The organism is Nonomuraea montanisoli (assembly GCF_013363975.1).
Classification (GTDB): Bacteria; Actinomycetota; Actinomycetes; order Streptosporangiales; family Streptosporangiaceae; genus Nonomuraea; species Nonomuraea montanisoli.
Genome location: NZ_JABWGN010000006.1, coordinates 443,534 through 497,729, shown reverse-complemented (window position 1 = coordinate 497,729; position 54,196 = coordinate 443,534). Strand labels below are relative to the sequence as shown.

At 71.5% G+C, this 54,196-nt stretch carries 58 protein-coding genes and 3 pseudogenes (2 of these 61 cut by a window edge); 33 read left to right on the top strand and 28 right to left on the bottom strand.

Going from position 1 to position 54,196, the window contains the following annotated elements:
* The 4 genes from HTZ77_RS18005 to HTZ77_RS17990 all read left to right on the top strand — a co-directional run.
* Positions 1–128, top strand: partial view of a DUF2867 domain-containing protein gene (locus HTZ77_RS18005; protein ID WP_175590736.1) — the 3' portion only. 475 nt of this gene lie to the left of the window's left edge; the window shows 128 of its 603 coding nt (coding positions 476–603); its start codon lies beyond the left edge, outside the window; it ends in the stop codon at positions 126–128.
* Complete coding sequence (locus tag HTZ77_RS18000; protein WP_175590735.1) at positions 128–559, top strand: DUF6463 family protein; 432 nt, start codon at positions 128–130, stop codon at positions 557–559. The genes HTZ77_RS18005 and HTZ77_RS18000 overlap by 1 nt, the downstream gene beginning before the upstream one ends.
* An 86-nt stretch (positions 560–645) precedes the next feature.
* Positions 646–2,859 carry an SF1B family DNA helicase RecD2 gene (gene recD2 / locus HTZ77_RS17995; RefSeq protein ID WP_175590734.1) on the top strand — a complete coding sequence of 738 codons (2,214 nt, stop codon included), beginning with the start codon at positions 646–648 and terminating at the stop codon, positions 2,857–2,859.
* A 162-nt stretch (positions 2,860–3,021) separates the two neighbouring features.
* Positions 3,022–4,209, top strand: coding sequence for a L,D-transpeptidase (locus HTZ77_RS17990; RefSeq protein WP_175590733.1), 1,188 nt, complete (start codon positions 3,022–3,024; stop codon positions 4,207–4,209).
* 15 nt (positions 4,210–4,224) lie between these two features.
* On the opposite strand, the gene HTZ77_RS17985 is transcribed toward HTZ77_RS17990, so the two are convergent.
* Complete coding sequence (locus HTZ77_RS17985) at positions 4,225–5,217, bottom strand: DMT family transporter (protein WP_175590732.1); 993 nt, start codon at positions 5,215–5,217, stop codon at positions 4,225–4,227.
* Positions 5,218–5,347: 130 nt separating this feature from the next.
* Here HTZ77_RS17985 and HTZ77_RS17980 point away from each other — a divergent pair, with 130 nt between their 5' ends.
* Both HTZ77_RS17980 and HTZ77_RS17975 read left to right on the top strand, forming a co-directional pair.
* Positions 5,348–5,830: an Lrp/AsnC family transcriptional regulator gene (locus HTZ77_RS17980; protein ID WP_175590731.1), complete on the top strand. Its 483-nt coding sequence runs from the start codon at positions 5,348–5,350 to the stop codon at positions 5,828–5,830.
* 63 nt (positions 5,831–5,893) lie between these two features.
* A complete protein-coding gene (locus tag HTZ77_RS17975; RefSeq protein WP_175590730.1) occupies positions 5,894–9,433 on the top strand; it encodes a WD40 repeat domain-containing serine/threonine protein kinase in 3,540 nt (1,179 codons plus the stop codon).
* A 320-nt stretch (positions 9,434–9,753) separates the two neighbouring features.
* On the opposite strand, the gene HTZ77_RS17970 is transcribed toward HTZ77_RS17975, so the two are convergent.
* The gene (locus tag HTZ77_RS17970) at positions 9,754–10,278 is read right to left on the bottom strand and encodes a helix-turn-helix transcriptional regulator (RefSeq protein ID WP_175590729.1); all 525 of its coding nucleotides are present in this window, start codon (positions 10,276–10,278) and stop codon (positions 9,754–9,756) included.
* An 85-nt stretch (positions 10,279–10,363) separates the two neighbouring features.
* Between HTZ77_RS17970 and HTZ77_RS17965 the strand changes: the two genes are divergently transcribed.
* The 3 genes from HTZ77_RS17965 to HTZ77_RS17955 all read left to right on the top strand — a co-directional run bounded on the left by HTZ77_RS17965 (position 10,364) and on the right by HTZ77_RS17955 (position 13,276).
* On the top strand, positions 10,364–11,644 hold the full coding sequence (locus HTZ77_RS17965; protein ID WP_205302760.1) for a serine hydrolase: 1,281 nt from the start codon (positions 10,364–10,366) through the stop codon (positions 11,642–11,644).
* Between the two features lie 565 nt (positions 11,645–12,209).
* Positions 12,210–12,623, top strand: coding sequence for an AAA family ATPase (locus tag HTZ77_RS48730; protein ID WP_175590727.1), 414 nt, complete (start codon positions 12,210–12,212; stop codon positions 12,621–12,623).
* Entirely contained in the window at positions 12,620–13,276 is a 657-nt protein-coding gene (locus HTZ77_RS17955; protein ID WP_175590726.1) for a hypothetical protein, read from the top strand. The genes HTZ77_RS48730 and HTZ77_RS17955 overlap by 4 nt, the downstream gene beginning before the upstream one ends.
* A gap of 5 nt (positions 13,277–13,281) precedes the next feature.
* Here HTZ77_RS17955 and HTZ77_RS17950 read toward each other — a convergent pair whose 3' ends face one another.
* Positions 13,282–13,479: a hypothetical protein gene (locus HTZ77_RS17950; protein WP_205302758.1), complete on the bottom strand. Its 198-nt coding sequence runs from the start codon at positions 13,477–13,479 to the stop codon at positions 13,282–13,284.
* Positions 13,480–13,562: 83 nt separating this feature from the next.
* Between HTZ77_RS17950 and HTZ77_RS17945 the strand changes: the two are divergent.
* Positions 13,563–13,863, top strand: a pseudogene (locus HTZ77_RS17945) (transposase); the annotation flags it as partial.
* Here HTZ77_RS17945 and HTZ77_RS17940 read toward each other — a convergent pair.
* From HTZ77_RS17940 to HTZ77_RS17930, 3 genes are all read right to left on the bottom strand, one after another.
* Positions 13,842–14,264 (bottom strand): hypothetical protein, encoded by a 423-nt coding sequence (locus tag HTZ77_RS17940; RefSeq protein ID WP_175590725.1) that lies wholly within the window; start codon positions 14,262–14,264, stop codon positions 13,842–13,844. The pseudogene HTZ77_RS17945 and the gene HTZ77_RS17940 overlap by 22 nt on opposite strands.
* 374 nt (positions 14,265–14,638) lie before the next feature.
* Positions 14,639–15,436, bottom strand: a complete 798-nt coding sequence (locus HTZ77_RS45305) for a hypothetical protein (protein WP_205302757.1) — start codon at positions 15,434–15,436, stop codon at positions 14,639–14,641.
* Complete coding sequence (locus HTZ77_RS17930) at positions 15,433–15,864, bottom strand: hypothetical protein (protein WP_175590724.1); 432 nt, start codon at positions 15,862–15,864, stop codon at positions 15,433–15,435. The genes HTZ77_RS45305 and HTZ77_RS17930 overlap by 4 nt, the downstream gene beginning before the upstream one ends.
* Before the next feature lie 62 nt (positions 15,865–15,926).
* Between HTZ77_RS17930 and HTZ77_RS47505 the strand changes: the two genes are divergently transcribed.
* Positions 15,927–16,049 (top strand): hypothetical protein, encoded by a 123-nt coding sequence (locus HTZ77_RS47505; protein WP_268960015.1) that lies wholly within the window; start codon positions 15,927–15,929, stop codon positions 16,047–16,049.
* 260 nt (positions 16,050–16,309) lie between these two features.
* Here the strand turns inward: HTZ77_RS47505 and HTZ77_RS17925 are convergent, their stop codons facing one another.
* Positions 16,310–17,470 carry a hypothetical protein gene (locus HTZ77_RS17925; RefSeq protein ID WP_205302756.1) on the bottom strand — a complete coding sequence of 387 codons (1,161 nt, stop codon included), beginning with the start codon at positions 17,468–17,470 and terminating at the stop codon, positions 16,310–16,312.
* Positions 17,471–17,610: 140 nt separating this feature from the next.
* The gene (locus HTZ77_RS17920) at positions 17,611–18,606 is read right to left on the bottom strand and encodes a LacI family DNA-binding transcriptional regulator (protein ID WP_175590723.1); all 996 of its coding nucleotides are present in this window, start codon (positions 18,604–18,606) and stop codon (positions 17,611–17,613) included.
* 434 nt (positions 18,607–19,040) lie between these two features.
* Between HTZ77_RS17920 and HTZ77_RS17915 the strand changes: the two genes are divergently transcribed.
* From HTZ77_RS17915 to HTZ77_RS17905, 3 genes and pseudogenes are all read left to right on the top strand, one after another.
* The gene (locus tag HTZ77_RS17915; RefSeq protein ID WP_175590722.1) at positions 19,041–19,340 is read left to right on the top strand and encodes a hypothetical protein; all 300 of its coding nucleotides are present in this window, start codon (positions 19,041–19,043) and stop codon (positions 19,338–19,340) included.
* 56 nt (positions 19,341–19,396) lie between these two features.
* Positions 19,397–19,876: pseudogene (locus tag HTZ77_RS17910) on the top strand (Tn3 family transposase); the annotation flags it as partial.
* 81 nt (positions 19,877–19,957) lie between these two features.
* Positions 19,958–20,713: a class I SAM-dependent methyltransferase gene (locus HTZ77_RS17905; RefSeq protein WP_235994780.1), complete on the top strand. Its 756-nt coding sequence runs from the start codon at positions 19,958–19,960 to the stop codon at positions 20,711–20,713.
* 37 nt (positions 20,714–20,750) lie between these two features.
* Here the strand turns inward: HTZ77_RS17905 and HTZ77_RS46280 are convergent, their stop codons facing one another.
* Positions 20,751–21,020: a hypothetical protein gene (locus tag HTZ77_RS46280; protein ID WP_235994779.1), complete on the bottom strand. Its 270-nt coding sequence runs from the start codon at positions 21,018–21,020 to the stop codon at positions 20,751–20,753.
* On the opposite strand from HTZ77_RS46280, the gene HTZ77_RS48725 reads away from it, so the two are divergent.
* Positions 20,919–21,167, top strand: coding sequence for a recombinase family protein (locus tag HTZ77_RS48725; protein WP_407940517.1), 249 nt, complete (start codon positions 20,919–20,921; stop codon positions 21,165–21,167). The genes HTZ77_RS46280 and HTZ77_RS48725 overlap by 102 nt on opposite strands.
* A 609-nt stretch (positions 21,168–21,776) precedes the next feature.
* Here HTZ77_RS48725 and HTZ77_RS17895 read toward each other — a convergent pair.
* A complete protein-coding gene (locus tag HTZ77_RS17895; protein ID WP_175590720.1) occupies positions 21,777–22,901 on the bottom strand; it encodes an FAD-dependent oxidoreductase in 1,125 nt (374 codons plus the stop codon).
* An 84-nt stretch (positions 22,902–22,985) separates the two neighbouring features.
* Here HTZ77_RS17895 and HTZ77_RS17890 point away from each other — a divergent pair, with 84 nt between their 5' ends.
* Positions 22,986–23,723, top strand: a complete 738-nt coding sequence (locus tag HTZ77_RS17890) for a TetR/AcrR family transcriptional regulator (protein ID WP_235994777.1) — start codon at positions 22,986–22,988, stop codon at positions 23,721–23,723.
* 216 nt (positions 23,724–23,939) lie between these two features.
* Here the strand turns inward: HTZ77_RS17890 and HTZ77_RS17885 are convergent, their stop codons facing one another.
* A complete protein-coding gene (locus tag HTZ77_RS17885; RefSeq protein ID WP_175590719.1) occupies positions 23,940–25,124 on the bottom strand; it encodes a serine hydrolase domain-containing protein in 1,185 nt (394 codons plus the stop codon).
* A gap of 203 nt (positions 25,125–25,327) precedes the next feature.
* Between HTZ77_RS17885 and HTZ77_RS17880 the strand changes: the two genes are divergently transcribed.
* The 3 genes from HTZ77_RS17880 to HTZ77_RS17870 all read left to right on the top strand — a co-directional run bounded on the left by HTZ77_RS17880 (position 25,328) and on the right by HTZ77_RS17870 (position 27,860).
* The gene (locus tag HTZ77_RS17880; protein WP_328808638.1) at positions 25,328–26,443 is read left to right on the top strand and encodes a sensor histidine kinase; all 1,116 of its coding nucleotides are present in this window, start codon (positions 25,328–25,330) and stop codon (positions 26,441–26,443) included.
* Positions 26,440–27,090 carry a response regulator gene (locus HTZ77_RS17875; RefSeq protein ID WP_175590718.1) on the top strand — a complete coding sequence of 217 codons (651 nt, stop codon included), beginning with the start codon at positions 26,440–26,442 and terminating at the stop codon, positions 27,088–27,090. Before HTZ77_RS17880 ends, HTZ77_RS17875 begins: the two co-directional genes overlap by 4 nt.
* Positions 27,091–27,245: 155 nt before the next feature.
* Complete coding sequence (locus HTZ77_RS17870; RefSeq protein ID WP_175590717.1) at positions 27,246–27,860, top strand: acyl-homoserine-lactone synthase; 615 nt, start codon at positions 27,246–27,248, stop codon at positions 27,858–27,860.
* 2 nt (positions 27,861–27,862) lie between these two features.
* On the opposite strand, the gene HTZ77_RS17865 is transcribed toward HTZ77_RS17870, so the two are convergent.
* Positions 27,863–28,453, bottom strand: a complete 591-nt coding sequence (locus HTZ77_RS17865) for a TetR/AcrR family transcriptional regulator (protein ID WP_175590716.1) — start codon at positions 28,451–28,453, stop codon at positions 27,863–27,865.
* A gap of 124 nt (positions 28,454–28,577) precedes the next feature.
* Here HTZ77_RS17865 and HTZ77_RS17860 point away from each other — a divergent pair, with 124 nt between their 5' ends.
* Both HTZ77_RS17860 and HTZ77_RS48720 read left to right on the top strand, forming a co-directional pair.
* Positions 28,578–29,018 carry a DoxX family protein gene (locus tag HTZ77_RS17860; RefSeq protein WP_175590715.1) on the top strand — a complete coding sequence of 147 codons (441 nt, stop codon included), beginning with the start codon at positions 28,578–28,580 and terminating at the stop codon, positions 29,016–29,018.
* A gap of 49 nt (positions 29,019–29,067) precedes the next feature.
* Positions 29,068–29,706, top strand: a pseudogene (locus HTZ77_RS48720) (GDSL-type esterase/lipase family protein); the annotation flags it as partial.
* Positions 29,707–29,928: 222 nt separating this feature from the next.
* On the opposite strand, the gene HTZ77_RS17850 reads toward HTZ77_RS48720, so the two are convergent.
* Positions 29,929–30,855, bottom strand: coding sequence for an RNA polymerase sigma-70 factor (locus tag HTZ77_RS17850; RefSeq protein ID WP_175590714.1), 927 nt, complete (start codon positions 30,853–30,855; stop codon positions 29,929–29,931).
* 182 nt (positions 30,856–31,037) lie between these two features.
* On the opposite strand from HTZ77_RS17850, the gene HTZ77_RS17845 reads away from it, so the two are divergent.
* On the top strand, positions 31,038–31,523 hold the full coding sequence (locus HTZ77_RS17845; protein ID WP_175590713.1) for a carboxymuconolactone decarboxylase family protein: 486 nt from the start codon (positions 31,038–31,040) through the stop codon (positions 31,521–31,523).
* Positions 31,524–31,543: 20 nt separating this feature from the next.
* Here the strand turns inward: HTZ77_RS17845 and sigJ are convergent, their stop codons facing one another.
* A complete protein-coding gene (sigJ, locus tag HTZ77_RS17840) occupies positions 31,544–32,479 on the bottom strand; it encodes an RNA polymerase sigma factor SigJ (protein ID WP_175590712.1) in 936 nt (311 codons plus the stop codon).
* Between the two features lie 161 nt (positions 32,480–32,640).
* Between sigJ and HTZ77_RS17835 the strand changes: the two genes are divergently transcribed.
* The gene (locus tag HTZ77_RS17835; RefSeq protein ID WP_175590711.1) at positions 32,641–33,183 is read left to right on the top strand and encodes a YceI family protein; all 543 of its coding nucleotides are present in this window, start codon (positions 32,641–32,643) and stop codon (positions 33,181–33,183) included.
* 27 nt (positions 33,184–33,210) lie between these two features.
* Here HTZ77_RS17835 and HTZ77_RS17830 read toward each other — a convergent pair whose 3' ends face one another.
* The 4 genes from HTZ77_RS17830 to HTZ77_RS17815 all read right to left on the bottom strand — a co-directional run bounded on the left by HTZ77_RS17830 (position 33,211) and on the right by HTZ77_RS17815 (position 36,986).
* Positions 33,211–33,867 (bottom strand): maleylpyruvate isomerase N-terminal domain-containing protein, encoded by a 657-nt coding sequence (locus HTZ77_RS17830; protein ID WP_175590710.1) that lies wholly within the window; start codon positions 33,865–33,867, stop codon positions 33,211–33,213.
* Between the two features lie 188 nt (positions 33,868–34,055).
* Entirely contained in the window at positions 34,056–35,201 is a 1,146-nt protein-coding gene (locus HTZ77_RS17825; protein WP_175590709.1) for an RNA polymerase sigma factor, read from the bottom strand.
* Positions 35,198–35,845: a response regulator transcription factor gene (locus tag HTZ77_RS17820; protein WP_175590708.1), complete on the bottom strand. Its 648-nt coding sequence runs from the start codon at positions 35,843–35,845 to the stop codon at positions 35,198–35,200. Before HTZ77_RS17820 ends, HTZ77_RS17825 begins: the two co-directional genes overlap by 4 nt.
* A gap of 16 nt (positions 35,846–35,861) precedes the next feature.
* Positions 35,862–36,986 (bottom strand): sensor histidine kinase, encoded by a 1,125-nt coding sequence (locus HTZ77_RS17815; protein WP_235994776.1) that lies wholly within the window; start codon positions 36,984–36,986, stop codon positions 35,862–35,864.
* Positions 36,987–37,122: 136 nt separating this feature from the next.
* Between HTZ77_RS17815 and HTZ77_RS17810 the strand changes: the two genes are divergently transcribed.
* Genes HTZ77_RS17810 through HTZ77_RS17795 form a run of 4 tightly spaced genes read left to right on the top strand, consistent with a single transcriptional unit; the run spans position 37,123 to position 42,032 of the window.
* Positions 37,123–38,694 (top strand): alpha/beta hydrolase, encoded by a 1,572-nt coding sequence (locus HTZ77_RS17810; protein WP_175590707.1) that lies wholly within the window; start codon positions 37,123–37,125, stop codon positions 38,692–38,694.
* Positions 38,695–38,730: 36 nt separating this feature from the next.
* Entirely contained in the window at positions 38,731–39,873 is a 1,143-nt protein-coding gene (locus HTZ77_RS17805; protein ID WP_175590706.1) for a sensor histidine kinase, read from the top strand.
* Positions 39,874–39,878: 5 nt separating this feature from the next.
* Entirely contained in the window at positions 39,879–40,565 is a 687-nt protein-coding gene (locus tag HTZ77_RS17800; RefSeq protein WP_175590705.1) for a response regulator, read from the top strand.
* Positions 40,566–40,601: 36 nt separating this feature from the next.
* Positions 40,602–42,032, top strand: coding sequence for a nitrilase (locus tag HTZ77_RS17795; protein ID WP_175590704.1), 1,431 nt, complete (start codon positions 40,602–40,604; stop codon positions 42,030–42,032).
* Here HTZ77_RS17795 and HTZ77_RS17790 read toward each other — a convergent pair.
* The 6 genes from HTZ77_RS17790 to HTZ77_RS17765 form a co-directional block, all read right to left on the bottom strand.
* Positions 41,969–42,865, bottom strand: a complete 897-nt coding sequence (locus tag HTZ77_RS17790; protein ID WP_175590703.1) for an RNA polymerase sigma-70 factor — start codon at positions 42,863–42,865, stop codon at positions 41,969–41,971. The two genes, HTZ77_RS17795 and HTZ77_RS17790, sit on opposite strands and share 64 nt — an antisense overlap.
* Before the next feature lie 64 nt (positions 42,866–42,929).
* Positions 42,930–43,781: an SDR family NAD(P)-dependent oxidoreductase gene (locus tag HTZ77_RS17785; protein WP_175590702.1), complete on the bottom strand. Its 852-nt coding sequence runs from the start codon at positions 43,779–43,781 to the stop codon at positions 42,930–42,932.
* A 46-nt stretch (positions 43,782–43,827) separates the two neighbouring features.
* A complete protein-coding gene (locus HTZ77_RS17780; protein WP_175590701.1) occupies positions 43,828–44,580 on the bottom strand; it encodes an SDR family NAD(P)-dependent oxidoreductase in 753 nt (250 codons plus the stop codon).
* Between the two features lie 101 nt (positions 44,581–44,681).
* Positions 44,682–45,281, bottom strand: coding sequence for a TetR/AcrR family transcriptional regulator (locus HTZ77_RS17775; RefSeq protein ID WP_175590700.1), 600 nt, complete (start codon positions 45,279–45,281; stop codon positions 44,682–44,684).
* 168 nt (positions 45,282–45,449) lie between these two features.
* Positions 45,450–47,147: a CDGSH iron-sulfur domain-containing protein gene (locus HTZ77_RS17770; RefSeq protein WP_175590699.1), complete on the bottom strand. Its 1,698-nt coding sequence runs from the start codon at positions 47,145–47,147 to the stop codon at positions 45,450–45,452.
* Positions 47,144–47,443, bottom strand: coding sequence for an antibiotic biosynthesis monooxygenase family protein (locus tag HTZ77_RS17765; RefSeq protein ID WP_175590698.1), 300 nt, complete (start codon positions 47,441–47,443; stop codon positions 47,144–47,146). Before HTZ77_RS17765 ends, HTZ77_RS17770 begins: the two co-directional genes overlap by 4 nt.
* A 76-nt stretch (positions 47,444–47,519) precedes the next feature.
* On the opposite strand from HTZ77_RS17765, the gene HTZ77_RS17760 reads away from it, so the two are divergent.
* On the top strand, positions 47,520–48,092 hold the full coding sequence (locus HTZ77_RS17760) for a TetR/AcrR family transcriptional regulator (RefSeq protein WP_175590697.1): 573 nt from the start codon (positions 47,520–47,522) through the stop codon (positions 48,090–48,092).
* A 118-nt stretch (positions 48,093–48,210) separates the two neighbouring features.
* Complete coding sequence (locus tag HTZ77_RS17755) at positions 48,211–49,551, top strand: FAD-binding oxidoreductase (RefSeq protein WP_175590696.1); 1,341 nt, start codon at positions 48,211–48,213, stop codon at positions 49,549–49,551.
* Positions 49,552–49,806: 255 nt separating this feature from the next.
* Here the strand turns inward: HTZ77_RS17755 and HTZ77_RS17750 are convergent, their stop codons facing one another.
* Positions 49,807–50,037, bottom strand: coding sequence for an alpha/beta hydrolase (locus HTZ77_RS17750; RefSeq protein ID WP_175590695.1), 231 nt, complete (start codon positions 50,035–50,037; stop codon positions 49,807–49,809).
* A 29-nt stretch (positions 50,038–50,066) separates the two neighbouring features.
* A complete protein-coding gene (locus tag HTZ77_RS17745; RefSeq protein WP_175590694.1) occupies positions 50,067–50,909 on the bottom strand; it encodes an alpha/beta fold hydrolase in 843 nt (280 codons plus the stop codon).
* A gap of 268 nt (positions 50,910–51,177) precedes the next feature.
* Between HTZ77_RS17745 and HTZ77_RS17740 the strand changes: the two genes are divergently transcribed.
* From HTZ77_RS17740 to HTZ77_RS17725, 4 genes are read left to right on the top strand one after another with little or no spacing between them, the layout of a single operon-like run.
* Positions 51,178–51,804 carry an FMN-dependent NADH-azoreductase gene (locus HTZ77_RS17740; protein WP_175590693.1) on the top strand — a complete coding sequence of 209 codons (627 nt, stop codon included), beginning with the start codon at positions 51,178–51,180 and terminating at the stop codon, positions 51,802–51,804.
* Positions 51,804–52,289, top strand: coding sequence for a TIGR03618 family F420-dependent PPOX class oxidoreductase (locus HTZ77_RS17735; protein WP_175590692.1), 486 nt, complete (start codon positions 51,804–51,806; stop codon positions 52,287–52,289). The genes HTZ77_RS17740 and HTZ77_RS17735 overlap by 1 nt, the downstream gene beginning before the upstream one ends.
* The gene (locus tag HTZ77_RS17730; RefSeq protein WP_175590691.1) at positions 52,286–52,990 is read left to right on the top strand and encodes a DsbA family oxidoreductase; all 705 of its coding nucleotides are present in this window, start codon (positions 52,286–52,288) and stop codon (positions 52,988–52,990) included. The genes HTZ77_RS17735 and HTZ77_RS17730 overlap by 4 nt, the downstream gene beginning before the upstream one ends.
* Positions 52,987–53,688, top strand: a complete 702-nt coding sequence (locus HTZ77_RS17725; RefSeq protein ID WP_175590690.1) for an MBL fold metallo-hydrolase — start codon at positions 52,987–52,989, stop codon at positions 53,686–53,688. The genes HTZ77_RS17730 and HTZ77_RS17725 overlap by 4 nt, the downstream gene beginning before the upstream one ends.
* Positions 53,689–53,711: 23 nt before the next feature.
* Here the strand turns inward: HTZ77_RS17725 and HTZ77_RS17720 are convergent, their stop codons facing one another.
* Together HTZ77_RS17720 and HTZ77_RS17715 are read right to left on the bottom strand one after the other, a co-directional pair.
* Complete coding sequence (locus tag HTZ77_RS17720) at positions 53,712–54,095, bottom strand: cupin domain-containing protein (protein ID WP_175590689.1); 384 nt, start codon at positions 54,093–54,095, stop codon at positions 53,712–53,714.
* A gap of 56 nt (positions 54,096–54,151) precedes the next feature.
* A protein-coding gene (locus HTZ77_RS17715) for a hypothetical protein (protein ID WP_205302755.1) crosses the window boundary here: on the bottom strand, positions 54,152–54,196 show its end. The gene runs 315 nt beyond the window's last position; the window shows 45 of its 360 coding nt (coding positions 316–360); its start codon lies beyond the right edge, outside the window; the stop codon is at positions 54,152–54,154.

Genomic DNA, 54,196 nt, shown 5'->3' with positions numbered 1-54,196 from the left:
GCCGGTTCGGGCGGCTCTACATGGCCGCGATCGCCCCGTTCCGTCACCTCATCGTCTACCCGGACCTGACCCGGCGCTGGGAGCAAGCCTGGCGCCTGCGCCACCACCACGAAGAAGGGACGTCGTGATGAACTCCAGGAAGCGGCTGCTGCGCTGGGCGAGCGGGATCATGATCGCGCTGGGCGTCGGGCACCTGGTCATCCTGACGACGATCGACTGGCGGCACGTCAGCGGCTGGGCGGATCGGGGGATGTGGGCGGCCGTCCCGCTCGACCTCTCCGGCTCCGCCGTCAGGACGGCGGAGTCCCTGCAGAACACGGTCACCTTCTGGGCCGGTCTGGGGAGCTTCGCCGTACCCCTGGCCCTCCTGGGGGGCCTGATCTGGCGCCTGGCCGGGCGCGGGGTGGCCGTGCCCGCCTGGGTCGGCTGGGGCCTGGCGGTGTGGTGCGTGTTCGGCGGTGTCCTGCTGGTGCCGTCCCCGTACTTCGTCGGGACCCTCGCGGGGCTGCTCGTCGTCTTCGCGGCCCGGAAGACGGAGCGCGGCCCGGCTCCGTCGTGACCCGGGGCCGCCGTCGGCCGGAGCCGCGACAGGCCCGGCCTGCTCTACGCTGACTGCGACAAGGGCGACGGGAAAGGGGATGCCGCGTGCAGGCCGGTGCCGATGCTCCACGCGCTGCTTCGCTGGACGCCGTCCTTGAACGCATCACCTACGCCAACGAGGAGACCGGCTACACGATCGCCCGCGTGGCCACCGAGCGCACCGGCTCGGACCTGCTGACCGTGGTCGGCCCCCTGCTCGGCGCCCAGGTGGGGGAGTCGCTGCGGCTGAGCGGACGCTGGACCTCCCACCCCCGCTACGGCCGCCAGTTCGAGGTGTGGTCGTACACCACCGTGCTGCCCGCCACCGTGCAGGGGATCCGCCGCTACCTCGGCTCGGGCCTGATCAAGGGGATCGGCCCGAAGATGGCCGAGCGGATCGTCGACCACTTCGGCACGGACACGCTCGAGGTCATCGAGACCACGCCCGAACGCCTGGTGGAGGTGCCGGGCCTCGGCCCCAAGCGGACCAAGATGATCGCCGCCGCCTGGGAGGAACAGAAGATCATCAAAGAGGTGATGATCTTCCTGCAGGGCGTCGGCGTGTCCACCTCGATCGCCGTGCGCATCTTCAAGGAGTACGGCGAGCAGTCCATCACGGTCGTGCGCACCCGCCCGTACCAGCTCGCCGACGACGTGTGGGGCATCGGCTTCAAGACCGCGGACACCATCGCCCAGGCCGTCGGCATCCCGCACGACAGCCCCGAGCGCGTCAAGGCCGGCCTGCGCTACACCCTGTCGCAGGCCGCCGACGACGGCCACTGCTACCTGCCCGCCCCCAACCTGGTCGCCGACGCCGTCAAGATCCTGGACGTGCCCGCGGCGCTGGTCACCACCTGCCTGGAGGAGCTGGTCGCCGCCGAGGGCGTGGTGCGCGAGGAGATCCCGGCCGGCGACAACGTCGTGCCCGCCGTCTACCTGCCGCCCTTCCACCGGGCCGAGCTGTCGCTGGCGGGCGGCCTGCTGAGCCTGCTGCGCGGCGGCCACGACCGGCTCAGGGCGTTCGCCGACGTCGACTGGGAACGCGCCGAGACCTGGCTGGCCGAGCAGACCGGCGCCGAGCTGGCCCCCGAGCAGCGCCAGGCGGTGCGGCTGGCCCTGACCCACAAGGTCGCCGTGCTGACCGGCGGGCCCGGCTGCGGCAAGAGCTTCACCGTCCGCTCCATCGTCACCCTCGCCCGCGCCAAGCGGGCCCGGGTCATCCTGGCCGCCCCCACCGGCCGCGCCGCCAAGCGCCTGGCCGAGCTGACCGGCCACGAGGCCACCACCGTCCATCGGCTGCTGCAACTGCGCCCCGGCGGTGAGGCCACCTTCGACCGCGACAACCCGCTCGACGCCGACCTGGTCGTGGTGGACGAGGCGTCCATGCTCGACCTGCTGCTGGCCAACAAGCTGGTCAAGGCGGTCGCGCCGGGCGCCCACCTGCTGTTCGTGGGCGACGTCGACCAGCTTCCCTCGGTCGGCGCGGGCGAGGTGCTCAAGGACCTGCTGGCCGCCGACGACATCCCCCGCGTCCGCCTGACCCAGATCTTCCGCCAGGCCCAGGAGTCGGGCGTGGTCGTCAACGCCCACCGCGTCAACACCGGCCGCCACCCCGTGCTGGAGGGCATGAAGGACTTCTTCCTGTTCCCCTGCGAGGAGCCGGAGGAGATCGCCCAGCTCACCGTGGACGTCGTCGCCCGCCGCATCCCCCGCAAGTTCGGTCTCGACCCGCGCCGCGACGTGCAGGTGCTGGCCCCCATGCACCGCGGCGCCGCCGGCGCGGGCGCCCTCAACCTCGCCCTGCAGGAGGCGCTCACCCCGGCCCGCGAGGGCATGCCGGAACGCCGCTACGGCGGGCGCGTCTTCCGCGTCGGCGACAAGGTCACCCAGCTGCGCAACAACTACGACAAGGGCGCCGCCGGCGTCTTCAACGGCACCGTCGGCGTCGTCACCGACCTGCGTCCCGACGAGCACAGGCTCACCGTCCTGACCGACGAGGACGAGGAGGTCGAGTACGCCTTCGACGAGCTCGACGAGCTCGCCCACGCCTACGCCGTCTCGATCCACCGCTCGCAGGGCAGCGAGTACCCCGCCGTGGTGATCCCGCTGGCCACCAGCGCCTGGATGATGCTGCAGCGCAACCTGCTCTACACCGCCATCACCCGGGCCAAGCGGCTGGTGGTCATCGTCGGCTCGCGTCGCGCGCTGGCCCAGGCGGTGCGCACCAAGGGCGCCGGGCGGCGTCACACCAGCCTCACGCACCGCATCTCGCGCGGCTGACGCTCCTTTACCTCGGCTTGACCGTGCCCTGACCTGCGGTTGACCGCAATAAGTGATCTAAATGTGACCGAACTCTCCCAAATGAATCCGCGTCATACATGCATCGGCATTAAGGTTTTTTGGGTGCAGTTTTGACTGGCTGCCATGGGGGAGAGGACAGACTTGAACATCGCGTCTGGTTGGAAGAAGCCCACCGCGGGCATGGCGCTGCTCGCCGTAGCCGCCCTGACGGCTTCCTGCTCGAGCGGCAACGCCGCCACGGGCAACGCCGGCGCGCCCGACGCCACCACGTCCGCCACGCCGCAGCCGCCGACGATCACCATATCGCCTGCCGAGGGCAGCGCGAAGGTCAGCCCCGACAAGAGGATCGTCGTCACCGCGTCCGGCGGCGCGCTCGACGAGATCAGCGTCCAGGGCAAGGGCGACGACGACGAGATCACGGGCAGCTTCAACGCCGACAAGACCCGCTGGGTCTCCAAGGGCACGCTCAAGCCCTCCACCGGCTACACGGTCACCGCCAAGTCGGGCGTCACCACCGCCACCAGCGCCTTCACCACGGTCAAGCCCGAGCGGCCGCTGCAGGTCGCCGACGTCACCCCCAACGCCAAGGGCGAGACGATCGGCGTCGGCGCCCCCATCATCGTCACCTTCAACCAGCCGGTCACGCAGAAGGCCAACGTCGAGCGCGCGCTGAAGATCGAGGCGGAGAAGCCGGTCAAGGGCGCGTGGCGCTGGATCAACGACACCGTCGTCATCTACCGCACCGCCACCTACTGGCCGGCCCACCAGAAGGTCACCTTCACCGCCGACATCGAGGGCGTCAAGGCCGGCAAGGGCACCTACGGCGTCAAGGACTACACCGCCGACCTCGAGATCGGCGCGAAGGTCATCAGCAAGGTCAACACCCGCACCCACATGATGTACGTCTACAAGGACGGCAAGCGGGTCCAGACCATGCGCATCAGCGCCGGCAAGGGCGGCACCCGCGAGTACACCACCACCTCCGGCGTCCACCTCACCATGGAGCGCGGCAACCCCGTCCGCATGATCTCGCCGGGCCGCAAGAAGGGCGACCAGGGCTACTACGACGTCATGATCAACCACGCGGTGCGCATCTCCAACTCCGGCGAGTACGTCCACGCCAAGGACAACGTCTGGGCCCAGGGCCGCTCCAACGTCAGCCACGGCTGCGTCAACGCCCGCCCCGACCAGGCCAAGTGGTTCCACGACACGATGCAGCGCGGCGACGTGGTCGACATCACCGGCACCAACCGCGAGCTGGAGTGGAACAACGGCTGGGGCTTCTGGCAGATGCCGTTCTCCCAGTGGAAGAAGGGCAGCGCCCTGTAGCCCGAAGCGTCGAGGTCAGCGGCGCCCAGCCGGTCGGCGGCGCGTCCTCGGCGCGCCGGTGCGGTTGGCGAGGATGACCCCGGCGGCGATCAACGCGGTGCCGGCCGTCACGGCCACGGTCAGCCGCTCGCCGAGCAGGGGCATCGCGGCGGCCGCGGTGAGCACCGGGCTGAGGCTGCCGACGGTGGCGCAGCGCGACGTCCCGAGCCGCCGGACGGCGACGGCGTAGAGCAGGCCGGAGCAGACGCCGGTGCCGATCCCCTGGACGAGCGCGAAGACGAGGACGTCGCGCGGGGCGGCGTGCGCCAGGGCGCTGGGGAGCAGTCCCGTCGCCGCCAGGAGGGCCACGCCGGCGAAGGTCGGCGCGCACAGCAGGCCCATCGACGCCACCGGGTCCAGGTTCGTCTCGCGCAGGCCCGCCGTGTAGAGCGACCACAGTCCGCTCGCGAGCAGCAGCAGGCCAACCCCGGTCAGCGTCCGCTCGTCCACGCCCGCCACCTCGGGTGCGACCAGGGCCGCCGCCCCCAGGCTGATCAGCCCCAGCCCGACGGCCTGCACGCGCTTCGGCGACTGCCCGCCGCGCGCTCCGAGCAGCGCGGTGAAGAGGGGGATCATCCCGGGCACGAGCGCTCCGACGAACGCGGCGGAGGTCAGTGAGCCGCCGTAGGTCACCGCGAGGTAGAACGGGACGCCGCCGCCGAGGATGATCTTGATGGCCGGGCCGGGGCGCATGGCCGCGTACTGTCCGCGCCGCTTCCACAGCGCCGGCGCGAGCAGGACCACCGGCAGGCCGAACCGGATGAGCGCGGCGTCGGCCGGGCGCAGGGTGGAGGAGGCCAATGCCCGGTCGCTCAGCGCGAAGGCGCTCCACAGGCAGACCGTGGCGACCAGCGCCGCCGCGCCGAGCACGTCGAACCCGCGCCGCGGGGAACCGGCGCCGGACCCGGCCGCACCGGTGGGGACGGCGTCCCTCGCCGGCTCGTGGACGGCGGACAGCGGCGTCGGCATGGCATCTCCGGAAGCTCGGTGGGTGATGCTGCAACGCTATGCCGTTGACCTGGGCATATGATTGCTAACTCTGCCCCCTATGGCTGGTCTCGGGGCAGAATCTGCCAATCTGAGGCGTTGGGGGAGTGGCATGGACACGGTCGACCGGGCGATCATCAGCGAGCTGCAGCAGGACGGGCGGTTGACCAACCAGGACCTCGCCGACCGCGTGCGCCTGTCGCCGTCCCCCTGCCTGCGCCGGGTGCGGCGGCTGGAGGAGGCCGGGGTCATCCGCGGCTACACGGCTCTGGTGGACCAGAGCGCGTTCGGCCTGCCGGTGACGGCCTTCGTCCGCATCCGCCTGGAACGGCACACCACCGAGAGCGTGGGCGTCTTCGAGGACCACGTCCGGCGGATCGACCACATCCAGGACTGCTACCTCATGGCCGGAAGCACCGACTACCTGCTGCGCATCGTGGTCGAGGACCTCCAGGCATACGAGCGCCTGGTGCGCGGACCGCTGCACGCCATCCCCGGGATCGCCTCCATCGACACCGAGTTCGCGTTCGGCATCGTCAAGCAGTCCCGGGTCTTCCCCCAGCCCGCCGGCCACCGTCCCGGCCGCACCGCCTGACGCCCGGTAGCGGCGTTCGTCCATAGGCGGAACTCCTGGCAGCTCAGGAGCATCTAACCCGCCGTGATTCTGTTGACCGAGGCGGACCCCCAGAGGCTGGGCGGGTACTGGTTGGCCGGGCGGCTGGGGGCCGGCGGCCAGGGGGTCGTCTACGAGGCGTACGCGGAGGACGGCCGACGCGTCGCGATCAAGGTCCTGCACGGGGACCAGGCCGCCCAGCTCGCCAGAGAGGTGACGGCGGCGCAGCGGGTCGCGGCGTTCTGCACGGCGCCCGTCATCGAGGCCAGGCTGGACGGGCCGCGGCCGTACGTCGTCACCGAATACGTCGAGGGGCCGAACCTGCGCGAGGCGGTCACGGAAGGACGCCGGTTCGCCGGCGCCGACCTGCACCGCCTGGCCACGGCCGCGGCCACCGCGCTGACCGCGATCCACGACGCGGAGGTGATCCATCGCGACCTCAAGCCCGACAACGTGCTGCTCGGCCCCGACGGGCCGCGCGTCATCGACTTCGGCATCGCCCGTACCGCCGAGATGTCGCTGACCGCCACCGGCCTGGTCAACGGCACCCCCGGCTACATGGCCCCCGAGGTCTTCGGCGGGGAGCGGGCCGGGATGCCCGCCGACGTGTTCGCCTGGGGCTGCGTCATCCTCTACGCGGCCACCGGCCAGGACCCGTTCGCGGCGGACAACCTCGGCGGCGTCATGCACCGCGTCCTGTCCTCCCATCCCGATCTGGGAGTGCTCCCGGCGTCCCTGCGTGCGCTGGTCGGCGCGGCGCTCGCCAAGGACCCGCGGTCCAGGCCCACGGCCAGGCAGCTCCTGCTCGCGCTGGTCAGCGCCGATCCCCGGCTCGACACCGCGCGACTGCTGGCCCAGGGCGGCCAGGCGGCGGCCGGTGGCCTCGTCACGATCGACGACCCGGCGCTGGGGGCGCAGGCGGAACAGGCCTATGACCTGTTGTCGCCCGACGAGCGCGAGCTCGCCCCCGAGGTCTTCCTCCGCCTGGTGACGATCGACGAGCGGAACACGCTGTCGGCCCGCCGCGCCGCGCTGCCGGAGCTGCTGGAGGGCCGGCTCCCGCCCGAGGCCGCAGCCGTGAGCAGGATCATGCAGGTCTTCGGGTACCTGGTGTCCAGCGACGCCGGCGAGGTGTGGCTGTCGCGTCCGGCCCTGCCGCACGCCTGGCCGCGCTATCGCCGCTGGATCGACGCCAACCGCGACGGCCTGGCCGTCCACCGCGAGATCCTCGCCGCCGTACGCCGCTGGGAGGGCTCGGGACGCCGCGACGGCGACCTGTTCCAGGGCAGCAGCCTGGAGAACGCGGTGCAGTGGGCGGCCACCGCGCGCAGGAACATCACCCTGTCGCCCGGCGAGCGCGACTTCCTGGAGGCGAGCGCGGCCCTGACCCGCCGGCGGTCCCGGCGCACCCGCCTGTTCCTCGTCAGCCTCGCCGGCCTGCTGGTGGTCGCGGTCGTCGCGGGCGGCCTGGCGCTCCGGCAGACGCGGCTCGTGGCGGACCAGCGCGACCACGCCGAGGGAGGACGTCTGGCGCAGTTCGCCGACACCCTGCGACACACCGATCCCCGGGTGGCGATGCAGCTCAGCGTCGCGGCCTGGCGACTGGACCCGACTCCGCTGTCCAGGGCGGCGCTGACCGCGTCGGTGGCGCAGCGCGAGATCGGCGTGTTCAAGGATCCGGCGCTCGGCGCCGGCACCGCGCGGGCGCTGAGCCGGGACGGCAGGATCCTGGTCAGCGCCGGCGACAACACCGTCAGGCTCTGGGACGTACGCACGGGCAGGCGCGCCGGTGGGATCGCCGCGCTCGGGCTGAAGGGTGTGCCGATCGATCGGGTCGCGCTCTCGCCGACGGGCCGTGACGTGCTGGTCGTCACCGCCAGGGAGCTGAGCGTGTGGCGGCTGGGCACCGGCAGGCGGGTGGCGGCGTGGAAGGCCGGCGAGGCGTCGCTCGACGCGGCGTACGGGACGGTTGACCGCTACCTGGTCGTCACCGACGGCGAGAAGAGCGAGTACGTCTGGGATCTCGAACGCGGCACCCGCCGCAGGTTCGGCTACATCAGCTACGCCGGCGCGATGACACCCTCCGGCGACGCGCTCTACAGCTACGACATGACGACGCGGCGCCTCGAACGGCGGAGCCTGCCGGAGCTGACGGTGGAGAGCGGCCGCCCGCTGTCGGGCATGTGCGACTGCGCCCCCGCCCTGCGGGTCACACCGGACGGGACCGAGGTGCTGCTGCACGCCAAGGACGGGCTGCGTCGCCTGCCCGCCGCGCACGCCGGGTCGTTGTCCGAGCCGCTGTCCACCGACACGGCGAGATGGAACCGCGGGGAGCTGACGTTCAGCGCGGACGGCAGGCTGCTCGCGTCGGTCACCAGCGACCGGATCCAGGTGTGGCGGGCCTTCGACGAGCTCCTCACCACGCTGTCGCTGCCCTTCACGACGGACGAGGGCCCGCACGTCCAGGTCGCCTTCGACGGCGACACGACGATGCGCTACCTGAACGAGGACCGGGTCTTCACCGTGGACCTGAGCGATCTGGCGGTGCGGGCGCGCAAGGCGGCGTCATGGTCGGCGTCCACGCTCGGCCCAGGAGGGCGCCTCGTCATGGCCGTCACCGCGGACTCCTCGCACGTGTACCTGGGCGACCCGCGGGCCCGTCCGACGCCCCTGCTGAAGGTGACCGATCCGGAGGCGGTGCTGACCACGGCGTTCGGCGCCGGCGGCCGCCTGGCCGGGGCGGGAACCAGCCGGCGGATCGCGATCTTCGATGCCGCCGCGCGGCGCAGGCTGACCGAATGGCGCCCGGCGATCGACGGGCGGCGGATGCGGACCACCCTGCTCGCCTTCAGCCCGGACGGCGCCAAGGTGATCACGGCGCTGTCGGGCGAGAACGACGACGCGGCCACCACGCTGGCCCTGTGGGAGTGGAGGACCCACCGGCTGCTCTGGTCGGCCGCCGTCAGGGCCTCGAACGCGCGGTTCTCCCCCGACGGCAGGACGGTGGCGGTGACCGCGCCGCCGCCGTCGGCCCCGGCACCGGCGCTGGCGGCCAGCAGTGAGGAGCTGAGCCTGCTCGACGCCGCCTCCGGCAAGCCGCTCGGTGCGGCGTTCGGCAGCAACGGCCGGCAGAGCGGCGTCATCGGCGCCCAGTTCACCCTGGACGGCCGCGCCATCGCGGTGATGGACCAGAGCGGGCGCGTCACGAGCTACGACGTCGCCACCCGCGCCCGGCTCGGCCAGGAGGTCAGAGGCACGTTCGACGGACACGTCGGGGACAGGTCCCCGCGCGAGGACGTCGTGGCGTTGAGCACCGGGTCCGGCCGGATCCAGCTGTTCGATCTGACCGCCGGGGCCGGGCTGGGCACGGTACGGGACGGGGACCTGCGGGGCGTCGCCGCCCTGGCCTTCTCGGCCGACGGATCGAGCGTGCTGAGCGTCGACTCCACGGGCGCCCTGCATGAACGCCCGGTCGCGCCGGGCGCGATGACCTCCGCGATCTGCGCCAGGGCGGGACGGCCGCTGAGCGCCGCCGAATGGGAGCGGTACGTGACGGGCGTCCCGTACCAGCGTGTATGTCCTTGAGCCGGACGTGGCGCGTCGTCTGCCCCGGTGCTGTCAGGCGTCGCGCCGCTTCGCCGTCACGACGGCGATCCCGAGAAGCGCAAGGGCGAAGGCCGCGTAGCAGGCGAGGGCCCACCAGGGGGTGAGGGGTCATCGGGCAGTCGTGGGCCTCCACGCGGAGGAAATCGTCGTCGTGCACCCCGGAAGTTTCATAGGAGCGTTTCAGACGGCCATCCGTTTGCACCGACTCATGAAACAGCGTTCCCCCTGGACGCGCCCGGCCGGAGGAGGTGTTTCATAGGTGACCGCTTATGAAACACGATGCGGGCCACAGCTCACTGTCATCGGTCGAGCAGGCGCTGGATGTCCTCCAGGAGTTTCGCGTCGGCGGCCAGATGCGCCTCGGTGTTGTCGAACAGCGCGTCGGCCAGCGGCGACAGCCCGGCCTTCGCTTTCCGCCCTGCGGCGATCTCCGCCCGCCGGCCCTCCAGTGCTCGGGAGGATGCCGCCACCAATTCCCGAGCCTCGCCCGAATCCAGCAACGAGTGCCAGAGCAGCGCCAGTGCGAAGTCGGACCTGGTGGAGTGCGGGGGCGCGGACAGCGCCTTACGCAGCAGGTCGCGTAGCGTGTGCCGGCCCTCGGGCGTGATCGCGTACACGCGGCGCAGCCGATCGCCGCTGCGTTCCTCCGAATGCGTCTCGGCCAGCCCCTCGGCCTCCAGCTTGGCCAAGGCGTGGTAGACCGATCCGGGCTTCACGTCAGTCCACTGCTCCAGCGCCCCCGCCGTGACGAGCTGATTGATCTCATATCCGTGCCGCGGCCCTTCATTGAGCACGCCCAGGACGAGCAATCGGGTCGACGACACTCGAACACCTCCACGCGATAGTCAAACTTGACCATATCAGCAGCCTCATGCTCTGATAGCTGATAGTCAAACTTGAGTATTCAAAATGGAGGCACACCACATGTTCTTCCTCGCACGGCGCATGGACGCGCTCGTCCGCGCCTACGCACAGCTCGGCAGATTCAGCGGCGCGGTGCTGGTCGCCCGCCGGGGCCGGCGGCTCTTGGCCAAGGGGTACGGCCACGCCGACCACGAGCACGCCGTCCCCAACACGCCGCGCACGGCGTTCAGGATCAGCTCCCAGACCAAGATCTTCACCGCGATCGCGATCTTGCTCCTGCAGGAGCAGGGCAGGCTCCGCGTCACCGACCCGATCGGCCGCCACCTGCCCGGCTACCCCCATGGCGACGCGATCACGCTGCACCACCTGATGACCAACACCTCAGGCATCCCCGATTACGTCACCACCGAGGGCTTCACCCGCATCATGGGAACACCGCGCACGAGAGAGGCGCTCATCGCCGATTTCAAGGACCGGCCCCTGCTGTTCGAACCCGGCGCGCGGATGAGCTACAGCAACTCGGGATGGGCCCTGCTCGGTGAGGTGATCGAGCGGTCGTCCGGCCTGACCTACGGCGAGTACGTCCGCAGGCATATCTTCGCCCCCCTGGCCATGGAGCACAGCGGCCTGACCAACGATCCCGCCGAAGGACACGCCATCGGCTACATGGCAAGCGACGGCCGCCTCACCCGAACCCCGTACCTGCACAACTCCAACCAGGACGCCGCAGGGGCCCTGCACTCAACAGTCGAGGACCTGCACCGCTGGAACCGCGGCCTGCCCCGCCTGCTGCGCCCCGAATCGCTCGCCGAGCTGGTCAAGCCGCACACGGCGGCCGACGGGATCGGCTATGGGTACGGCTGTGCGATACGAGGCGACCGCGTCGAGAGCTCGGGCGGCGGCATCGGCTTCGTCAGCGTCTCAGCGCACTACCGTCGCGACGACCTCTTCGTGACCGTGCTGTCCAACATCGAGAACGCCGCGTTCTCCGAGATCGAGGCCGCCCTGGCGGCGATCGCCCACGGCAGGCCGTACGAGATGCCCAGCCGCCGGATCTTCGTCACCGTCGACCCTGTCGTCCTCGACCGGTACACCGGCCGTTACACGATGCGACACATGGGCCGCACCTCCACGATGGACGTCACGCGCGACGGCGACCGGCTGATGGTGGAGGTGCACGGGTTGGCCAGGACCGAACTGCGCCCCATGTCCGAGACCCGTTTCTTCGCCAGGATGAAAGGTGAGGTCGAGGTGGATTTCCTGGCGACCGGCGAGGTCGCGCTGAACTGGGCGGGCCACGACGTCACCGCGCGCCCAGCCGCCTGATCCTCTCGACCTGGCAGGCATGTGCTTCCCCCAGCAAGCGGACGACGGCCATGATGGCCGCCGAATCATGGTGAACGGCCAAGTGACCTTCCACCGCCTCACGGCAGGCGCCCTACGTGCGACGATTGCACTCCTGCTCGTACATGGTTCTGCACTTCCATCTGTACGCCGACATCTGCCGCGCGTGCGGCCTGGGATCGGTGGGAGGAGCCCTACACCGGGGTCGAGGAGGAAGCCCGCAGAAATTAGCGTCAGCGCGGTATGGAGGAGGTCACGTCGTAGTAGGCGTGGTGGCCGAAGCGGATGGCGGCCGTTGCCAGGGAGCCGCTGATACGTGGCATCCCGCCGATCCGCTCTCGCCGCGATGGTTAGCTTGGGTTCATGAGCGTTCCGGCTGGTCAGCGGGTTGATGCTCAGTAAGGCATGTTAGGGAAGTAGGCGGGCGTTGGCGGTGGATCCTGTGTGGGAGGAGTCTTTCTGGCCCCCACCCAGCCGGGGTCGGTCCTGGCGGAAACCATTTCCGTTGGCTTGAGCTCTTGTGCCAGCATGCCGGAGTGACCTTGCTATGGAGGCTCTGATGGATGATGCGAGCCTTGAGCCCAGGCTGATCTTGCTGTGCGGGCTGCCGGGCTCCGGGAAGACGACGCCGGCCAGGCGCTGGGCGAGAGAAATTCCAGCGGTGCGTCTGTGTCCGGACGAATGGATGGCTGATCTCGGCATCGACATGTTCGATGACCCCACGCGCGACCGGCTTGAGAGGCGCTTTTGGGAGCATGCTCAGGATCTGTTGAGGCTAGGCCAGAGTGTGATCTTGGAGTTCGGCTTCTGGGGGCGTGCTGAGCGCGATGAGAAGCGTTCAGGCGCTCGTGCACTCGGCCTTCCCGTCGAGCCTGCACTATCTTGCTTCGCCTTTCCCCGTGGGTTCAGCGTGAATGAAGGTCTTCACACGAAGCCGCGGAGACGAGGAGGGCGGCGATGACCCCCGAGGCCCTCGACCGACTGCGGGCGGAGGCGTCACGCGACGACTACGCGTCGATGACCAGGCTGGCGCGGGCACTGCACGAGGCTGGCCTCGGCCCGCGCGAGGTGTTGCGCGAATGCTACGGCGTCGTGTTGCCCCATGAGCTCTTCGTCATCGTCGACGGCGGGATGGGACGGCTCCGACTGTGGGCCCGTTTCACCAACCAGCCCTGGCAACTGGCCATCCCCCCCGCCCGGGGCGGTCCCGCGGCCGTACCCACCAGCATGATCGACACCGAACTGCGGCTCTTCTCCGAGGACCCCGACCTGATGCCGCTCTTCTGCATGCCTGCCGTCGCTTTCGACACACCCGACCAGGTCGTGTGCTACCGGCTCAGTGCGCTGCGAGAGGGTCGCTCGACAGCCTTCTGGCTCCCCCAGTCGGCTCCTGCCAGGAAAGCGCAGCGCTGTGGGGAGACGATGCTGGAAGTCCTGCACGGCGAACACTTCAGGGCGGTGCGCCGTTTGAAGGAGGAGCAGAACGATCCCTCTAACTGGGGCGCGGGTTCGGTGGACGACGAGGAAGTGGAAGAAGCGTACGAGGCTCTGGAGCGGGTCCGAGAGCTGCAACGGCAGGCGGCCGAGCGTCAAGGAGACGCCGGGACCACCTGAGTGACTTACGACAAGTACAACGCGATCCGGCCGGCGTAGGTCTTCTCGGTGTTGAACGCCCGGCCCGCCGCGCGTAACCCCGCCAGATACGCCGACGCCTCGATATGCAGCTCGAAGTCCTCATCGACCACGACCCACAACACCGCCCTGTCGGCGGCCGCCGCCCGCTCCGGCCGGTAGTGCCGATCGACTGCACCAGGCATCACCAACATGCCCTACGACCCCCGAATACTGGTCAGGCAAGTACACGCACAAGCTACTTGACGAACATGCCTGACCGCAGAGAGTCACCCAAGATGGCGGCCCCAGACGCCGCCGGCCCGCCAAGCTTCACGGCGACAAGGGCTACGACTACCCGCACGTGCGTGCCTTCCTGCGCAGTCGTGGCATCGTCCCGCGTATCGCTCGCCGAAGGGTCGAGTCCAGTCGGCGGCTGGGCCGACACCGCTGGGTCGTGGAGCGGACCGTCTCCTGGCTGGCCGGCTGCCGCCGTTTACACCGCCGCTACGAACGCCGGGCCGGACCACTTCGCATCCTTCGTCGCCATCGCTGCGGCCCTCATTTGCTACCGCCGACTCACCAGATGAGTCGTCTTCTTAGTCGGCTGCAAGAACAGCGCTTTTTGCGCTTCGCGGATGAGTTCCTGGATGTCGGCGCGTGGGTCGACGGTGCGGCCAAGTTCGTGGAGGATCAGTTTGGCGGTGCTTTCGATGAGTTCCTTGGCCGCACCGATAACGAGGGCAGGATCGTCGTGCTGCTCGGCTCGCCGGATCCGTTGCAGGCCGTCGTGGATGGCGGTGGCGTCGGTGAGGTTCGCCAGGGCACCAGGGCGGATACCGACGCCGACGTGGGTAATGTGGCCGTCGTCATCGTTGATGCTGTAGCCGTCGCGTGCCAGCTCGCGCCGAGCTCGGTGATAGATGATCTCGTTGGAGCCGAGATGGTGGTCCTCCAGGAGACGCTCGACGACGCGTACGGCCCGGGCCACATGGCGTTCGTCGGCCCAATAGGCGTTCGGACGTCAACGGATTGGGCGCGAATCCTTCGGCTTGCCACAAATTGTTGATCTGGCGTACCGGAACGTTGGTGATCAGTTCGCGCAGGGCGATGCGCGTTGCTGGGCTGAGTAGTTCGCGCCGGGAACTCATGTGGTGCCCTGCTTTCGGCGTCGGAGAGGATCGCGGCCAGCGACGTGGGCCGCCACGGCGTCGACGCTGGGCCGGGCGTAGCGCTCCAGGGAGCGTACGGCGTGCCGGGAGCGGGCCAACAGGGTCGGGGTGTTGGTGCCGTCCTCGGCTTCGTGCGTCAGCGCGGAGTGGCGCAGTTGATGAAGCGTCCATCCGCCGCGTGCCTTGAGTTCGGCTAGGTCGGTGATACTCGGATGGGCGAGCGGCCGGGTGAGGGCCTCGAAGAGCTCGGCAGCTCGCCGGTAGGACAGGCGGGCGCGCCCGGTAACTGGACATGTGTCACGCGCGGGGACGTGGGCAGGTGCCCGGCGGTCCGTAACACAGGCCCGCGGGTACGGCCTTTAAGCAGCCGGGGCAGGAGTTGGGCGGTGCCCGACTGCCAGTGCACCCACTCGATAGTGCCGCCCTTGGACGTGACGCCGCCGCGTTTGTCGGCCAGCAGCAGATCCTCGACGTCGAGGCAGAGGATCTCCTCGGCTCGTGCGCACGTCTCGTACAGGGCCTTCCAGAGCGTGCGTTCGCGCACGCTGACCTTGAGGTCGAACAACGCGGCGATCTGCTCGCGCGACAGGGCCCGGGTTCGGTCCGGCGGCGCCGGCCGGCGTTCAATGCCGATGATCGGATTGCGGGTCAGCCGGCCGCGGACGCGCCACCAGGTGATGGCGGCCTTCATCACCGACAGTTCACGGTTGACGGTGTTGGCGTCGACCAGCCGGGCCCGCTGCGCGAACATCTTGGCGGTCACGTCAGCCGGCGCCTCGTCGAACATGGCGAACGCCACGGTGGGCGGCTCGGCGCCACGCCGGTTGCGGCCCAGCGGCGGTTGCTGCCCAGTGGCCAGCCAGGCCCAGGTCAGCAGGGAAATTCGGTAGACGCGCAGTGAGGAGGAGGCGATCCCGGCCGAGCAAAGGTATGCCTCCACGGCGGTGCTGTAGTCGGCAGGGGGATCGCGATCCAAGGCGTGGACCGTCATACGCTGCTGCTCGTCGTGGATGTGGACCCGTTCGCGGCTTGTCCGGGCTCCGACAGGCCATCGTTGTGCTGGTAGATGCGTGCAGGTTGGCTGAAAGGGGCGGCGGATGGGCCGAGTGGGTGTCCCGTCGATCCCCGGGCGTAGTGGGTCTCGCCAAAGACCCAGTAGTGCAGGTCCACCAGGTCAGGCGGCCAGAGCACCACGCCCGCGCCGCTGACGAGCCCGTGCGCGTTGGTGCGGGCCAGTTCCTTCAGCTGTTTCGCCAGCTTCATTCCGGAGGGCTGTCGGGCGATCGCTGCGGTGGTGGCTGCGGTGACGAGGTCTGCCAGTTGCAGGTGCGGGACGTGGCGGGAGGGCGCGGTCAGGATGGGCGAGACAACGCGATCGGGTGTGGATCGAGGTTGAAGGCCTCCATGAACTTCGGGCACCAGCCCAGCACCTCCACGACCGCCTCGGAGATGTCCCCCGCGGCATCATCGCCTCCACCCGCTTGCGCAGGTCGATCAGCGACGGCGGCTCGTCGATCGCCTTCACGCTCGCCACGTGGATCTTGCCGTCGTCGTCGATGGTGACGGAGGTGTTGGCGGCCGGCCCGGCCCGCACCACCCGGTAGGCGCGATCCAGCCGCTCGGCGTGCTCGGCCAGCAGCTCCGCGGGATCTTCCGGCAGGCCCAGGTCGGTCAGCACGCTGTCCTTGACCGCCGCCCAAGCCGCGCCCTTCAGCAGTGCCGCTTCCACGGGCCGGTCACCACCAACGGGCCGGCGCGCTGCTGATCGGTCATGATCAGCAGCGTGTTCGGTCGGTTCACGGGTTGGGTCTCCGCTGGCGCTTCGCGTACATCGGTTGCCTGGCGGTGTCGCCGGACAGCCTGGTCAGCGCCGCTGCAGCGCGCGGAAGTCGTCGAGCCACCAGCCGCGCCCTGACAGGGCACCGCGGGGCTGCACGGTGTAGCGGGCGTACACGCTGTTGAGCAGCCACGGGGTCTTGTCAGGGCCGAAGTCCTCGACCATCGCATCGTCCTGCTTGAAGGCGTACGTGGCGACCGCCAGCCGACCGGTGCTCCGGTACAGCCGCAACTGGTCGCGCAGGAAGCCGGCCTGGCTGGTGAACCACGGGCTGCTGGTCAGGAAGTCGTCCCACTTCCGCTCGCTGAACGGCTTGTCGATGGCGGCCTTGATCACCTGCCAGACCTGGGTGTCCGGGGCGAAGCCGTACTGCTGGGCGAACTTGGTGGAGACGGTGTCACGCAGGTGCTCTTTCCAGTAATGCACCAGGGAGAACTCGGTGACGAGGAACGTCTGCCGCGGGCGCATCCGCGGCAGGATGTAGTCGAGGAACGGCTGGACGGCCTGAGGCGAGGGCACGTGCGGGTGGATGTCGACGCCCTCGATCTCCGGCGTCTCGCGGACGAAGGTCATCCAGCGCTCGGCCGCCGGCGTGCGGCGGTCGGGCAGGTCGAGCCGGTTCAGCGCGCCCATGTAGAGCACGGTGCGGCAGTCCGCGCCGCAGTGCGCGCGCCTGTAGTCGATCACGTGCCGGGCGACGGCCTCGTAGAACTCGTTGAGCCGTGCGTCGCGTTCGGCGGGCAGGCTCTCGATGAACGGCTCGTTGCCGATCGTGATGATGTCCACCTTGTTCAGCACGGTAGGCAGAACCCGGTCCAGGCGGGCCAGCTCAGCGGTCATCTTGGCGCTGCCCGGCGCGGGGAACGAGGCCCGGTCGTAGGGGAACTTCAGGCTCAGGATGGTGTCGTAGCCCCGACCGGCCGCCTGGGTGATCGTGCGGATGGCGAAATGCGCGGCGGGATCGCCTTGGTCGGTGGCGGGCATCGGGAAGAACCCGCGGACCCATTGGGCCTTGGCCTCGCGGAGCTCCCGGTAGTTCAGCGCGTCGAGGTTCTGGTTGAAGTTCGCGCCAAGGGCGCCGTACGCGAGTTTTGCAGGCCTGCCTTCGGCGGCGGTGGCGGTGTGCGCGGTGGTCGAGGCGGCCAGGACGGCGGTCAGCGCGATGATCGATAGTCGGCGCAGCAGCATGGGGTCTTGTGCTCCCTGGGCTCAGAAGGAGGGTCGGGGGAGAGAGGCAGGTAGACGCGGTCACAGTGTCGGTGACACATTTCGTGAAGTCATGTTTGCGCTAACTTGATCGGCCTGTCAATGGCCGCGGGCGGCCGGGGTCAGCGGCGTGGGGGCGCGGTGGACGCCCTGATCACCAGTTCCGGGCGTACGAACCTGCTGGCGGCCTGGGTCGCCTCGATCCCGGCCGGCGCCTCGATCCGCGCGATCAGGTGGTCGAGGCAGCGTCGTCCCACCGCCGCGAGGTCCTGCCGGACGGTCGTCAGCGGCGGGGCGAGGAACGGCGTGAAGTCGAGGTCGTCGAAGCCGACGACGCTCAGGTCGTCCGGCACCCTGCGGCCCCGTTCGGCCGCGGCCCTGAGCACGCCCACGGCCATCTGGTCGTTGGCGGCGAAGACGGCGGTCACGTCGTCGTCGGCCAGCAGGCGGCGGGCGGCGTCGTACCCCGACTGCGGGGACCAGTCGCCGACGGCGGCCGGCGGGACGGCGCGGCCCTCCCGCTTCAGCAGCCGCTGCCACGCGGCCCTGCGCCGCTGCGCCGGATTCGAGCCGGTCGGCCCGGCCACGTGGTGCACGGTGGCGTGGCCGAGCCCGAGCAGGTGCTCCACGACGGCGCGGGCGCCGGCGGCCTCGTCCATGCCGAACGTGGGGTGCCGGTGCGCCGCCCTGCTGTCGGCGATCACGACCGGCACTTCCTCGGGAAGCTGCAGGTGAGGGGTGTCGAGCACCCGGCCCTCGATCACGATCACGCCGTCCACCGCGCGGTCGGTGAGGCCGCGGACGGCGGCGCGGACGTCCTTCTCGGTCGGGCCGTTGACCATCGCGACGCTCACGGAGTAGCCGCGGGCCTGGGCGCCGGTCACGACCGCCTCGACGATGCGGACGTTGAGCACGGCGCTGAGGTTGAACATGACGACGCCGATCGTGCCGAACCGGCCGGTGGCCAGCGCCCGCGCGGCGATGTTGGCGCGGTAGCCGAGCTGTCTCATGGCCGTTTCGACCTTGAGCCTCGTCTCGGTGGTCACCCGGTCGTTGCCGTTGACGACCCGGGACACGGTCTGGCCCGAGACGCCGGCGAGCTTGGCGACGTCCGCCATCGACGGGCCGCCTGACGCCCTCGTCCCTGGTAGTCGAGCCACGCCGGGTCGTCTCCCTTCGTCGTCGTCGTCGCCGATAGCGTACATCGGCATCTTCGGAGGTTGATAGGCGAGGTTGATGTTTCCGCAATCATCAAATGGTTCCCGCGAGCAGCCGCGGATGCGGATTTCTCGAGGTAGCACACAACTTCACAAGTCTCACAACAGCGGTCTTGACGGTGACAGATGCTCAGCTTAAGTTTGCGCAATCATGCGCCGCCGCTTGGTGAGGGAATCCTCGCTCGGGGGTTGGGCGGCATGCAACGACGAGGGAGCGGAGTCCCCATGGAACGACGGCCTCTTCGCTTGGGTGTCCCCGTCCCTGCGCGGGCCGTGGAGGCGTCCTGCTCCCGAAGGCGTCCCCAGCCCCAAAGTAGCGATGAGCTAGATCACGGTTGCTGTTCGTAGTCGTCACGAATCGCGCGTACCGGGGCGTAGGGGTGTTCCCCGTTCGATCGTGTGCCCTGTTCTCGGGGGTCGGTCAGGCGAAGGGAGCGGCGGGGACGCGGCGGGAGTGGGAGCCTGAGGAGCTGATCGCGGCGTGGACGCTGCTGGACAGCGACTGGGATCTGGTGGGGAACAAGACGGGGGCGACCCGTCTGGGCTCCGGACTGCTGCTGAAGTTCTTTGAGCAGGAGGGCCGCTTCCCGCATGGCAGCCTGCGGCGAGGCGATCAGCGGGTCATGGTCGTCTAACCTGATGACCGAGTACCACGCCCGCTACGGCGGGCCCGGCGTCGGTCAAGTACGCCACCGCCCTGCGGCTCGGAACGGCCGAGGCCGAACAAGTGCTGCGCCGTTTCACTCGCGGCGGCCCCAAGCACCCCACCTATAGGGCCATCGAGGAACTCGGCAAGGCGGTCAAAAGCATCTTCGTCGCCGAGTACGTCGCCTCCCAAGGGCTGCGCCGGGAGATTCACGAGGGGCTGCAGGTGGTGGAGAACTGGAATTCGGCCAACACCGACCTGTTCTACGGCAGCGCCGGTACCCTGCCCGGCAGCGACAAGGAGCACCAGGCGGTCTCCATGCTGAGTCTGCACCTGTTGCGGTCCGCACTGGTGTTCATCAACACTCTGCTGGTTCAGTCCGTGCTGAAGGATCCGGCCTGGCAGGAGAAGATGACCGACGCCGACAAACGGGGCCTGTCGCCTCTGTTCTGGTCGAACGCCAACCTTTACGGACGGATCGACATCGACAACGACCGCCGCCTCGACCTCGGTCTGGCCGCCTGAGACCCCCTCCGAGACCCCTGCCCATCACAGCTGCGTACGACGACGGAGTGTCTTCCGTGACTGATGGGCCACAATGGCCTGATGTCTGCTACGCCGGAGAAGTACGTTGACACCGCATCTTCGCCCCGATTCAACGACTACGACAGGATGGCCGAGGGGTACACGACCGAGAACGAGACCAGCCTCACAAATGCGTACTACGAGCGTCCCGCGATGCTGGAGCTTGCCGGGAACGTAAGCGGAAGGCGCATCCTCGACGCCGGCTGCGGCTCAGGCCCCCTGTTCTCCGAGCTGCGCAATCGAGGTGCCATCGTGACCGGCGTCGATGCGAGCGCCGGGATGCTGGAGCAGGCCCGGCAGCGGCTGGGCCCCGACGCGGATCTGCAGGTCGCCGACCTGGCCAACCCATTGCCCTTCCCTGACGAGGCGTTCGACGACGTCATCGCGTCCCTGGTGCTGCACTACCTGGAAGACTGGGGACCGACGCTGGCCGAGCTGCGGCGCGTGCTGAAGCCAGGTGGCCGACTCCTCGTCTCGGTCCATCACCCCTTCGGCATTACGCTCATGCAGCACATGGCTGGAGAAAAGTTCAAGTACTTCGAGACTTGCAGCCGGACCGACGAATGGACCAGAGGTGGGCAGACCGTCCAGATGAGGTTCTGGGACCGGCCGTTGCACGCGATGACCGAAGCCTTCACCGCGGCGGGCTTTCGCATCAGTGTCATCAGCGAACCACCGTTTGTGCCGGAAGCCCGCGAACTGTTCCCCGAGGAGCTCCGCGAGATCACCGGCACAAGGTTTCTGAGCTTCCTGTTCTTCGTTCTCGAAGCCAGCTAGAAGCCCCGTAACGATCATTTGTTGATGGCTTTGCGCTTCAGTGGGCGATTCCCGCCGACTGAAGCGCTAAGTCGCACTCGAAGCGGGTCGGGATTAGCTGGTTTCCCGACAGGTCGCCCGACCGGCTCCCGACGCCGTCCTCCTCTTCGAGGACCCCGCCACCACCTCCAAGATCCCCGCCCTGGACCGCCCCGCGTTCGGCAAGATCGCCGCCAAGGCGCACCCCGGCGACACCCTCACCGTCTCCGAACTCTTCCGCCTCTGCCGCGATCTCATCGACATCCACAACGTCCGCGGCTGGTGCCAAGCTCGCGGCGTCACCCTACGGTCCTGTCCGGCCCGCTGTCGGACTTCCAGAACCTCGCCGCCACGACGCCACCACAGACCTGATCATCAATGTGATCAGCGCCGTCGGCCAATTCCAGCGCGACTTGCAGAACGAACTCACCGATGAAGGGATCGCCGCAGCCGAGGCCGAAGGCCGCTACCGCGGCCGCCCACCCGCCCTCGACGCCGACCAGCGTAAAGAAGCCAGGACCGCATACCAGGGACAGGGCGCCTCCGTCGCCGCGCTCACCCGTGCCCACGGCGTCAGCCGCGCCGCCATACGGACCGCTCTCGCCGATCTCCTTCCCGACCAGCCAGACCCAGCCACCTACCCGTAGAACCACGAGCAGTAATCGTGATTTAGCTCATCGCTACTTTGGGGCTGGGGGCGCCTTCGGAAGCAGGACGCCGTGGAGGCTGGTCGACACCACTGGCATCCGGCCCGGCGCCTACCACCACATCGACGGCAGCCTCTACTTGGCCTTCGAGGAGTCTGAGTGCAGAAATTGGCGCCAGGAACGTGATCTTCGTTTCGGTTCGGTGACTGCTCTCGTTGAGGTGGGACCGGAATACGCCAGAAACGGGCCGCGGTCCTCAGTGGCGGCTGGTCAGCCGCGTCGGCGTGGGCCGGCCGAACGATCTTGTCGCTGCCCTGCAACAGTCGACCGCGTCGTCAACTGGCGGGGATCAGTGTGTCCACGACCGGGCGGGTCCGGTCGATCGCACAAGCCGAACCTCAGGACAGTTTCGCGTCGGGGGCGAAGGCGGGCAGCTTCTCGAGACTGCTGCGCACGGCCTCGGCGCCGTACTCGAACATCTGCCGCTCGTAGTCGTGGACCGCGCTGAGCAGATCCTGGCGGCCTTCGTTGGCCTCGATCAGGCAGCGGCGCAGCAGGTCGGCATCGCGCAGCGCGGTGTTCGCGCCGTTGCCGCCGGTCGGGGAGGTGGCGTGGATCGCGTCGCCGAGCAGGGTGACCGGGCCGGACGCCCAGCGCTCACCGGGCTTGACCACCCGGATGGACAGCAGCGTGCTGTTGTCCGGATCGGCCTGCTCGATCAGCGCGCGCAGCTCCGGGTGCCAACCTTCCATCCTGGACAGCACGGCGTCCTGCGCGGTCAGGTCCTCCAGCGTGCCGTTCGGCGGAAGGATCATGGCCCAGCGCACGTAGTCGCCGATGTCGGGCAGCGTGACTTCGGGGGCCAGCTGCTCGGCGGCCTGCTTCGGCGGGGTACGGAAGCGCATCGCGCCGAGCAGCAGGCTGACGCCGTCGCCCGTGATCTTCGAACCGTAGGCCTTGGACAGGCCGGCGAACTCGTCGGTCAGCGGAGTGCGGCCGATGACGAACCGGACGCCGGTGTCGGTCGGGATGGTCTGCGGCGACAACACCTCGCGGACCGCGGAGGTGACGCCGTCCGCGCCGACGAGCAGGTCGGCGGTGGCCGGGTCGCGGCGGGCGAACCGGGCTTGGACGGTGCCGTCGCCCAGCACGTCGTAGCCGGTCAGCGCGGCATCGGTGTGCACGGTGAGGCCGGTCAGCAACAGGTGTCGCAGCACCTGCCTGTCGACTACGATGCCGGTCCGGCCCGCGCCGAGCTTGCCGATCTCGTTCATCTGCGGGTCCAGGATCAGCTGCTCGGCGGAGGCGTCCATGACGATCTCGTCCAGCAGCGGGTGCCAGCGCGTCGGCAGGCAGTCGCGCACCGCCTGGAAACCGATCAGGTTCAGCACGAGCCGGTAGCCCTGGAACCGTGCGACGATCCCCGGGTCGCGCTCGAACACGTCGGTCTCGATCCCGGCACCACGCAGACCCTGCGCGAGAGCCAGACCTCCCAGACCGGCTCCGACAACGGAAACGCGCATCACACACCCCCAGAACATCGATACGAACTTAGTTCGTTCTCACGATCTAAGTTCTACCTCAACGAACTTAGATCGTGTCAAGGTATGATGGTCGACATGTCCGCCGATCCCCGCCAACGCCGCGCAGCTCGCCACGCCCGACCCGCAGCGGAGGCCGCCGCGTCGGCACCACGCAAGAAGCCGATCAGCGTCGAACGGATCACCGACGCCGCGCTGGAGGTCGTCGCCACCGAGGGGTATGACGCGCTGACCATCCGCCGGGTCGCGGCCGTGCTCGGCACCGGTCCGTCGTCGCTGTACGCGCACATCGTCAACAAGGACGACATCGACGATCTGCTGATCGGCAGGCTCTACGCCGAGGTCGTGCTCCCCGAACCGGACCCGGCTGCCTGGCGCGAGCAACTGCGGGGGGTGTTTACGCAGATCCGCGACCTGTACCTGAAATACCCCGGAGTCTCGCGCGCCGCGCTGGCCATGGTGCCGACCCACCTGGAAACGCTGCGGGTCGGCGAAGGAATCCTGGCCATCCTGCTCGCGGGCGGCATCGAACCGAGGACGGCCGGATGGGCCCGCGACGCGCTGTCGCTCTATGTCAGCGCCTATGCACTGGAGCAGTCGCTGGTCCAGCAACGGCGCCGGCACCAGGATCAGGAATGGGTGCTCAGCGACGAGGAGTTGCTGGATCGCTTCACCGCACTGCCTGCCGATGAATTCCCGCAGACTCGACGCCATGCCGCCGAGCTGATCTCCGGCACCGGACACGACCGCTTCGAGTTCGCCCTCGGCCTGCTCATGAACAATCTGCGGCCCGCATCCGGTTGACCTGCGACGTGCGGGGTGAAAAGCCCGACGCTGGGGATGTCGTTGGATCCGGCCGGCCAGCGCAGGTGCGCGCGGGCCGAACGGCCGGGTGCACCCAGGTGCGTCGAGCAGGGACCCGACCGTGCGAAGAGGATGGCCGCCCCGGCGGGACGCCGAAGAACAGGCCGTCGACCGCGACGGTGGCCCCGTACCTCTTGGTGAGGCCCACCGACTCGATCACGACCGCTCCCGGTCGCAGAGGACGTCGTCGACGATCTGGTCGGTCATCGCCTGCAGCTTCTGGTAGTCCTCGATGCTCCTGCCCGCGGCGCCGCTGATGGACAGGGCCACGCTGCGCCTGCCGTCCGCGGAGAAGCCCTCGCGGCTGATGTAGCCCGCGGTGTTGCCCCCGTGGGCCCAGTACACGCCGCCGCACGACAGCTTGTTCCGATAGAGGCCCAGGCCGTACCCGGTCGCGACGCCGCGGGACACCGCGACGGTCTTCTTCATCTCGGCGAGCTGCGCGGGCTTGAGAAGCCGGCCGCCGAGCAACGCGCGGAAGAACCGGCTCAGGTCCGCCGTGGTGCTGATCATGGAGCCGGCCGAGTCGTAGGAGGTGGGGGTGTTCACGGTGACGTCGGTCAGCGGGCCGCCGGGCCGCCACTGCTGGTACGCCCTGGCGTACGGGCGGGGCAGCTCCGTCTCCTCTCCCGGAACGCTCGTGTCCCTGAGCCCGAGCGGGCGGATGACACGGCGCTCGACCTCTTGGCCCCACGGCCGGCCGGTGACCCGCTCGATGATCATGCCGGCCAGGACGTAGTTGGTGTTCGAGTACGACCAGTCATGGCTCGCCGGCGCGTGGCGCATGGCTGCGGCGACCAGTTCCTCCGGCTGGTGGCGCCGCAGTCTTTCGCGCTCGAACGACTCGGCGTCGCGCGGCCCGAGGTCGGCGATGTAGTCGTACAGGCCGCTGGTGTGCTGGAGCAACTGCCTGATGGTGATCTCCCGTCCGTCGTTGCCGTTGCCCCGGACCACGCCGGGCAGCCACGTGTCCACGGTGTCGTCCAGGCCGAGCCGGCCCTCCGCGGCGAGCTGGATGACGACGACGGCCACGAAGGTCTTGGTGTTGCTGCCGATGCGGTAGTGGCCGCGCACCGGTACCGGCCGCCCTGTCCTGGTGTCGGCGGCGCCGCTCGCGGCCGTCCACTGGCGGCCGTCCTCGGTGATGACGCGCCCCTGCACGCCGACCACGCCCGCGGAGTGGAGAGCGTCGAGATCGTGCCGGAAATCCGCGCTGGAGTAGCTGGAGTAGCTGGCGTCCCCTGTCCGACGTGCGGCGGCCGCGGCCGGCGCTCCAAGGGACGCGGCAAGGACACCGGCGGCAACGGCCGCCACGGTGAGACGTCGTGTTCTGGTGTGCATGCGGAGCACTTTTCCGCCGGTCTCCAGGCAAGCGCCTCGTCCGATCGTCGACCCGGACGGGCTCAAGGGCTCCTACTTTCGTAGGGGGTGCCGTGGCGAACGGACCGCGTTCGCCGGGGTGGCCTGGCCATACGCTCGGGGCTGTGGGAAATACGTCGTTCGAACGCCGTGTGCTCGGTGAGGTGGCCCGTGTCGTCGATCGCGTGGCCCCTTGGGCCGTCGGCCTGGCCGTGGCCGTGCTGTCGATCGTCCTGCCGGCCGCGGGCCAGGCGCACGAGACGGCGGCGGATCCGGGGCGGGTGCTGTTCGCCGTCGCATGCGGCGCCGCGGCGTGGGCGGGACGCAGGTGGCGTTGGCCGGTGATCGTGCTGGGTGCGGCGGCGTGCGTGCTGTTCGCGCAGTGGCACGTCCTGGCGGTGGCGACGTACTACGTGGTGACGGCCGCGCCGCGGCGGCACCTCGTCCCCCTGTACGTCGCGACCGCGACCGCCCTCGTCGCCGTCCGGCCCCTGCTGCCGCCCGGCGCTCGCTGGTCGCCGGAGGGGGTGGGGGCCGAACTCGTCTGGGCGGTCGTGCTGCCGCTGGTGGCGGGCCTGTGGGTGGGCGCCCGCAGGCAGGTGCTGGCGGGGCTGCGCGAGCGCGCCGAGCGGCTGGAACGCGAGCAGGCGGCCCGGGCCGAGCAGGCGCGGGCGCAGGAGCGCACGCGGATCGCACGGGAGATGCACGACGTGGTGGCGCACCGGGTGTCGCTGATCGTGCTGCACGCAGGCGCGTTGGAGGTCAGCGTCACGGACGAGCGCACCGCGGCCGAGATCGCCGGCATCAGGGCCACCGGGAGGGAGGCGCTGGCCAACCTGCGCGAGGTCCTCGGCGTGCTCCGCACCCAGGATGCCCCCGACCACCACGCCCCGCCGCCGTCGCTCGCCGACCTCGACAGGCTGCTCGGCCAGTCGAGGTCCGCGGGGCTGCGCGTACGACGCCGGGACGAGGGCGACCCCAGGCCGGTCCCGGAGACCGCGCAGCGCGCCGCCTACCGCGTGGTCCAGGAGGCCCTCACCAACGTCCACAAGCACGTGGGCGCGTGCGACGTCGACGTCGTCCTGCGCTACCGTCCCCGTGAGCTGGAGATCGTCGTGGACAACGGCCCGCCCGCCGGCCCACGCCCCGCCGACCCTCTCCCCGGGGGCGGCCTCGGGCTGCTCGGCCTGCGCGAGCGGGTCGCCCTCCTCGGGGGCCGGCTCCGCACCAGCCCCAGCCCCGAGGGCGGCTTCACCGTCACCGCCCGGATCCCGGCCGAACGCGTCGGGGAGCCGGCATGATCAGGGTCCTGGTCGTCGACGACGAGCTGATGGTGCGGTCCTGGCTGCGCATGATCCTGGAGGCGGCGGGCGACATCTCCGTGGTCGCCGAAGCAGGGGACGGGGAGGAGGCGGTCGCCGCGGCCGCCCGGTGCCGGCCCGACGTCGTGCTCATGGACGTGCGGATGCCCGGCACCGGCGGCCTGGCCGCCGCCGCCCGCATCGCCGCCTCGCCCGGCGCGCCGAAGGTCGTCATGCTCACCACGTTCGACCTCGACGAGTACGTGCACGAGGCGCTGCGCGCCGGCGCCGTCGGGTTCCTGCTGAAGGACACCCCGCCGCGTGACCTCGCCGCCGCCGTCCGCACCGTCGCCGCCGGGAACGCCATGCTCGCCCCCACCGTGACCAGACGGCTCATCAGCGCATTCATCGAACCACGCCACCCCTCCAAGACCGATGACGCCCGCCGACTCCTGGACCTGCTGACCGACCGCGAGCACGACGTCGTCCTCGCCGTCGCCCGCGGCCTGTCCAACCGGCAGATCGGGCGCGAGCTGGCCATGACCGAGACGACCGTCAAGGCACACGTCAGCCGCGCGCTGGCCAAGCTGCGCCTCACCAACCGGGTGCAGGCGGCGATCCTGGTCCACGAGGCCGGCCTCCTCTGATCCCGGTTCCACGGCCGACGACTGGCCCGAGACCCGGATCGCCGCCGGCGGCACCGCGTTCGTGCACTCCCTGATGTCGTCCAACGCTCTCGGTCGGGCGAACAACAGGCGACACGTGATCGGCGGAGGAGCCGGCTCGGACGCGGAGGGTGCTCGTGGACGGTTCGTCAGGGAACGGGTGCGCGCGACGGATCATGGTCGGCCGGGCGGGGGAGCTGCCGCCGTGGCTGCTCGACGGCATGTTCCGGCTGCGTCACGCGGTGTTCTACGAACGCCTGCGCTGGGACGTCGACAGCCGCGACGGCAGGGAACTCGACCGGTACGACGACTGCGACCCCGTCTACGTGATCAGCTACGGGGAGGACTGCCGGAAGGTGACGGGCTGCTGCCGGTTGCTGCGCACCGACGGCCCCTACATGCTCCGTGACGTCTTCCCCGAGGCGTTACGCGGCGCCCCGGCGCCCCGGGATCCGGCCGTGTGGGAGGCCAGCCGCCTGGCCACCGACCGCGGGTGGTCCCGGGGCGTGGCCACGGGGCTCGGGTCCGTGGCCCGCGCGCTGGTCCGGGAGGTGTTCCGCTGGGTCGACCGGCACGGTGACACGGTGCTCGCGTTCTCCAGCGTGGACCTGGAACGCGGCCTGAACGCCATGGGCGTGCCGACCCGGCGCTTCGGCGACGGCAGGGCGACGCGGCTGGACGGGCTCGCCTGCTCCGCGTACTCCATGTCGACCGCGGCCTTCCTGCGCGGCGCGCTGCCCGCGCGGGAGTGACCTCATCCCGGGAGGGACGTGCCGGAGAAGAGCCGGACCACCGAACGGGCCAGGACCTCCGGGTCCTCGTGGGCTGCTTCGGGAAGCGCGCCGCTCAGCCACAGGCCGGCGAAGCCGTGGACCAGCGACCAGGCGGCGATGGTGGTCAGGCGGTCCTGCGCCGGACCGGGCGACAGCCTGCCGGAACTGGTGACGAGCACCCGGGCCGCGCGCTCGCGTGCCGTCGTCAGGCCGGGATCGTCCGCGCGGTACAGCTCCGGCCGGAACATCACCTCGAAGTAGGGCCGATGGCCGACGGCGAAGCGGACATAGGCGACCCCCACCTCCAGCGCGTCATCTCCCGCTCGTTCCAGGGCGTCGGCGAACATCCCGAACCCCTCGGCGGCCACGGCGGTCAGCAGCCCCGTCTTGTCGCCGAAGTGGTGGGCGGGGGCTGCGTGCGACACGCCCGCCCGCCGGGCCAGCTCGCGCAGGCTCCAGCCCGCGGGGCCCGATTCGGTGATGGCCTCCAGGGCGGCGTCGAGGACGGCGCGCCGCAGGTTGCCGTGGTGGTAGCCGTTCTGCTTGATCGGTCTCACCTCCAGCGCTCTCATGATCGATGATGCCGGGCCCACCTTATCTTGACATTGACAAAATCGCGAACATGCCCCAATCTTTCCAATGACTAGATTGTTGTCGCCGGCGAGACCGGCGAGACCGGCAAGATTGGAGGCGGGCATGGCTCCGCTCATCGCCCTCATCGGTGGCTTCGTCGTCCTGTGCGTGCTCGGCCTGGCCGGCATCGAGGTCCTGGACGGCTGGCAGTCCGCGCTGCGGGGCGCTCTCGCCCTGATGTTCGTCACCACCGGCGTCCCGCACTTCCTGCCCGCATGGCGCCGCGACTTCGTCGCGATGATCCCCCCGGCGTTCCCGCAGCCGGCGCTGCTGGTCACCCTCACCGGGGTCCTGGAGCTGGCCGGCGCCGCCGGGCTGCTGATCCCGCCCCTGGCGCCGTTCGCCGCGATCGGGCTCGCGCTGCTCATGGCCGCCATGTTCCCGGCCAACGTCTCGGCCGCCCGCCGCGGCCTCACCCTGGCCGGAAAGCCCGTGACCCCGCTGCCCGTCCGCACCGCCCTGCAGGTGCTGTTCGTGGCAGCCGCCGTCGCCGCGGCGCTCTAGCTGTATTGACCCGGTTGTTCAGCTCCACGGCCAGGTCCAGGGCGGCGGTGTGCAACCGCACGGCCTGGCCGGCCTCGCCCGTGGTCGCCGCGATCTCGGCCAGTACTTCCAGGGCGCCACCGGCCCGGCCACCTACCACAACCTCGCCCAGGCCACCTCCTACCGGGCCTCCGGCGACCACTCCCGCGACCTCGGCGCGGCCGCGTTCGCCGAGACCAACACCTCCTGGTTCTACCTGTCCGGAGTGGACGTCCACGGCGGCGCGCCCGCGGTGGCGGCCTACGGCGACTCCATCACCGACGGGTACGCCGCCACCCTGGACGCCGACGACCGCTACCCGGACGCGCTGGCCGGCAGGCTGGGCGGCAGGCGGCCGGTGCTCAACCTCGGCATCGCCGGCAACCGCCTGCTCAACGACTCGGCGTGCCTGGGCGAGCGGGGGGTGACGCGCTTCCGCCGGGACGTGCTCGACCAACCGCGCGTCAAGAGCGTGATCGTGCTGGAGGGCATCAACGACATCGTGCTGAGCGCGCAGGACCCGACCCCCTGCACCACGCCCGTGGTCAAGGTGAGCGCCGGCGACCTGATCGGCGGCTACCGGAAGCTCATCCGCGCCGCCCACGCGCGCGGCGTGCGGATCATCGGCGGCACCCTGCTGCCGGCGAGCCTGCCCGCCGACGCCGAGGCCGTCCGCGACGCGGTCAACGCGTGGATCCGGACCGGCGGCGCGTTCGACGCGGTCGTCGACTTCGAACGCGCCGTCGCCGACCCGGCCGACCCCGACCGGATCCGGCCGGATCCGGCCGGATCCGGCCGGCCTTCGACAGCGGGGACCACCTGCACCCCAACCCCGCCGGATACCGGGCGATGGCCGACGCCGTCGATCCGCGCGCCCTGTGAGGGGCCGGGCTCAGCGGCGCAGGGCGATCTCCCGCTCGACGCGCGACAGCTTCTCGGGGTTGCGCACCGCGTAGAGCCCGGCGATGCGGCCGTCGTCGACGCGGACCGCCATGACGGTGTCGACCTCGCCGTCGACCCGGACGATCAGGGCCGGGTGGCCGTTGACCTGCGCGGGCTGCAGCGTCGCCACGGCGTTGATCCGGCCCAGCAGGTCGGCCACCGTGCCGGCCCCGACGACGGGGGCCAGCGCGGCCCGCACCACGCCGCCGCCGTCGGTCAGCAGAACGACGTCCGGCGCGAGGATGTCGAGCAGGCGTTGCAGGTCGCCGGTCTCGACCGCCCGCCGGAACGCCTCCAGGGCGTCGCGGGTCTCGTCCGGGGAGACGAGCCCGCGGGGCCGGCGGGCGGCGACGTGCGCCCGGGCCCGGTGGGCGATCTGGCGGACCGCGGCCGGGCTCTTGCCGACGGCCTCGGCGATCTCGTCGTAGGCCAGGTCGAACACCTCGCGCAGCACGAACACCGCCCGCTCGGTCGGCGCCAGCGTCTCCATCACCAGCAGCATCGCCATGGACACGCTGTCGGCCAGCTCGACGTCCTCGGCGACGTCCGGCGCGGTCAGCAGTGGCTCGGGCAGCCAGGGACCGACGTAGGACTCCTTGCGCCGGCCCAGCGAACGCAGCCGGCCCAGCGCCTGGCGCGTGGTGATCCGGACCAGGTAGGCGCGCTGGTCCTGCACGATGCCGAGGTCGACGCCCGCCCACCGCAGCCAGGTCTCCTGCAGGACGTCCTCGGCGTCGGCGGCCGAGCCGAGCAGCTCGTAGGCGACGGTGAACAGCAGGTTGCGGTGGGTGACGAACGCCTCGGTGGCGGCGTCCGTGCGGCCGCCGCCGGCGAGCGGCTCCGGTGTGTCCGCCGTCGGCTCGCTGCGCTCGTTCATGGTTGGCTCCTGTCTGTTCGCTCTCGACCGTGCCGCACACAGGACGCCGGTACTCACCGTTTTGTGACACCCGCCGGCGGTGGCGTACGTCACACGTCGGCGCTGTCACAGGCTTCGGGTCGTCGGCATCTTGTGGTCGTTCGGTGCGGAAGCGCACGACACCACGAGTGAGGACGACCATCATGGCACCCCGTATGGACCTGAACGGCACCGCGTTCGGCGCGAAGATCGCCAAGCGGTTCTACAACGTCAGCCTGGCGATCGAGCAGTCCACGCTGGCCAAGGCCACCCAGGACCTGGTGATGCTGCGCGCCAGCCAGATCAACGGCTGCGGCTTCTGCGTCGACTACCACTTCAAGGACGCCGTGGCCGCCGGCGAGACCACGGTCCGGCTCAACCTGGTCTCCGCCTGGCGCGAGTCCACCGTGTTCACCGACGCCGAGCGGGCCGCGCTGGCGCTCGCCGAGGAGGGCACCCGGCTCGCCGACGCCCACCCCGGCGTGTCCGACGAGACCTGGGACCAGGTGCGCGAGCACTACGACGACGAGCAGATCACCGCGCTGGTTTACGTGATCGCCATGATCAACGCGGCCAACCGGCTCGGCGTGATCGTGCGCACCCAGGGCGGCACCTATGAGCACGGCATGTTCGCCAGCCTGTCGAACTGACCGCCGGTCTGGGCGGCGGGTCAGCCCGCCGTCCACGGCCGGAGCTTGTCGGGGTTGCGCACGGCCCAGATGCGCGTGATCTGGTCGCCCGCGACGTCGAACGCGAACACCGCCTCGGTGACGCCGTCCCGCTGCGCCACCAGGCCGGGCTGGCCGTTGACCGTGCGCTCCAGGATCGTCAGGTCGGGCGCCCTGCCGGTGACCTCGATCAGGTACCGCGCGATCCGCTCGCCGCCCTCGACGGGGTCGAGCATGGCGCTGACGACGCCGCCGCCGTCGCCGACCGCCGTGGCCTCGGGGTCGAGCAGGCCGATGAGGGCGTCGATGTCCTTGGCCTCCCACGCCTGCTTGAAGTCCCTGACGACGCCGGCCCGCCGGGCCGTGGAGGTCGCCGGGGCCTGCGCGTCGCGGACGCGGCGGCGGGCCGAGGAGGCGAGCTGGCGGCAGGCCGCCGGGCTGCGGCCGACGATCTCGGCCACCTCGGCGAAGGAGTAGCGGAAGACGTCGTGCAGGATGAACGCCACCCGCTCGGCCGGGGTCATCGACTCCAGCACGACGAGGAACGCCATGTTGACCGACTCGTCCAGCGTGACCCGGTCGGCCGGGTCGGCCGTGGTGTCGCCCGGCCGCTCCCCGATCCACTCCGTACGGTCGGGCAGCGGCTCGGGGATCCACTCGCCCACGTAGCTCTCGCGCCGGGCGCGGGCCGAGCCGAGCACGTCGAGGCAGATGCGGCTGGCGACCGTCGTCAGCCAGCCGCCGGGGGAGTCGATGGCCTCCTGGCGCTCCCGGGACATGGCGTACCAGCGGGCGTAGGTCTCCTGCACGACGTCCTCGGCGTCGGCCAGGGAGCCCAGCAGCCGGTAGGCGAGATTGATGAGCTGGCGCCGCTCGCTCACGATCGCGCTCAGGCCCGGGTCGAGCCGGCCGTCCGCCGGCTCGGAAGGGGTGGTCATGGTGTCGCCGGCTTTCCTTCGTCGCGAGTGGTCTCATCCGTACGACGAGACAGCGCCGCGGAATGTGAGGCCGGACCCTGTTCTGACATTTCGCGGGCCTGTCTCGTCGTACGGATGAGGCGAACCCGCCACCTCATCGAGCAAGAAGGTCCAGCCACATCATGACCGACATCCAGACCATCACCCCCCTCAGCGACCTGACCGGCGACTACGTCCTCGACCCCACCCGCACGCGGATCGGCTTCGTCGCCAGGCACGCGATGGCCACCCGGGTGCGCGGGCGGTTCGAGGAGTTCGAGGGCGACGCGCACCTGGACGGCGACGACCCGTCGAGGTCCGGCGTCCGGCTCACGATCCAGGCCGGCAGCCTCCAGACCGGGAACCGGCGGCGCGACGACCAGGTGCGCGGCACGTTCCTCCACGTGCAGGATCACCCGACCCTCACCTTCACCTCCACCAAGGTGCGCCACCTCGGCGGGAGGAGCTTCGCGGTCACCGGCGCGCTCACCATCCGCGGCGTGACCAAGCCGGTCACCGTGGACCTGGAGCTGACCGGCGCGCGGGGCGACGACCGGGTGTCCTTCACGGGCGGCGTCACGATCAACCGCAACGACTGGGGCGTGAACTGGAACGCCGCGACCACGTTCATGGTCAGCCCGAAGGTGACGCTGGAGCTCGACGTCGCCGCGATCCGGCGGTCCTGACGCCGGGGAGGCCCTGACGGGCGCCGGTCAGCCGAGGACGAACGGGATCCTCGCCGCCAGCTCGCCCAGCGCGGCCCGCTCCGCGTCGCTCGCCGCCCGCCGTCCGGTGCCGACCAGCAGCGCGTCGGTGTCGGAGAACGACGCGGGGAACGCGCGCCCCGCGATCTTCTCCAGCGTCTCGCGGGAGCGGGCGAGCCCCTCCGCGGGCGGTCCCGCGACGCCCGGCAGGTGCGCGACCAGGTCGAGGTGGTGCAGCGTCCACTCCACGACGTACGCGGAAAGGTAGTCGCCCACGGTGATGACCTCGTCGCGGGTGCCGACCCGCAGGCCCGGGTCGGCGAGCTCGGCGGCGCGGCCGGCGGCGGAGCCGGCGTCGTCGAGGTGGAACCTGAGCAGCCGGGGCTCCTGGTAGGCGGCGGCCAGCCGGACGGTCAGCGCGTCGAGCGGGTCGTCGCCGGTCGGCGGTGTCCGGGAGACCTCCCAGTAGGTCACCGCGTCGCGAGTGGGCTCGGTCCCGGCGGGGGTCACGAGGGTGATCAGGACGTCCTGGGCGTCGATGACCAGGTGGCACACCAGGTCCCGGACGAGCCAGCCGGCACAGCCGGACGGCTGGGCGAAGTCCTCGTCCGCGAGTTCGGCGACCGCCGTGCGCAACGCCGTCCAGGAGCGCGAGAAGAGATCCACATCGGCACGGTAGTTCGCCGCCGCGCGTGCGGACAAGCGCCCCGGGCCGCGGTGCGTTCCACGCCGTTGCAGCGCCACGAGGAGGCGCGGGGGATCATCGCGGCCGTCGGCGGGGCGCTGCGGCGCGCACCCCGCCAAGGCGTTCGAGCGGCCGCGTCAGGCGGAGTGAGCGGGCGTCGCGTCGGCGTTCACCCGCGCAGCCGCGCATTGAGGCGTGCGGCCTGTCGCGTGAGGTGGTCGCGTTCGGGGACGCTGGCCGCCTGCCGGGCGGCTTCGGCGTACAGGCGTGCCGCGGTCGCCGGGTCGCCGTCGCGCTCGTGCAGGTAGGCCGCGACGGCGGTATGGCGGGGCAGGGCGGGGTCCAGCTCGGCCAGCGCGGCCAGACCGGCCCGCGCGCCGTCGGCCTCGCCGACCGCGACGGCCCGGTTGAGGCGGGCCACCGGGTTGTCGGTGAGGCGCACCAGTTCGTCGTACCACTCGACGATCTGCACCCAGTCGGTCTCCGTGGCCGTCCTGGCGTCGGCGTGGAGCGCGGCGATGGCGGCCTGGGCCTGGAACTCGCCCAGCCGGTCGCGGGCGAGGGCCGCCTGGAGCACGTCGACGCCCTCCGCTATCAGGCGGGTGTCCCACAGGCCGCGGTCCTGCTCGGCCAGCGGCACGAGCCTGCCGCCGGGATCGGTCCGTGCCGCACGCCGTGCGTGGTGGAGCAGCATGAGCGCGAGCAGGCCCGCGACCTCCTCGTGTCTCGTCATCGCGGCAAGCTGGCGGGTGAGCCGGATCGCCTCCTCGGCGAGGTCGACGTCGCCGGAGTAGCCCTCGTTGAAGGCCAGGTAGAGCACGCGCAGCACGGTGGCGACGTCTCCTGGCTGGTTGAACCGCACGCCGGAGACGGTGCGCTTGGCCCGGCTGATCCGCTGGGCCATGGTCGCCTCGGGCACGAGGTAGGCCTGCGCGATCTGACGCGTGGTCAGGCCGCCGACCGCCCGCAGCGTGAGCGCGACGGCCGAAGCCGGCGTCAGGGACGGGTGCGCGCACAGGAAGTACAGCCGGAGCGTGTCGTCGGCCGCCTCGCTCGGGCCGGGCGGCGGCTCGCTCTCGACGCGGATCTCGCGGTGCCGTCGGGAGGTCTCGGCGCGGGCGGCGTCGAGGAACTTGCGCCAGGCCACGGTGATCAGCCAGCCCAGGGGATCTCGCAGCGGGTCGTCCGCCCACACGCGTACGGCCTCGACCAGGGCGTCCTGCACGGCGTCCTCGGCCGCGGCGAAGTCGGCCCCACGACGCACGAGGACACCGATCACCATGGGCACCAGCTCCCGCAGCAGCGTCTCGTTCACTTGTGCCCGTCCAGGTAGGCGAGCACCGCGCGTACGCGGCGATGACCGGAGTCGTCCGGCGCCAGGCCGAGCTTGGCGAAGATGTTGCCGATGTGCTTGTGGACGGCGTTGTCGGAGATGCGCATCCGCTCGGCGATGGTCGCGTTGTCGTGGCCCTGCGCCATGAGGGCGAGCGACTCCCGCTCACGGGCGGTGAGCGTGTCCAGGGGGTCACCGGCGCGGCGGGCGAGGAGCTGGGCCACCACTTCGGGGTCCATGGCGGTGCCGCCGGCCGCGACGCGGCGCAGGGCGTCGACGAACTCGGCCACCCGGCCGATGCGGTCCTTGAGGAGGTAGCCGATGCCGCCGCGCCCGTCGGAGAGGAGCTCGCCGGCGTACTCGCGCTCGACGTACTGCGAGAGCACCAGGATCGGCAGCGCGCCGTGCTCGCGGCGGGCCCGCAGCGCGGCGTGGATCCCCTCGTCGCGGAACGACGGCGGCAGCCGCACGTCGACGATGGCGATGTCGGGACGGTGCTCGGCGACGGCGTGGAGGAACGCCTCGCCGTCGCCGACGACCGCCACGACGTCGCAGCCCTTCGCCGCGAGCAGCAGTTCCAGGCCGCCGGCCAGCAGCACGTTGTCCTCGGCGATCACGACCCGCACACAACCTCCTGAACGATCACCATGCGCACGGTATCCGGACGGCGAGCGTGGTGGGGCCGCCCGGCGGGCTGTCGAGGCGGACCGCGCCGTCCAGGGCGGCGACCCGCCGGCGTATGCCGGAAATCCCGGTGCCGCGCGTCTCGTCGGCGCCGCCCCTCCCGTCGTCGGTGACCTCGATGGACAGCACGTCGTCGGCGCGCTCGATCCGCAGGGCTACCCGTGTGGCGGCGGCGTGCTTGGTCACGTTCGTCAGCGCCTCGGCGATCACGTAGTACGCCACCGCCTCCACGGCCGCCGGCAGCGCGCCCAGCTCGGCGAGCTCGATGCGGACCGGCACGCTCGACCGGGCGGCCAGCGCCGTCAGCGCCCCGTCGAGCCCGCGGTCGGCGAGGATCGGCGGGTAGATCGTCTGGAGCACCGTGCGCAGCTCGACCATCGCCTCCTCCGCCGTCTCGTGCGCCTGCCGGAGCAGCACCGCTACCGTGTCCGGGTCGTCGGCGAGGGACTCCCGGGCCATGCCGAGCTGCATGGCGATGGTCACCAGGCGCGCCTGCGTCCCGTCGTGCAGGTCGCGTTCGATCCGCCGGAGCTCGGCGCCATGGGCGTCGACGACACCGACCCGGCTCCTGGTCAGCACGTCGACGCGCTCGGTGAGCCGTTCGCGGGCCGACGGCGCGAGCAGCGCCAGGCTCAGCCGCGCGTGGAGTCGCGCCAGCGCCGGCAGCACCCACCGGGCCGCCGCGCCGAGGACGGCGATCTGCAGCGAGCCGCCGACCAGCGCGGTACCCCAGTCGCCCACCTGGACCTCGACGAACAGGGTGGGACGCTCGCCGGCGGGGAACGCCCACCACAACGGCATCGCCACCGCGGCGACCAGGATGTTGCCCAGGCACAACAGGGCGGCCAGCCCGAGCGGGAACCCGACGGCGACGTGCGCGAGCGCCCAGGCGAGAGCCCGCCGCCCGCCCGGTCGCCCGTCGGCCGGGACGCCGAGCAGCCTGCCGGCCCGCCGACGGTGCCAGGCCGCCCAGTCCCGCGCGGCCGTCGGCGCGAGCAGCACGGGCAACGCGAGCACGGTGCCCACGGCGGTGGCCAACGTGCCCAGCAGGTAGGCCGAGCCGGAGAACGCACGGTCACGCATGCGCACCTCCCCACGACGCCGTACGGCGCTCATTATGGCGTCACCGGTCACCGCCGGGCACTACAGCGGGCTGTACCGACGCGCCTGCGGCCGGCTGTATCGTGCCGGGCGTCCGGCCGCACTAGCGTCCCCGACCATGAAACCGACCCGTGCGCGGATCCGCCGACGCCTTCTCCCGGCCCTCGCCCTGATCGCCCTGTCCACCGTCGTCGCGCCCCCGGCCGGAGCCGACGCCGGCCCGCGTCCCGCCGGAGCCGACGCCGGCCCGTTCCCCGCCGGAGCCGACGCCGGCGCGCCCTCGCCGCTCGACTGGAAGCCCTGCGCCCAGGGCCCCGACGACGCCCCCGGCAAGGAGCTCGACCAGGCGGGCGCACGCTGCGCGCAGCTCACCGTCCCGCTCGACCACTCCAGGCCCGGCGGCCGCACCATCACCCTCGCGCTGTCCCGCCTCCCCGCCACCGACCGCGCCCGTCGCATCGGCACCATGGTCCTCAACAGCGGCGGCCCCGGCGAGAGTTCACTGGGCATGCCCCTGCGGACGCGCGCGGCCATGAAGGACGTCGCCGCCCGCTACGACCTCATCGGCCTGGACCCGCGCTTCGTCGGGCGCAGCACGCCGCTCGACTGCGGCTGGCCCATCGGCCTGTGGCTCCGTTCGCCCGGCGCGACCCGCGCCCGGTTCGACCACCAGGTGGCGGTGCAGCGCGACCTGGCCGAGCGCTGCGCCCGGCGCCACGCCGACGTGCTCCCGTACGCCAACACGCGCGACACGGCCCGTGACATCGACCTCGTGCGCCGCGTCCTCGGGGAGCGCCGGATCTCCTTCCTCGGCTACTCCTACGGCAGCTACCTGGGCGCGGTCTACACCCAGATGTTCCCCGGCCGTACCGACCGCGTGGTCCTGGACAGCGCGGGCGACCCGGACACGTGGGGACCCAGGGCGCAGCAGGGCACCGAGGACGAGGCGGAACGCGCGCTGCGCGGCTGGGCGGCCTGGGCCGCCCGGCGTCACGGGACCTATGGCCTGGGCGCCACCCCTGCCCGCGTGCTCGCCACCGTGGACGCCATCGTCGCCGCCGCGCAGGACCGCCCGCTGCGCGTCGGACGGTACGAGGTGGACGAGCAGGCGGTCCCGTACATCCTGTCCGTCGGCTCCGGCAACGACCGCTCCGCGGCCCGCGCGGAGTTCTCCGCCACCGTCCGGACCCTGAACGAGGCCGCGCACCGCCGCCCGGCCGCCCCCGGCCCCGAACTCGACGGCTTCCTCACCTTCATCCTGACCAGCGCCGGTTCCCCGCTCGCCGGCCCGGCCGCCGCGATCATCTGCGGCGACCGCGCCGCGCCGCGCGACCCCGACGTCTACTGGAACGACATCGAGCGCAGCCGTGCGCGCCACCCTCTCTTCGGCCCCCTCAAGAACACCATCTGGCCCTGCGCCTTCTGGCCGAACCAACCGCGCGAGCGCCTCACGCGCGTCGCCAACCCCACCCCCGCGCTGATCGTGGCCGCCACCGGCGACACCGCCACCACCTACCAGGGCAGCGAGGCCATGCACCGGGCGCTGACCGGCTCCCGCCTGCTCACCCTGCGCGGCGCCGTCGCCCACGGGATCTACGGCGAGTACGGCAACGCCTGCGTGGACGCCGAGGTCAACGCCTACCTGGCCACCGGCGCCCTCCCCGCCGCCGATCCGACCTGCCGCCCCTGACCCGCCCCCGGCTCCCGGACGACGGATAATGGGCGCATGATCAACGCGGGTCACGCCGGCGGCGCGCCGACGGCCCGGGCATCGGCCTGGGCCGCCAGGTTCTCCGGCCGGCGGGCCGACGGCGCGATCGCGGCGGCCACCACCGCGGCCACCCTCGGTCCGCTGCTGGTGCCCGCGCCGAAGGCCTGGTGGATCATCGCCCTGGGCGTGCTGGCCTCCGCGCCCGTCTACTGGCGCAGGCGCGCGCCCATGGCCGTGGCGCTGTTCGTCGGTGCCGCGATGACCGTCCTGGTCTTCTGGGAGAAGCCGTTCCTCCCCTTCGGCCCGCTGGTCGCCGTCCACGCCATCGCGGACCTCAGCCCCACGGGGAAGCGACTGGCCGCGATCCCGGCGATCGCCGCCGTCGTCGGCATGTCCCTGGCGCTGCCGGGGGAGGACAGCGAGACCTTCCGCCTGGTCGGCATCGCTTTCGTGGCCGCCTACGCGCTGGGCACCAGCGCCCGGGCGAACCGGTCACGCACCGCCGAACTGGCCGAACGCGAACGTCGCCGCGAACAGGAGCACATCGCCGCGGTGGCGGAGGAGCGGGCGCGGATCGCCCGCGACATGCACGACATCATCACGCACTCCGTCGGGCTGATGGTCGTCCAGGCCGAAGCCGGACCCGTGGTGGTGCGGAGCGACGCGCGAAGGGCCGAGGCCGTCTTCGACGCGATCGCCGACACCGGCAGAGGCGCGCTCACCGAGCTGCGCGGCCTGCTCACGGCGCTGCGCGCCTCGGCCGCTCCCGCCGCCGAGGACCTCGGGCCGGTCCAGCCGCGCCTGGACGGACTCGCCTCACTGGCCGAACGGAGCGGCCTGGACGTGCTCATGACCGTGGAGGGCGAGCGGCGGCGGATCCCCGGCAGCCTCGAGGCCGCCGTCTACCGGATCGTCCAGGAAGCACTCACCAACGTGCGCAAACACGCCGGGGTACGCACCGTTCGGTTACGCCTGCGGTGGACCCCGGGGGAACTGCTCGTCGAGATCGCCGACGAGGGCGGCGGCCCGCGTCGCGGCAGCAGCGGCTACGGCCTGGTCGGCATGCGGGAACGGGCGCTCGCGTGCGGCGGGACGTTCAGCGCGGGACCGGGCCAGGACGGCGGGTTCATGGTCAGAGCCGTCTTTCCGCTTGAATAGCGCCCATGCTGCGCGTGCTCATCGCCGACGACCAGGATCTCTTCCGGGCCGGGTTCGGCCTGATCCTCGGTGCCCAGCCGGACATGCTGGTGGTGGGCGAGGCGGCCAGCGGCGACGAGGCGATCGAGCTGGCCGGGCGGCTGCGTCCGGACGTGGTCCTGATGGACGTGCGGATGCCGGGGAAGAACGGCATCGAGGCCACCCGGGAGATCTGCGCGAGCACCTCCGCCAAGGTGCTCGTCCTGACCATGTTCGACCTGGACGAGTACGTCTACGACGCCGTCCGCGCGGGCGCCAGCGGCTTCCTGCTCAAGGACATCCGCCGCGACGAGCTCGCGCACGCGGTGCGCACCATCGCCGGCGGCGAGGCGCTGCTGGCGCCCGCCGCCACCCGCAGGCTGCTGGAGAGCCTGGTCAGACGGCCGGCCCACGGCCCGATGCCGCGGCTGGCGGGCCGGCTGGAGGCGCTCACCGAGCGGGAGCGCGAAACGCTCAGGCTGGTCGCCCGCGGACTGTCCAACGCCGAGATCGCCGCCGCGCTCGTGGTCACCGAGCACACGGTCAAGACGCACGTCAGCCGCATCCTGACCAAGCTGGACCTGCGGGATCGCGTGCAGGCGGCGGTGTTCGCCTACGAGTGCGGCCTGGTGGTCGCCGGTGAGAGTGACATCGGAGATCACACTCACGACTGACGCGCCACGGGGGCGGCCGCGAGCAGCATCGTCGCCATGAAACGTGTCCTGATCCCGCTCGCCGCGGCCCTCGCCTCGGCTGTCCTGCTGCACTTCGGCACCGGCCTGCACCCCGTGGCCTGGCTGACCTGGCTCGCTCCTCTGCCCGTGCTGCTCGCCGCTCCCCGGGTGGGAGGCGGCCCGGCCTTCGCCGCGGGGGCGCTGGCCTGGCTCGGCGGCCAGGTGCAGCTGTGGCCGTACTTCACCGAGGCGCTCGAGATGCCCGTCCCGGTGGCGGCCGGCCTCCTCGCCGGGCCGGCGCTGCTGTTCGGCTCCGGCGTGCTGCTGCACCGCTCGCTGCTGGCACGGCGGCGGCCGCTGTCCGCCGTGCTGGCCGTGCCGGCGCTGTGGGTCGGCGTCGAATACCTGATGGCGCTGGCCGGTCCGCACGGCGCCTGGTGGAGCCTGGCCTACACCCAGGCCGACGTGCTGCCCGTCCTGCAGACGGCCTCCGTCACCGGGGTGTGGGGGATCACCTTCCTGCTCCAGCTCGTGCCCGCCGCCGTGGCCGCGCTCCTCGCGCCGGGCGCGACACACCGGCTGCACGTCGCGGTGACCGCCGGCGCGCTGGTGGCGACGGCTCTGGGGTACGGCGTCGCCCGGCTCGGCACCGGCCAGGACGACGGGCAGCACCGCGAGGTCGCGCTGATCTCCACCGACAACCCGCGCGACACCATGGAAGCCGGCTCCCCGCAGGGGCGCGACCTGCTCCACCGCTACGGCAGGGCCATCGACGCGGCCGCCGCCCGCGGCGCCGAGATCGCGGTGCTGCCGGAGAAGACGTTCGAGGCGGGCGCCACCCGCCTGCCCCTGAGCAGGCGGGGAGTGGTGGTCGTCGCCGGCGCCTCGCTCGGCGCCGGCGCGACGCGGACGAACACCGCGCTGGTCTACCCGTCAGGCGCCCGCTACGACAAACACCACATGGTTCCCGGGCTGGAGTCGGAGTTCACGCCGGGACGCGCGCTGACCTTCCTCGACCGGACCACGATGGGCCTGATCATCTGCAAGGACCTCGACTTCCCCTGGCTGGTGCGGCAGTACCGCCGGGCCGGCGCCACCGCGCTGCTCGCCCCGGCCTGGGACTTCGACGACGACGCCTGGCTGCACAGCCGCATGGCGATGGTCCGCGGGGTGGAGAGCGGGTTGTCGGTGGCTCGCGCGGCCCGCCAGGGCGTCCTCACCGTGAGCGACACCCGGGGACGGGTGCTGGCCGAAGGCCGCAGCGGCAAGCCCGGGGTGACCACGGTGTTCGCGGCGCTGCCGCAGCGGGCCGCCTCCACCCTCTACACCAGCCTGGGCGACTGGGCCGCCTGGTCCTGCCTCGCGGTGCTGCTCGTCGCGCTCCTCAGGCTCGCCACCGGTGCTCACCGCAGGCTGAGCGGGGTCTCGGAGGCGAGGCGGGTCAGCTTCTCGGGGTTGCGGACGTAGTAGAGGCCGGTGATGCGGGCGTCCTCGACGCGGACCGCCATGACGCCGTCGACCTCGCCGTCGACGCGGATGATGAGCGCCGGGCCGCCGTTGACCATGGTGGGCTCGCCGGTGAGCGTGACCTGGGCCTTGCCGATGCCGCCGGCGATGAAACGGGCCACCTTGCCGGAGGTGGTGATGGGCCGCAGCGCGGCCTGCTTGATGCCGCCGCCGTCGCTCACCAGGACGACCTCGGGGGCCAGCACGTCGAGCAGGCGCTGCGGGTCGCCGGTTTCGAGCGCCCGCTGGAACGACTCCAGCGCCGCCCGGGTCTGGCGCGCGGAGACGGCCTTGCGGGGGCGGCGGGCTTCGACGTGCCGGCGGGCGCGGTGCGCGATCTGGCGGACGGCGTCGGGGCTCTTGCCGACGGCGGCCGCGATCTCGTCGTAGCCGACGTCGAAGACCTCGCGCAGCACGAAGACGGCGCGCTCGGTCGGCGCCAGCGTCTCCAGGACGAGCATGAGCGCCATCGACACGCTCTCGGCGAGCACGACGTCCTCGGCCGCGTCCGGCGCCGTGATCAGCGGCTCGGGCAGCCACGGGCCGACGTACGCCTCCTTGCGCAGCTTCAGGCTGCGCAGCCGGTTGAGCGACTGCCGGGTGGTGATCTGGATCAGGTAGGCGCGCCGGTCCTGCACCTGGTCCAGGTCGGCCTTGACCCATCGCAGCCAGGTCTCCTGCAGGACGTCCTCGGCGTCGGCCGCCGAGCCGAGCATCTCGTAGGCGACGGTGAAGAGCAGGTTGCGGTGGGCGAGGAAGGTCTCGGTCGCCGCGTCGGTGGCGTGGTCGCTCATGTCTCGTTCCTTGTTGCGGGCGGGCCCTGCGCGGCCCGCCCCTGTCGTCAGCCTCGGCCGCGGGTCACCGATCTTCCTGGTCGAGGGCGCCCTGGGCCTCCGCCGACAGATCCTGCCAGTCGGCCCAGGTCTTGAGACGGTCGGCATAGGCCTGCTGAATCATCGGATAGAAGCCCTGCCCGAACAGGATCCGCAGGGGCGGGTTGTCGGAGTCGACGAGCTTGAGCAGTGTCCGGGCGGCGGCGGCCGGGTCGCCGGCGGGCTGCTTGCCGGCGACCGCGCCGAGACGCCGGCGCAGTCCGTCGTAGGCCGGGTCGGGCTCGGCCACGTGGCCGTTGTCGAGCGGGTCGGGGTTCTTGCCGCCTCGGGTGGCGAAGCCGCCGGGCTCGATGATGGTCACCTTGACGCCGAAGTCGGCGACCTCGCCGGCGAGGGCTTCGTTCAGGCCCTCCAGGGCCCACTTGGAGGCGTGGTAGGCGCCGCCGAGCGGCATGGCGATGACCCCGGCGGCCGAGGAGAGCTGGATGATGTGCCCCGAGCGCTGCTCGCGCAGGTACGGCAGCGCCGCCTGGATCACCCACACGGCGCCGAACAGGTTGGTCTCCATCTGGTCGCGCAGTTCCCGCTCGGTCAGCTCCTCGATCGCGCCGATCTGGGCGTAGCCGGCGTTGTTGACGATGACGTCGAGCCGGCCGAAGTGCTCCGCGGCCCGCTTCACGCTCGCGAGGACGGCGGCCTTGTCGCTCACGTCCATCCGGAGCGGGAGCACCGCGTCGCCGTAGGTGGCGACCAGCTCGTCGAGGCTCGCGGTGCTGCGGGCGGTCGCGGCCACCCTGTCGCCGCGCGCGAGGGCGGCCTCGACGAAGTCGCGGCCGAGGCCGCGGGACGAACCGGTGACGAACCAGACCTTGCTCATGATGTCTTTCCGTTCTTCGTGCGGTGGCTGGGCGGTTTCGCGGGGGTCACCAGCCGACGGGGCCGAGGCGGTCGACGAAGATCCCGGTGGGTCCGTCGGCGTCGATCATCGCGAGCCGGACGATCGAGTCGGTGCCCTCGGTGACCGTCAGCTGACCGGTGTTGTGGTTCATGTCGGTGGCCGCGAACTTGTGGTTGGCGACCTCTCCGGGGGTGGCGACGTTGAACTTGATGTGCGGGAGCGCCTGGGCGTACCGGACGGTGATCATGTTGAGCGCCGCCTTGGAGGAGCTGTAGGCGAGCTCGTGCATCGCCGAGACCGGCTGCTCCGGGTCGGTCACGACCGCGAAGGAGCCCCCGCCGCTGGACACCATGACCACGCGCGGGTGCTCGGCCGCCTGCAGCAGGGGCAGGAACGCGTGGGTGACCCTGATCGGGCCGTACACGTTGGTGTCGTAGACGGAGTGGACCTCCTCGGCCGTCGCGTCCGCCGGCGGGACGATCCTTCCGGGGGCGCCGGCGTTGTTGATCAGCACGTCCAGCCGGTCGGTGTGCTCGCGCACGAGCCGTACGGCGTCGGCCACCGACTCCTCCGAGGTCACGTCCAGGGGGACCATGACCACGTCGGCGCCGCCGGCGGCCAGCTTGTCGGCGGCCGCCCGCCCCCGGCCCTCGTCACGCGAGCCGAGGAAGATCTTCCATCCGTGTTCGGCGAGGCGCCGGGCCGCCTCGAGACCGAGTCCCTTGTTGCCTCCGGTGATCAGCACCGAGGTCTGTGCCGTGCTTGCCGTGCCGTTCATGTGTGGCCTCCCCTTTGCAGTGGTTCGGCATCAAGACACAGCGTCGGCGATGGTTGTGACAGGTTGTGAGGCAGATCACCCCGGACGTCGGGGGACGCCCGCTATTCGGGCGACTCCCCTACGACGTCGGCGATGACCGTGGTCACGACCTTGCGCACGGCCTCGGGCGACGGCGGGCCGGCGTCCCGGTCGGCGAAGAGCAGGTGCCCGGCCCCGATCAGGGTGGGGGAGAGGGTGTCCACGTCGGCCCGCCGCGCGATGCGGCCGCGTTCGCGCTCGGCGGCGAGATAGGCGGCGATGATCGCTGCGGCCTCCGTCAGGAGGGGGAGGCCGGCAGGCGTGGTCGCGCGCAGCCGCGCGCGCAGCTCGTCGCGGACGATGACGAGCCCGACGATCGCCGTGGCGACCGGCCCGAACAGGTCCGTCAGCATGCCGGCGAGGTTGCCGGTGACGGTGCCGGTCCCGGCGGCGGCGAGCAGGGCGGCGCCCTGGCGCTGGAGGCGGGCGATGCGCTCGCGCACGAGCTCGGCCAGGAAGGCGTCGAAGTCGTCGAAGTGCCGGTGCAGGACGCCCTTGGCGCAGCCCGCCTCCGTGGTGACCGCCCTGCTGGTCAGCGCGCTCGGCCCGTCGCGCAGCAGGACGCGCTCGGCGGCGTCGAACAGCTGCTCGCGCGCGTCGCGGATGGCTATCCCTGTCGGCACCGTGGGTCCTTCCCGGCCGGCCCGCCCTGTCGAGGGGCTCGTCCTGCATGAGGGGGCAGGCGCCCGCCGTGATGGGCGCCTGCCCACTCTACCGCCGACGCCCTCTCGCGGCGGGGCGCCCTCGGCTGACGGCGAGGTGCCCTGGGCTGACGGCGACGTGCTCCGGGCTCACGGCAGGGTGCCCTCGGCGATCCAGCGGGCGAAGAGCTCGACGCGCTCGGCGGGCCAGGCGCCGTCGCACGGCATGCCGCCCTGGCGGAGCCGGTGCAGGATGGCGTCGGCGTGCCGGGTGACGTCCTCGTGCGACCACAGGTCGAAGGCGAAGCTCATCGACTTGCGGTCCATCTCGCGGAACAGCGGCCTGATGTGGTCGGCGAACCCGACCGGCTCGCCCGGCTCCGGCAGCCGCGCCTGCACGGCTTGCTCGGGCGGCGCCAGGGCGGAGACGCGGGAGCCGGGCCGGGCCTCGCAGACCCACCACCATCGGGGCACCGGCATGTGCGGCGGGGGATTGGCGCCCGGCTGGGAGTTCTCCAGCGCGATCCTGGAGCCCCATTCGATGTAGCCGGCGAACGCGGCCCGGAACTCCGGGTCGGCCGGCAGCCCGGCGTCGTCGGCGGCCTGGCTCATGAGCTGCGCCCAGCGGGCTCGCCACTGTTCGGTCAGGGCCTTGCCGGCGTGCTCGCCGACCATGCGGTCGTAGCCGCCGTACTCGTCGGTGTAGAGGCTCGGTCCGCCGAACGTCTCGGCGAGCCAGGCGGCGACGCGTTCGGGATGGTCGGGCGACATCCGGGCGAACAACGGGCCGAGCAGGTCGTCCTGCGGGACGTACTTCTCGTAGAAGATGTGCGTCATCCGGCGCAGCGCGGGCAGGCCGCCGGCCCACTCGAACAGGGTCGGGTCCTCCGACAGCGGCGGGTCGGCGAAGCCCACGTAGTAGTGCATGCCGCTGCACAGCGGCTTGTTGCGGGAATGGCCGCACCGGCACAGGCTGTAGTGCTCGCGGGAGGGGTCGCCGTCGAGCGGGATGCCGCCGGTGACCCGGTAGGGGCCGTCCTTGGACACCTCGATGGCGGGCGGGCGGCGCGGGTCGGGGACCCGGTGGCCGTCGATCTCGGCGCCGAGCGCGCCGGACGGGCACGCGCGCACGGCCCGGACGATCTCGTCGGCCCGGCCGCCGCTGGGCGCCACGAACGGCTCCTGGTCCACCCGGAACACCTTCGGGAGCCGGTCGGTGCAGAACCCGGAGTGGGCGCACCTGCCGCGGTTGTCCAGGACGGTGACCTGCACGCCTTCGTGGGTGTCGAGCTGGTCGGGCACCCGGGCCGGGTCCTTGGCGCCGCTGAAGCCGGTGCGGGCGTGGCTGCCGTCGCACAGGGGCTTGGTGGCGGACTGCCCGCATCGGCACAGTGCCATCTGCGGGAACGTCTGGACGGGCTCGCCCAGCCAGTTCGTGATCCGCGTGACGTTGGTGACCAGGTACGGCCCGTCCGTCGCGACGTCGACGCGCGGTTCCAGCTCGCCCTGGATGCCGGCGAGCTCGGCGATCCGCCGTTCCAGGGCGCCGGCGTCCTCGGCGGACAGGCAGGCCAGGTGCTGCAACGCGGCCGTGGCCTCGATGAGGCCCTCGTGCGCGCCGGGCCGGGCGCGCAGCCGCGTGGCGTCCTTGGCCAGCTCCCACAGGCGCTCGGCGGGGGTGCCGTCCTCGGCGACCCCCGGCTCGGTCTCCGCTTCCGCTTCTGCTTTTGCTTCCGCTTCGGTGAGCGCCGCGGTCAGAGGCCGGATGACGGTGTCGGCGAGGGGATCGCCGGGCGCCAGGTCCCGGTTGAGCAGGCGGGCGCGGGCCAGCAGTTCGGCGGTGCTCATCGGCTGCCGAATCTGGCGTCGTAGTGCTTCATCTCCTGGATGCCTCCGAAGAAGGGCTTCACGGCGGCGAAGAACTCGGCGAACCGGGGGCTGCGGCGGAAGCCCTGCTCGTGGCCCTCGACGGAGTCCCATTCGATGCGCACCGTGTAGTGCTCGGGCTCCTCGACGCCTCGGGCGACCTCGTAGCTCAGGCAGTGCGGGTCGTCGTCGAGGACGCCCGACGCGGTTCTGTACGCATGCTCGAACTCCTCGGCCCGGTCGGCGGGAACGGTGTAACGGATGTATTCGATGACCACGGGGGGACCCCTTTGTAGAGTGAGGTCAGGAAAGACTTTCGTTACATTACAGCATTGTAATGAAACAGGCGGGATCATGACACGGAAGACCGGGCGAACGCGGGACGCCACCATCGACGACCGGATCCTCGCGGTCGCCCGGAGGCACCTGGCCAAGTACGGCTACGAGCGGATGTCGCTGGCCGCCGTCGCGCAGGAGGCGGGCACCACCCGCCCGGCCCTGTACCGCAGGTGGCCGGGCAAGGCGGAGCTGGCCGCCGCCGCGGTGGCGAGCATGATCGAGGAGCAGCAGGCGAGCCCGCCGGCCGACCCCTACGCCGCGCTGGTCGCCGAACTGGAGGACTTCCAGCGGGGCGTCTCCCGGCCGGGCCGGCTCTCGCTCGTCGGCACCATGCTGCAGGAGACCACCGAGCCCGAGGTGCTCGCCCGCTACCGCGCCCGGGTGATCGCCCCGCGCCGCCGCCGCATCCTCGCCATCCTGCGGTCGGCGCAGGAGACGGGCCTCATCGACGCCGACGCCGACCTGGAGGTCGCCGTCACCATGTGCACGGGCAGCTGGTACGGCCGGGCGCTGGCCGAGCCCGCCCCTCCGCCCCGCTGGCCGGAACGGACCGCGGCCCTCGTCTGGCGCGCCCTCGGCGGCCGCTGACCCCCCGCGGAGCGCGGCGCGCGTGTGGCGCAGGTCACCTGGGCGCGCTGTCACAACCACCCGGCCGCCGGCGTCTTGTGTTCGTCCACTGCGATACGCGACACCACAAGAGGACGTCATGAGCACAGCGCTTGAGACCCTTCGCCGTGACTTCGGCGGCGACATCATCGAACCGGGCGCGGCGGAGTACGAGCCGGCCAGCCGCTCGGTGCTGGCTTCGGGCAGCCCGGCCTTCGTGCTGCGGCCCGGGAGCGTCGAGGACGTGCGGGCGGCCGTCCGGTTCGCCGCCGAGGCGGGCCTGGTGCTGTCCGTGCGCGGCGGCGGGCACGCCTTCGCCGGGTTCGGCACCAACGACGGCGGCGTCGTGATCGACCTCGGCCTGCTGGCGACCGTGGAGATCACCGACAAGGAACGCCACCTGGTGCGGATCGGCGGCGGCGCCACCTGGGGTCAGGTGGCGGACGTCCTGGCCCCGCACGGTCTGGCGATCTCCTCGGGCGACACCAGGAGCGTGGGGGTCGGCGGGCTGACGCTGACCGGCGGCATCGGCTGGAAGGTGCGCAAGTACGGCCTGGCGTTGGACAACCTGGTCGCCGCGGAGGTGGTCACCGCCGACGCAGAGCTCGTGCGGGCGAGCGCGGAGGACGACCCGGAGCTGTTCTGGGCGATCCGCGGCGGCGGCGGCAACTTCGGGGTGGTGACCGCCTTCGTCTTCGCCGCGCACCCGACGACCGACGTCTTCTACGGCAGGATCGCCTTCCCGGCTGCGCAGGCGGCCGCCGTGCTCCAGGGCTGGGCGGAGCATCTGCGCACCGCGCCCGTGGAGCTCACCTCCATCGCCAACTTCGCCAACCCCTTCGCCGGCGGCCCCGAGGCGCCGGTCGAGATCCAGGTCGCCTTCGACGGCGACGACCCCGGGCTCGCGGCCCGGGCCATCGACCCGATCCGCCGGCTCGGCACGGTGATCGACGACGATGTGGCGCTGCGCCCCTACGCGGACACCCTCGTGGAGGGCGCGACCCCGCCGCCCGGCATCCGGCTGGTGACCCGCAGCGGCTTCGCCGGCCGGGAGTCGGCGTCCGAGGTCCTGCGGATCCTGGCCGAGGCGGGCGCCTCGCAGGGGTCGCCGTTCATCTCCGTGCGCGGCGTCGGCGGCGCGGTGTCCCGGGTCGCCGGCGACGCCACCGCCTACGCGCACCGCGAGGCGGAGCTGATGTTCGTGACCACCACCGTGGGTCCGGCGCCGGTCGTCGAGGCGGCCCGGCCCGCGCTGGAGGCGCTGTGGGCCAGGCTCGCGCCCCACGTCGACGGCGCCTACGCCAACTTCCTCGCCTCGGCCACGGAGGAGGACGTCGCCGCGGTGTATCCGGCGCCGACGTACGAGCGGCTCGCGGCGGTCAAGCGCCACTACGACCCGGGCAACCTGTTCGCCCGCAACCACAACGTCCGGCCCCGGTAGAGCCGCGCCGCCCCCTCGACCGCGCCGCCGCTCCACCTCGGCGTCCGCCTGGGCGCGCGCGGCGGCCATGCGGGTGACGGCCTCGGTGAGGCGAAGCGGGTGACGGCGCCGGCGACGGTGATCCGCACCTCCCAGGGCCGATGTGACGGATAACGCATCGCGATGAGGCATGCGCTCATCGTCGATGTTCGTCTCCCGGGACATGGGCCGAGACCGGCGGACGGTCAAGGTGCATCGCGGGTGACGATCCCGTGTTCATATGCGTAGATCGCCTGCCAGGTAGAGCGCGTGACCGCCCTGGGCCGCCAGGTAGCGGGCGCTGTCGAGTTGTGCCGTGATCCGTCGGGCGGACGCGGGCGGCGCCGCGTCGTCGTACAGGCCGGCGGCGACCAGGATCGGGGGCAGGCCGCGGGGGTGAACCGGATGGGGCGGGAAGGACGCCTCGTGCGGGAGCCCGGTGCAGAGGTTGGCCGGCGGCCAGGCCACGGTCCAGCCGATGCGCGGCGCGACGTGCCTCAGCCGCTTTTCCAGAGCCTTGACCTTGCCGTATGCGGTCGGGTGCGGGAAGGCGCGGTTCGCGATCCTGCTGAGATCGGATCGGCCCCAACGGTGGACGGCTTGGCGAACCGGGTGGCGTCGCCCGCGTACGCCTCGGCCAGGGACTTGGCCAGTTCGGGCCACGTCGCGTCGAACGTGACCGTCGCGCGGGAGGCGATCAGGGTCGCACCGGTCGCTGCTCCGGCTCCGGCGCCGGGTGCGGGGATCGGCCGCTCGGCGGCGCGGCCCATGACCTCGTCCCACACCTTGAGCACGTCGCGGCCGTGGAGCGCGCAGCTCTGGTCGGTGGCGCACCACTCGGCGAAACGGTGCAGGTTGTCTTCCTTGACCGTCGCTCTGGGCAGGAGCCATTCGGTCCACGATCGGCTGGTGTGGTCGATCGGGCTGTCCAGGTACATGCGGCCGACGCGGGAGGAGAACTTCTCGGCGTAGGCCACGCCGAGGACGGTGCCGTAGGAGTTGCCGTAATAGGTGAGTTGCTGTTCGCCCAGCGCCACCCGGACGGCCTCCAGGTCGTGGGCCCCTTGGCCGGAGTCCAGGTTGCCCGCGAGCGGGCCGGCGGCATCGGCGCAGCCGAGGCCGAAGCGACGGTTCTGCTCCGTGTAGCGAGCATAGGTGGCGCGGTCGGGGAACACCCACTCCGCGTTCGTGGCCCACGGTGCCGGGTCGGGGCAGCGCACCCCGGTGCTCGCCTCGAATCCGCGCGGGTCGAAGACCACCACGTCGAACCATCGAGTCAGGTCGGCGAAGGCCTTCTTCGCCGCGCGCAGGACCGAAATCTGCTGTGCGGGGCCACCCATGTTGAGGACAAGCGTCCCCTTCTTGGCGGCCGGGTCACTGGCGGGCAGCTTGGCAGCATCGAGCCGAGCACGGCGATGATCGTCTTCTTCATGGCCCGCAGCTTTGCCGGGAGGACTGCCGCCGGTCGTCCACCTTTCGATAGATCCTCACGCGTGCACACAAGGTCGACGGACCGGTTCACACTTGACCAAAGCGGACCGGAGTCCGTATCTTGTCGTCATCCACATAACCGGACCATAGTCCGATAATTTCAAGGAGTCGGCACAGATGGGCAAGCTGCTGCACATCTCCGCCTCGCCTCGCGGCGAGGCGTCGGAGTCGTTGCGGATCGCGCGGGTGTTCACGGAGACCTTCCAGGAGGCCCACCCGGATGACGAGGTCGAGCACTGGGACCTGTGGGACGGGTCGCTGCCGGACTTCGCCGTCGGGGCCAGGGCGAAGATGACGGTGTTCGGCGGCGACGAGCCACAGGGCGCCGAGGCCGAGGCGTGGGAGGCGGCACGCAGGACGTTCGAGAGGTTCGACTCCGCCGACCGGCTGCTCTTCAGCGTCCCGATGTGGAACGCGTCGGTGCCGTACGTGCTCAAGCAGTTCATCGACGTCGTCAGCCAGCCCGGCTGGATCTTCACCGTCGACCCGGCGACCGGGTACGGCCCTCAGCTTTCGGGGCGCGGCAAGCGGGTCGCCGTCGTCTACACCAGCGCCGTGTGGGGACCGCCTCTCGGCCCGGAGTTCGGCAGCGATTTCCAGTCGACGTTCTTCGGCGACTGGCTGCGCTGGACCGGGCTGACCGACATCCAGGATATCCGGTTCCATCCCACCCTCACCGGCGACCGGGACGAGGCGCGGCGTGAAGCCGACGCGCGGGCCCGGGACATCGCGAAGGTCTTCTGATGGCCCTTTCCGAGCAGGAGGGGCTGCGACTCGTCCGGGAGTACGGCGCGGCGGAGCGATGGCTCGCGCTGCTCGTGACGCTGCGGCCGGACGGACAGCCGTCCGTCAGCGTCGTCAACGCCGGAGTCCTGCCGCATCCGGTGACCGGGACCGCCACGGTCGCCTTCGTGGCACGCGGGGGCACCGCGAAGCTGGCGAACCTGCGCCGGGACCCGCACGCCACGCTCGTCTTCCGGGCCGGATGGGAGTGGGTCGCCGTCCGGGGAACCGCCGAGCTCGCGGGCCCCGACGACCCGCTGCCGGCGCTCGGCCCCGACCGGCTGCCGGCCCTGCTGCGGGACATCTACCACGCGGCCGGCGGGAATCACTCTGACCTGGCCGAATACGACCGCGTGATGGCTGAGGAGCGGCGCGTGGCCGTGCTGCTGCGGCCTGCCCGATTCACCACCAATCCCGCTGGTACCGAACATCAGGAGCACGGATGACCACAGACGCTTCCGCGACGCCGCCCGTCGCGGCCGGCACGGTGCAGGTCTGGTCGGACCTGCTGTGCCCGTTCGCCTACGTCGGCCTGCTGCGGCTGCGCCGGGCGCGAGCGCGGCTCGGGCTGGACGGAGTCGTGCGGCTGGAGCACCGGACGTTTCCCCTGGAGCTGTTCAACGGCCCACACCCCCGTCGTGGCACCGACACCGAGGCCGTCGGACTGGGGCAGATCGAGCCCGAGGCGCAGTTCCGGGTCTGGACCGCCGCCGACGACCTCTACCCTCACACCGTGCTGCTCGCCGCGGAAGCCGTGCACGCCGCGAGCGCGCAGAGCCTGGAGGCCGGAGAGGAACTCGACCTCGCGTTGCGCCGGGCGTTCTGGACCCACTCCCGCTCGATCAGCCACCGGCAGGTCATCCTGGAGGTCGCGGGCGAACTGGCGGACGGCGTCGTCGACGTGGCCGGGCTGGCCGCCGCGCTGGACAGCGGCCGGCACCGGGCCGACGTCACGCGCGACTTCGCCATCTCCCAGACCGACGCCATCGCCGGCAGCCCCACGTTCCGCCTCCACGACGGAACCGCCGTCAACAACCCCGGCATCCAGGTGCGCTGGGAGGGTCCGTGGGCGGCCGGCTTCCCCGTCGTCGACTCCCACGACCCCGGCGTGTACGACGACCTGCTCGAACGAGCCGCGCAGTCGTGACCGTCAGGGCCGTTCTGCGGCGGGTCGTCGTCGGCGTGCTGGAGACCAACTGCTGGATCCTGCACGCCCACGGCGATCGCCGGGCACTGATCGTGGACCCGGGAGACGAGCCGGGTCGCGTGCTGGACGCCGTCGCCCACCTGGACGTGGTCGCCGTGCTCCTCACCCACGCGCACTTCGATCATGTTCTCGCCGTGCCCGAGGTCGTCGAGGCGCTGGGCGTCCCGGTTCTCGCCCACCCCGCCGACCAGCCCGTATGGCCGCACGAGATCGCGACCGCTCGCCGCACCGGCCACTGGGACGCGGGCACCGCGACGGCCGACATCCTCGCGCGCGATCCCGCTCGGCTGGCCTTCGCCGGCGACACCCGGCTGTGGGATGGCGTGTCGGTGCCGATCGCGGACGGCCAGATCCTCCAGGTCGGCCCCCTGCCGGTCCGCGCCCTGCACACCCCCGGACACACCCCGGGAGGGCTGAGCCTGGCCGTGGACTCGCACCTGCTCACCGGGGACACCCTGTTCCCCGGCGGACCGGGGCTCACCGGCCCGCCGCTGTCGGAGTTCGCGGTCGTCATCCGGTCCGTACGCAGGCTTCTCGGGTTTCCCGGCGCGACCCGCATCCATCCCGGGCACGGCCCCGACACCACCGTCGCGACCGAACTCCCCCACCTCGATGAGTGGATCGCGCGCGGTTGGTAGCGGAGTTCACCTGGCGAGGGGGCCTAGGGTTCGGCGCGTTCTTCCAGCCGGCCGCCGCGCGGCAGGGTGACGGCCATGATGTTGCAGGGGGTGTCCAATTCGAAGCGGTGCCATCGTCCGCGCGGGACGATGGCCGCGGTCCCGGCCGTCAGCGTGATCTCCTCCTCCTGCTGGCCCGGCCGCTGCGGGCGCAGGTAGAGGCGCATCTTCCCGACGAGGCAGGACACGACCTTCTCGGCCTCGGGGTGGACCTCCCACTGGCCGGCGTGGACGTCGGCGTCGGTCCTGGCGTAGAAGGTCGTCAGCCGCCAGCCGTCGGCGTCGCCCGCTCCCGCGCCGGTGTGGACCCTGCCGTCCTGGTCGAGCTGGATGAACGAGGCGAACAGATCGATCGGGGTGACCGTCATGCCGGGACGACCTTTCCTGCGGGTCTGGAGGGGCTGTGACCTGGGTGACCGGACGGTCATGTCCGGGCCAGGGGCGCATCGTGTTCGTCGCCGTCCCGGAC

Bases quoted from the DNA above. Each gene is read 5' to 3' on its own strand.
- HTZ77_RS18000 (WP_175590735.1), top strand. From the start codon at position 128: ATGAACTCCAGGAAGCGGCTGCTGCGCTGGGCGAGCGGGATCATGATC.
- HTZ77_RS17985 (WP_175590732.1), bottom strand. From the start codon at position 5,217: ATGCCGACGCCGCTGTCCGCCGTCCACGAGCCGGCGAGGGACGCCGTC.
- HTZ77_RS17980 (WP_175590731.1), top strand. From the start codon at position 5,348: ATGGACACGGTCGACCGGGCGATCATCAGCGAGCTGCAGCAGGACGGG.
- HTZ77_RS17965 (WP_205302760.1), top strand. From the start codon at position 10,364: ATGGAGGCACACCACATGTTCTTCCTCGCACGGCGCATGGACGCGCTC.
- HTZ77_RS48730 (WP_175590727.1), top strand. From the start codon at position 12,210: ATGGAGGCTCTGATGGATGATGCGAGCCTTGAGCCCAGGCTGATCTTG.
- HTZ77_RS17955 (WP_175590726.1), top strand. From the start codon at position 12,620: ATGACCCCCGAGGCCCTCGACCGACTGCGGGCGGAGGCGTCACGCGAC.
- HTZ77_RS17950 (WP_205302758.1), bottom strand. From the start codon at position 13,479: ATGCCTGGTGCAGTCGATCGGCACTACCGGCCGGAGCGGGCGGCGGCC.
- HTZ77_RS45305 (WP_205302757.1), bottom strand. From the start codon at position 15,436: ATGACGGTCCACGCCTTGGATCGCGATCCCCCTGCCGACTACAGCACC.
- HTZ77_RS17925 (WP_205302756.1), bottom strand. From the start codon at position 17,470: ATGCTGCTGCGCCGACTATCGATCATCGCGCTGACCGCCGTCCTGGCC.
- HTZ77_RS17920 (WP_175590723.1), bottom strand. From the start codon at position 18,606: ATGGCGGACGTCGCCAAGCTCGCCGGCGTCTCGGGCCAGACCGTGTCC.
- HTZ77_RS17905 (WP_235994780.1), top strand. From the start codon at position 19,958: ATGTCTGCTACGCCGGAGAAGTACGTTGACACCGCATCTTCGCCCCGA.
- HTZ77_RS17895 (WP_175590720.1), bottom strand. From the start codon at position 22,901: ATGCGCGTTTCCGTTGTCGGAGCCGGTCTGGGAGGTCTGGCTCTCGCG.
- HTZ77_RS17890 (WP_235994777.1), top strand. From the start codon at position 22,986: ATGATGGTCGACATGTCCGCCGATCCCCGCCAACGCCGCGCAGCTCGC.
- HTZ77_RS17885 (WP_175590719.1), bottom strand. From the start codon at position 25,124: ATGCACACCAGAACACGACGTCTCACCGTGGCGGCCGTTGCCGCCGGT.
- HTZ77_RS17875 (WP_175590718.1), top strand. From the start codon at position 26,440: ATGATCAGGGTCCTGGTCGTCGACGACGAGCTGATGGTGCGGTCCTGG.
- HTZ77_RS17865 (WP_175590716.1), bottom strand. From the start codon at position 28,453: ATGAGAGCGCTGGAGGTGAGACCGATCAAGCAGAACGGCTACCACCAC.
- HTZ77_RS17860 (WP_175590715.1), top strand. From the start codon at position 28,578: ATGGCTCCGCTCATCGCCCTCATCGGTGGCTTCGTCGTCCTGTGCGTG.
- HTZ77_RS17850 (WP_175590714.1), bottom strand. From the start codon at position 30,855: ATGAACGAGCGCAGCGAGCCGACGGCGGACACACCGGAGCCGCTCGCC.
- HTZ77_RS17845 (WP_175590713.1), top strand. From the start codon at position 31,038: ATGGCACCCCGTATGGACCTGAACGGCACCGCGTTCGGCGCGAAGATC.
- sigJ (WP_175590712.1), bottom strand. From the start codon at position 32,479: ATGACCACCCCTTCCGAGCCGGCGGACGGCCGGCTCGACCCGGGCCTG.
- HTZ77_RS17835 (WP_175590711.1), top strand. From the start codon at position 32,641: ATGACCGACATCCAGACCATCACCCCCCTCAGCGACCTGACCGGCGAC.
- HTZ77_RS17815 (WP_235994776.1), bottom strand. From the start codon at position 36,986: ATGCGTGACCGTGCGTTCTCCGGCTCGGCCTACCTGCTGGGCACGTTG.
- HTZ77_RS17810 (WP_175590707.1), top strand. From the start codon at position 37,123: ATGAAACCGACCCGTGCGCGGATCCGCCGACGCCTTCTCCCGGCCCTC.
- HTZ77_RS17805 (WP_175590706.1), top strand. From the start codon at position 38,731: ATGATCAACGCGGGTCACGCCGGCGGCGCGCCGACGGCCCGGGCATCG.
- HTZ77_RS17800 (WP_175590705.1), top strand. From the start codon at position 39,879: ATGCTGCGCGTGCTCATCGCCGACGACCAGGATCTCTTCCGGGCCGGG.
- HTZ77_RS17795 (WP_175590704.1), top strand. From the start codon at position 40,602: ATGAAACGTGTCCTGATCCCGCTCGCCGCGGCCCTCGCCTCGGCTGTC.
- HTZ77_RS17790 (WP_175590703.1), bottom strand. From the start codon at position 42,865: ATGAGCGACCACGCCACCGACGCGGCGACCGAGACCTTCCTCGCCCAC.
- HTZ77_RS17785 (WP_175590702.1), bottom strand. From the start codon at position 43,781: ATGAGCAAGGTCTGGTTCGTCACCGGTTCGTCCCGCGGCCTCGGCCGC.
- HTZ77_RS17780 (WP_175590701.1), bottom strand. From the start codon at position 44,580: ATGAACGGCACGGCAAGCACGGCACAGACCTCGGTGCTGATCACCGGA.
- HTZ77_RS17770 (WP_175590699.1), bottom strand. From the start codon at position 47,147: ATGAGCACCGCCGAACTGCTGGCCCGCGCCCGCCTGCTCAACCGGGAC.
- HTZ77_RS17760 (WP_175590697.1), top strand. From the start codon at position 47,520: ATGACACGGAAGACCGGGCGAACGCGGGACGCCACCATCGACGACCGG.
- HTZ77_RS17755 (WP_175590696.1), top strand. From the start codon at position 48,211: ATGAGCACAGCGCTTGAGACCCTTCGCCGTGACTTCGGCGGCGACATC.
- HTZ77_RS17745 (WP_175590694.1), bottom strand. From the start codon at position 50,909: ATGGGTGGCCCCGCACAGCAGATTTCGGTCCTGCGCGCGGCGAAGAAG.
- HTZ77_RS17740 (WP_175590693.1), top strand. From the start codon at position 51,178: ATGGGCAAGCTGCTGCACATCTCCGCCTCGCCTCGCGGCGAGGCGTCG.
- HTZ77_RS17735 (WP_175590692.1), top strand. From the start codon at position 51,804: ATGGCCCTTTCCGAGCAGGAGGGGCTGCGACTCGTCCGGGAGTACGGC.
- HTZ77_RS17730 (WP_175590691.1), top strand. From the start codon at position 52,286: ATGACCACAGACGCTTCCGCGACGCCGCCCGTCGCGGCCGGCACGGTG.
- HTZ77_RS17720 (WP_175590689.1), bottom strand. From the start codon at position 54,095: ATGACGGTCACCCCGATCGATCTGTTCGCCTCGTTCATCCAGCTCGAC.